The organism is Streptomyces fungicidicus (genome assembly GCF_003665435.1).
GTDB lineage: Bacteria > Actinomycetota > Actinomycetes > Streptomycetales > Streptomycetaceae > Streptomyces > Streptomyces fungicidicus.
Map to the genome: position 1 here is coordinate 790852 of NZ_CP023407.1, position 57229 is coordinate 848080.

Below are 57229 nucleotides of genomic sequence, written 5' to 3' on the forward strand. Positions count from 1 at the left end.
GGGTGCCGTCGGTGGTGCTGCTGCTGGGCACGTCCAGGCAGCGGCCCGAACCGACGCCCTTGAGCTGTCCGCCGTCCGCGGGCGGTGTGGTGGTGCCGCCGTTGAGTGCGTTGAGGACGGCCGTGTAGGCGGGCTTCTTGCTGCCGTCGTTGTTGAACAGCAGGGGCGTGTCCCCCGAGCGCCAGGAGTCGCTGTCGCGCACACCCCAGACCGTGACGCCGAGGCAACGGGAGACGGCCAGGCAGTCGTTGACGACGTTGGCGTAGGTGGTGGACGAGGCGCCCTGGATGTCGAGTTCGGTGACGGCCACGTCGACGCCGAGGGCGGCGAAGTTCTGCAGGGTGGTGCGGAAGTTGCTGTTGTAGGGGCTGCCGCTGTTGAAGTGCGACTGGAAGCCGACACAGTCGATCGGCACGCCGCGCTGCTTGAAGTCCCGCACCATGTTGTACATGGCCTGGGTCTTGGCCCAGGTCCAGTTCTCCACGTTGTAGTCGTTGTAGCAGAGCTTGGCGGAAGGGTCGGCGGCGCGCGCCGCGCGGAAGGCGACCTCGATCCAGTCGTTTCCGGTGCGCTGCAGGTTGGAGTCGCGCCGTGCCCCCGAACTCCCGTCGGCGAAGGCCTCGTTCACGACGTCCCACTGTGCGATCTTGCCCTTGTAGTGGGCCATCACGCCGTTGATGTGGTCGATCATCGCCTGGCGCAGCGCGCTGCCGCTGAGGCTCTGCATCCAGCCGGGCTGCTGGGAGTGCCAGGCCAGGGTGTGGCCGCGCACCTGCTTGCCGTTCTGCACCGCCCAGTTGTAGACGCGGTCGGCGGCGGTGAAGTTGAACTGGCCCCGCTGCGGTTCGGTGGCGTCGATCTTCATCTCGTTCTCGGCCGTCACCGAGTTGAACTCACGGCCCGCGATCGTCGCGTACGTCGAGTCGCTCAGCCTGTTCGCGGCGATGGCGACGCCGAAGTAGCGGCCGCTCTGGGCCGCCGCGGCGCCGAGCGTGCTCTCGGCGGCGTGTGCGGGCGGCGGCGTGACCAGTGCGATCGCCGCACCGAGGACGCCGACGACCAGCGCCAGCAGTAAGCCGCGGATCTTGCGGCGGACGACATGTCCGCCGGGAAGGGCGTACGAGCCCATGGCTGTGCCTCCAAGGCAGCAGGAATGACGGGATCACCGAGCACCGCGGCCGTGGGATCCGAGGGTCTCGGCCGGCACGGACGGTCCCGGTCGGCCACCGGGTGCAGTTGTTCGACATCTCGGCCTGCGGTCGGTTCGCCAGACAGATGATTGAGCGTTGACGGTGACTCGTCAATCCTTGTGGCAAGAAAAGTTTCCGCTCCTATCTCGAAACTTTCGATGGCCATATGAAGGTGAACGGACCTCTAGGACCTCGCCCGAGGCGAGGAACTGTTTGCGGACAGATCGACGACAGACCTTGACCGGAGGGCCCGACCTTCCTAGCTTGTGGCGCCACAGGTTCGGAATCCCCGCGAAACTTTCGAATCCCCCATCCCGGCTACCACCCACCCCCATTGGAGGCCCTCTGATGTGGCTTCGTCACCCGTCCCCGGTCCGCCCAAGACGCTTACTCGGCGTCCTCGCGCCCCTGCTGCTGCTGGCCGCCTTCCTCGGCGCCCAGCCCGCGGAGGCCGCGACCGTGGACCCCAACGCCTCGTATGTGCTGGTCAACCGCAACAGCGGCAAGGCCCTGGACGTCTACAACCTGGCGACCGACGACGGCGCCCGCATCACCCAGTGGACCAGGAACGACCAGAGTCAGCAGCAGTGGCAGTTCGTCGATTCCGGAGACGGCTACTACCGCGTCAAGTCCCGCCACTCGGGCAAGGTGCTGGACGTCCACAACTGGTCCACCGCGAACGGCGGCTCGATCGTCCAGTGGACCGACCTGAACGCCACCAACCAGCAGTGGCGGCTGGCCGACAGCTCGGACGGCTACGTGCGGCTCGTCTCGCGCCACAGCAACAAGGCCCTCGAAGTACAGGGCGGCTCGACCGCCGACAACGCGAACATCGTGCAGTACGACGACTGGGGCGGAACCAACCAGCAGTGGCGGCTCGTCAAGGTCGGCGCCGACACCCCCGGCTCGTGCGATCTGCCGTCGGCCTACCGCTGGACGTCGACGGGCGCGCTGGCGCAGCCCAAGCAGGGGTGGGTCTCGCTCAAGGACTTCACCGTCGCCCCGTACAACGGCAGACAACTCGTCTACGCCACCACGCACGACACGGGGACGAGGTGGGGTTCGATGAACTTCAGCCCGTTCGGCAACTGGTCGGAGATGGCCTCGGCCGGCCAGAACACGATGTCCAACTCGACCGTCGCACCCACGCTCTTCTACTTCGCGCCGAAGAACATCTGGGTGCTCGCCTACCAGTGGGGCCGGACCGCGTTCTCCTACCGGACGTCGAACGACCCCACCAACCCGAACGGCTGGTCGTCCGAGCAGGTGCTCTTCTCCGGAAGCATCTCCGGCTCCGGAACGGGCCCCATCGACCAGACCCTCATCGGTGACGGCACGAACATGTACCTGTTCTTCGCCGGCGACAACGGCAAGATCTACCGGGCCTCCATGCCGATCGGGAACTTCCCGGGCAGCTTCGGCTCGACATCGACGGTGGTCATGAGCGATACGACGAACAACCTGTTCGAAGCCCCGCAGGTCTACAAGCTGCAGGGCCAGAACCGGTATCTCATGATCGTCGAGGCGATCGGCTCGCAGGGCCGGTACTTCCGCTCGTTCACGGCCACCAGTCTGAACGGCTCCTGGACACCGCAGGCCGCGACCGAGAGCAATCCCTTCGCCGGCAAGGCCAACAGCGGCGCCACCTGGACCAACGACATCAGCCACGGCGAACTGATCCGCACCAGCGCCGATCAGACCATGACCGTCGATCCCTGCAATCTGCAGTTGCTCTACCAGGGACGCAGCCCCAACTCCGGCGGTGACTACGGCCTCCTGCCGTACCGTCCGGGTCTGCTGACCCTGCAGCGCTGAACGGCCCCTGCCAACGGGACACGAGTCACGGTCCACGTCCGAGACCGTTCACGGGCGGGGCTCCAGCACCTCCAGGGCGCCGGTTTCGGTGTCGTAGCTGCGCAGGGTGGTGAGGCGGGCCGTGAGGGGCGGCGCCGGGAGGAGTTCGGGGACCCGCCGGCCGGCGAAGGCGCCGGCGCGCCGGGTCCGGCCGAGGGTGATGTGCGGGCTCCAGCGCCCCGGCGTGTGGAAGGGGTTGAGGGCCTCGGGCGGGCTGTCCGAGGCCACCGCCTCCCACACCCGGAGGTGCAGACCGGCCAGCGCGGCGTCGCAGTCCAGCGCCCAGGCCAGCACCGAGGTGGGCCGCTCGAAACGGACGACTCCGGTGAAGCGCACCGGCAGCGGCAGCGCGGCGGCCACCTCGGCGAGTTCCCAGCGGATCGGAGCGGTCAGCTCCGGGCAGGCGGCCAGGGTGAGGTGCGGGCTGTTCGTAGGTGAGCGGTGGCGCGCCTGACTGGGCAGGCCGGCGTCCGCCAGCCGCCTCCAGGCCTCCCGGACGGCCAGTTCCGCCGCCTCGTCCAACAGGAGCTCGACCGTGCGCACCGCCGCAGCCTACCGGCGATCACCGGGACCGACGGCAGCGGTCCCCCGCCGTCCCCGGTCCCCGCCGGTGGCGGCGTCGCCGGGACGGCGGCCCGGCGACGTCGCGCGTTGGCGGTCAGGGCTGGAGGGGCATGGTCCAGCAGTTGGAGGTGGCGGCCTTGCCGGCGAGGCGGTCGGTCAGCCAGGAGATGGCGTCGCCCTGGTCGGTGAGGAGCGGCACGAGGTGGTTGGTGAGGATCTTGTCGCCCAGGTACGGCAGCTTGAGTGCGTCGTAGGTGACGTCGGCGCCCTTGCGGCACCAGTCCACGGCCAGTTGCCTCGCCTGGGAGTGGGGCACGATGTCGTCGAAGACGCCGGTGGCCACCCGCACGGGCCCTGCGGGCTTCAGCCGGCCGATCCGCTGGTTGTCCAGCGCGGCCTGTGCGGCGGGCGCGGACGCGATGACCTCTCCGAGGGACCTGCCGTCCTTGGTCCACTTGCTGCTCTTGGCGAAGCCGTAGCCGAACAGCGCGTCGCCGACGCACATGGTCGACGCGTCGGCCAGCACCGCCCTGCCGCTGTCGCTGATGTTCTGTTCGACCACGGCCCGCACGTCCGGGTCGGCCTGGGCGAAGCCGTTGATCGACCAGGCCAGCGCACCGGCGAGAGCGCTGCCGTCGATCCCCTTCATGGTGGATATGAGATCGGCCGGCGGGGCGCCCGCGTAGGTTCCCTTGAGCGGGACGTCGGGGGCGTAGGACGGCTGGAGTTCGGCCGCCGAGGCCGACGCGCCGCCGCCCTGGCTGTAGCCGTACAGGCCGGTGGGAGAGGCGGCGGTGACCGAGGCGCCCGGCACCGAGCGGGCGGCCCGGGCCGCGTCCAGCAGGGCGTGTCCCTCGTCGAGCCGGTTGACGTAGGTGTGCAGGCGGTCGGTGGCGCCGAGCCCGACGTAGTCGGTGAGGACGACCGCCGCGCCGGTGGCCAGGATGCGGTAGACGGCGAGGGCCTCGTAGCCCACGGAGACGGTGTCGCCGGTGAGGGTGAGCGGGTTCTCCAGCGCGAACGAGGGGGCGCACTGGTCGCCCTGGCCCATGGTGCCCGAGGCCACCGCGACCAGCGGGCGCGGCCCGGGCTTCGTCCAGGCGGCCGAGGGCTCGATGTAGGCGCCGGTGACGGCGACGGGCTTCCCGTTGGAGTCGGTGGACCTGTACATCAGACGGGTCGCCGTGCCCGGCATCGGCTTGCCGTCGAGACCCGGGATGCTGAGCCCCAGCTTCATCGGTTCGGTGCGGATCAGCGCACCGTTCGCGGAGGGCAGCTGGGCCGGCGGGTTGTAGAAGGCGGGGATGGTGACCCCGCGGGACACCACGAGTTCGCCGCCCGCGGCCGAGGCGGGCGCGGTCACCAGGCAGAGGCAGACGCCGCCCGCGACGGCGCCGGCGAGCAACCGGGCTCCGCCCCGGGGGACGGAGGGGAGGGATCTCTTGCGGCTCAAGGTGTACTCCTCGCTCGGTGTGGGGTGTTCGGGGTCGATCGGAGGGCCGTGCCGACGTCCTTCGTGGTGATGCGTCCATAGCGCGTGCGGCCACGGCGATCGGCGGCTGAGTACGCCCGACCGGCGGGGCGCGAAGTGCGGTTACCCGGCGGTCACTTACCGGAGAGTAAGAGGTGGTGTCACTGACTGACAAGATGTCGGCGAACGCCATTTCGGATGTGTGGACGGCGGGCGGACGGCGGCCCCTCGTTATGCTGCGGGGGGGGGCAGAGGACGGGGACGGTGGAGCGAGCGTGCGCCAGACGCCGGTTGAGGCACTGCGGCAGGGGACGACGGGGGCCGGGGGCCTGTCCCTCGTCGAGCGCCGCAAGGCGGCACTGCGCTTCGAGATCGCCTGCGCGGCGGTGCACTTGTTCACCTCGCAGGGGGTCGCCGCCACGACGGGCGAACAGATCGCGCAGTCCGTGGGGATCTCCTCCCGCACCCTGTGGCGCCATTTCCCCACGAAGGAGAGCTGCGTCCTTCCCCTGCTGACGGCGGCGCTCGACTTCGCCGTGGACCGCCTGCGTCACTGGCCGGCGGAGACGAGCCTGCTGGACTTCTTCGCCGAGACCTGCCGCAAGGGTGACCTGCCCGCCGCCACCCCGGAGATCCTCGACCTGATCCGCATGACCTCCACCGAACCGGCCCTGCGCGCCGTGTGGCTCCAGGCCCACGACGACGCGCTTCCCGTCCTCGGCGGGCTTCTCGCGCGGCGCTCCGGCGCCGATGCCGGCGACCTGAGGGTGACGGTGCACGCGGCGACGCTGAACGGCGCCCTGCGGGCGGCGGTGGAGGACTTCGCCCGGCGGTACGCGGACCGGCCGGACGCCGCGGACGCCGAACTCGCCCGCTGTCTCGACGCCGCCCTGCGCGCGGCCTCGGAGGGACTCCCCTACTGAAGCCGGACCGCACCCGCTCGGGGCGCCCGGCGGTTCACCGCCCTCCCGGCCAGCCGGTGTAGGCCTCGGCGAGACAGGTCGACCCCGCGGTGGAGCCGGTCACCGCGGCCGGCTCGCCCTCCTGGCGCCGGACGTCGAAGGGGGTGGCCTCCGGCAGCGTGTGCAGCATGGTGGTCATCCAGCAGAAAAAGTGCTGGGCCTTCCAGACCCGGCCCAGCGCCCGCTCGCCGGCGTCGGCGAGGGCCAGGTTGAGGCCCTTGGCGCCGGTCGGCGGCACCGTGTGCGCGGCATCGCCTGGCGCGCGGCTGGTCACCGACCGTCCGGGCTCCGCAGCGTTGCCTGTCATGACCCACATCGTTCCGCCCGCTCGTCACTCCGGGAACACGTCCCCGAAGTCATCGGATGGATCGCGTCATCGAGAGCCCAACAAGTCGGAAAGCGATGCCGGAGAGGGAAAGTGAAGCAGAAAGGTCGGATGTCTTCTTGCGGAAGATCGCCGGTCGCTCTTATGGTCGAGCCCGGACAGTCATCCGGCGCAGGGGTCCGAAGGACCTGGGCCTCCGGGAGCGACGACGGGAGAGAGAACATGAAGCTGTTGCGAGTCGGGGACCCGGGGCGAGAGATTCCGGCGGTCCTCGGCGACGACGGCGACGCCTTCGCGCTCACGGGCCTCACCGACGACATCGACGGAGCGTTCCTCGCCTCCGGCGGCGTCGACAGGGCCCGGCAGGCACTGGCCGCGGGAGCGCTGCCGCGACTCGACACGGCCGGACGGCGGATCGGCGCTCCCGTCGCCCGCCCGGGCAAGGTCGTGTGCGTCGGCCTCAACTACCGCGACCACGCCGAAGAGACCGGTGCGGCCGCCCCCGAGCGGCCGGTGGTCTTCATGAAGGACCCCTCCACCGTCGTGGGCCCCTACGACACGGTGCGCATTCCCCGCGGCTCGGTGAAGACCGACTGGGAGGTCGAACTCGCCGTCGTCGTCGGCGCCGAGGCCCGCTACCTGGCCGGCCCCGGCGAGGCGGCCGGTCACATCGCCGGCTACGCGATCAGCAACGACGTCTCCGAGCGGGAGTTCCAGCTCGAGTACTCCCCCCAGTGGGACCTCGGCAAGTCCTGCGAGACCTTCAACCCGCTGGGCCCCTGGCTGGTGACCCCCGACGAGGCGGGCGACCCGCAGCGCCTGGGACTGCGCCTGTCCGTCAACGGGGAGGTCCGCCAGGACGGCGACACCAAGAACATGATCTTCGACGTCGCCCATCTCGTCTGGTACCTCAGCCAGTACATGGTGCTGCGCCCCGGCGACGTCATCAACACCGGCACCCCGGCCGGCGTGGCCCTCGGTCTGCCCGGCACCCCCTACCTGCGCGCGGGCGACGAGGTCGAGCTGTCCATCGACGGTCTCGGCACCCAGCGCCAGACGTTCACCGACGCGTGAAAGGCACCGAGTTGTCCGCACCCACCGGGCGGATCACCGCCGTCGACACCTACGACATCCGCTTCCCGACCTCACGGGAGCTGGACGGGTCCGACGCGATGAACCCCGACCCCGACTACTCCGCCGCCTACGTCGTGCTGCGCACCGAGGGGGGCGGACCGGAGGGCCACGGCTTCACCTTCACCATCGGCCGCGGCAACGACGTCCAGGTCGCCGCAGTCGACGCGCTGCGCGACCATGTCGTCGGACGCTCGGTGGCCGGGCTGTGCGCCGACCCCGGCTCGCTCTACCGCGACCTGATCGGGGACAGCCAGCTGCGCTGGCTCGGACCCGAGAAGGGCGTGATGCACATGGCGATCGGGGCGGTCGTCAACGCCGTGTGGGATCTGGCGGCCCGGTGCGAGGGCAAGCCGCTGTGGCGGCTCCTCGCCGACGCCGACCCCGCCTGGCTGGTCTCCCAGATCGACTTCCGCTACCTCACCGATGCCCTGACCCCGGAAGAGGCCCTTGCACTCCTCAGCAAGGGCAAGCAGGGCGCGGCCGGGCGGACCGCCGAGCTGCTGCGCCGCGGTTACCCCGCCTACACGACCTCCCCGGGCTGGCTCGGGTACTCCGACGAGAAGCTCACCCGCCTCGCCCGGCAGGCCGTCGCCGAGGGGTTCACCCAGATCAAGCTGAAGGTCGGCGCCGACCTCGACGACGACATCCGCCGCTGCCGCGCCGCCCGGGCGGCCGTGGGCCCCGGCATCCGGATGGCCGTCGACGCCAACCAGCGCTGGGACGTCGGCGAGGCCGTCGCCTGGACGAAGGCGCTCGCGGAGTTCGACCCGTACTGGATCGAGGAACCCACCAGCCCCGACGACGTCCTCGGCCACGCCGCCGTCCGGCGGGGCGTGCACCCCGTCAAGGTCGCCACCGGCGAACACGTGCAGAACCGCGTCGTCTTCAAGCAACTCCTGCAGGCCGGCGCCGTCGACGTCCTCCAGCTGGATGCCGCACGCGTGGCCGGCGTCAACGAGAACCTGGCGATCCTGCTGCTCGCCGCCAAGTTCGGGGTACCGGTCTGCCCGCACGCCGGCGGCGTCGGACTGTGCGAACTCGTCCAGCACCTCTCGATGTTCGACTACGTGGCCCTCACCGGCACCACCGAGGACCGCGTCATCGAGTACGTCGACCACCTGCACCAGCACTTCCTCGACCCGGTGGTGATCACCGACGGCCACTACCGGGCGCCCGCCTCGCCCGGCTTCTCCTCCGCCATGCACCGGGCCAGCATCGACGCCTACACCTATCCGCACGGCACGTTCTGGGCCGCCGACGCGGCATCCGGCGAGCCGGGCACGGACACGGAGGTCCACGCGTGACGACCGCTCTGCACGGGCTCACCGCACTGGTCACGGGAGGCGCCTCCGGCATCGGTCTCGCCACCGCCCGGCTGCTCGCCGAGCACGGCGCGGACGTCGCCGTCCTCGACCGCGATCCGGGCGGCGTGCCCGCTCCGCTGCGCGCCTTCACCGCCGACGTCACCGACGACCGCGCCGTCCGCGCCGCCGTCGAGGGGGCCGCCGAAGTGCTCGGCGGGATCGACATCCTGGTCAACAACGCCGGAATCGGCGCCGCCGGAACCGTGGAGGACAACGCGGACGAGGAGTGGCACCGCGTGCTGGACGTCAACGTCCTCGGCATCGTCCGCACCACGCGGGCCGCCCTGCCGTACCTGCGCCGCTCCTCCGTCGCCTCCGTCGTCAACACCTGTTCCATCGCCGCCACCGCGGGACTGCCGCGGCGTGCCCTGTACTCGGCCAGCAAGGGCGCGGTCCTGTCCCTCACCCTGGCCATGGCCGCCGACCACGTCCGTGAGGGCATCCGGGTCAACTGCGTCAACCCCGGCACCGTCGACACCCCCTGGGTCGGCCGGCTGCTCGACGCCGCCGACGATCCGGCCGCAGAGCGCGCCGCGCTCGAGGGCCGCCAGCCCACCGGGCGCCTGGTGACGGCGCATGAGGTGGCCGCCGCCGTCGTCCACCTCGCCTCCCCCGCCGCGGGCAGCACCACCGGCACCGCCCTCGCGGTCGACGGCGGCATGGCCGGCCTGCGGCTGCGCCCGGAGCCGCGGTCGTGACCGCCCGTCAGCACCGGCTCGGGGAGAGCGCCGTACGGGTCAGCACGCTAGCCCTCGGCGCGGCCGGCATCGGCAACCTGTTCACCCCCGTGACCGACGACGAGGCCGCGGAGGCCGTCGATACCGCCTGGGAGGCGGGCGTCCGGTACTTCGACACGGCCCCGCACTACGGTCTCGGCCTGTCGGAGCGCCGGCTGGGCGCGGCCCTGCGCGCACGGCCGCGCCACGAGTACGCCGTGTCCACCAAGGTCGGCCGCATCCTGGAGCCGGTCCCCTCGGCCACCGGCGACGATCTCGCCCATGGCTTCGCCGTCCCCGCCACCCACCGCCGGCGCTGGGACTTCAGCGCCCGCGGTGTGCGCCGGTCGATCGAGGAGAGCCTGCGGCGGCTCGGTCTGGACCGGATCGACATCGTCTACCTCCACGACCCCGACGACCACATGGAGCAGGCGCTCGAGCAGGCGTACCCGGAACTGGAGCGGCTGCGCGCCGAGGGAGCGGTCGGCGCGATCGGCGCCGGCATGAACCACGCGGGCCCGCTCGCCCGTTTCGTCCGCGAGACCGACATCGACGCCGTCCTGCTGGCGGGCCGTTACACGCTGCTGGACCAGTCCGGGTTCGCCGGACTGCTGCCGCTCGCCGCCGAGCGGGGCGTCGGCGTGGTCGTCGGAGGCGTCCTCAACTCCGGCGTGCTCGCCGACCCGCGTCCCGGGGCCACCTTCGACTACGCCCCGGCGCGGCCCGACCTGCTGGCCCGGGCGCTGGACATCCGGGCGGTCTGCGAGCGGCACGGAGTACCGCTGCGCGCCGCCGCCCTGCACTTCCCCCTCGGGTCCCCCGCCGTCACGAGCGTCCTGACCGGAGCCCGCAGCGCGGCCGAGGTCCGGGACGCCGCCGCCCTGCTCGGCCGCCCGGTGCCGGACGCGCTCTGGGCGGAGCTCAGGGAACGCGGGCTGCTCCCCGCCGGCGTCCCCACCCCCCGGGAGGCCGGCTGATGCGCGTCGCCCTGCACACCCGCGTGCGCGAGGACGGCGTCGCGCGGTACGAGGCCGCCCACCGCGAGGTGCCGGCCGGGCTCACCGCCGCCATCCGGGCCGCGGGCGTCACCTCGTGGACCATCTGGCGCAGCGGCCGCGAGCTGTTCCACCTGCTGGAGTGCGAGGACTACGCCCGGCTGCTCGCCGAACTGGAGCACCTCCCGGTCAACGTGGCCTGGCAGGCGCGGATGGCCGACCTCCTCGACGTCGTCCACGACTACTCCGAGGACGGCGCCGGGGCGGGACTCCCGGTGGTGTGGGAGCTGTGACCGGCCGGCGGATCATCGACGCGCACCACCACGTCTGGGACCTCGCGGTCCGGCCGCAGCCGTGGATCACCGGCGACGCCCTCGCCCCGCTCGCCAGGACCTTCCCGGTCGCGGAACTCGCCGCCGAGGCGCGGGCGGCGGGCGTGTCCGGCACGGTCGTCGTGCAGACCGTCTGCGTGCCCGGGGAGACGCCGGAGCTGCTGGCGCTCGCCGCCGGCAGCGACCTGGTCGCCGGGGTCGTCGGATGGACCGACCTCACCGCGCCGGACGTCGCCGACGCGATCGCCGCGCTGCGGGCACGGCCCGGCGGCGACCGGCTGGCCGGCATCCGCCACCAGGTGCAGGAGGAGCCGGACCCGCGCTGGCTGCTGCGCCCGGACGTCATGCGCGGGCTGAGCGCCGTCGCCGGGGCCGGGCTCGTCTACGACCTGGTCGTCAAGCCGCACCAGCTGGCCGCCGCGGCGGAGGCCGCGGCCCGGCTCCCCGGACTCACCTTCGTCCTCGACCATCTCGGCAAGCCCCCGATCGCCTCGGGCGCGCTGGAACCCTGGGCCGCCGGCCTGCGCCGGCTGGCCGCCCTGCCCAACACCGTGGGCAAGCTCTCCGGCCTGGTCACCGAGGCCGCCCCCGGCGCGTGGCGGGCAGAGGGCCTCGCACCGTACGCGCGGTGCGCCCTCGACGCCTTCGGCCCGCGGCGGCTGCTGTTCGGCTCCGACTGGCCGGTCTGCACCCTGCGGGCGGACTACGCGACGGTTCTCGGGATCGCGGACACGCTCACGGCGGGCCTGTCCCTCGCGGAGAAGGACGCGGTGTTCGGCGGCAACGCGGTCCGCGTCTACGGACTGCGGGACCACCGGGCGCCCTGATTCCACGGGGGCTGCCGTGACCGCGGCCCACCGGAGCCGCTTCGCACCCGCACGTCTCCCGGCCCGTGACGAACGGCCGCGCTGGGGTACCTGGACGGGGCTCGACGCTCACTTTCGTCACGAAGGTCCGGTACAGGACCTCCGGCGGCCCGGTGGAACGCGGGAAAGGGAGGCGGATCGGTGGAAGGCGAACCGGTGTCGGTGGACGTGGCCGGACTGGAGGAGGCACTGCGCGACCGGGTGCGGGGCGAGGTCCGCTTCGACGCCGGCAGCCGGGGCGCCTACTCCACCGACGGTTCGAACTACCGGCAGGTGCCGATCGGCGTGGTCGTGCCGCACGACGTGGAGGCCGGCGCCGAAGCGGTCGCGGTGTGCGCGCGGTTCGGCGCCCCGGTGCTGTCGCGGGGCGCGGCGACCAGCCTCGCGGGCCAGTGCACCAACGCCGCCGTCGTCATCGACTGGACGAAGTACTGCGACCGACTGGTCTCCCTCGACACGGAACGGCGTACGTGTGTGGTGGAGCCGGGGATCGTGCTGGACGAGCTCAACCGGCGGCTTTCCGCCCACGGACTGAAGTTCGGTCCCAAGCCCTCCACCCACAGCCACTGCTCCCTGGGCGGCATGATCGGCAACAACTCCTGCGGCGCCTCCGCCCAGGCGTACGGCAAGACCGTGGACAATGTGCGGCGCCTGGAGGTCGTGACCTACGACGGGACGCGCTGCTGGACCGGTCCCACTCCGGCCGGTGAGTTCGAGCGGATCGTCGCGGCGGGAGGCCGGCGGGCCGAGCTGTACCGGGGGCTGCGGGACATCGTCGACCGCCGCCTGGGCGAGATCCGGCTGCGCTACCCCGACATCCCCCGGCGGGTGTCCGGCTACAACCTGGACTCGCTCCTGCCCGAGAAGGGCTTCGACCTGGCGCGTGCCCTCGTCGGAAGCGAGGGCACGCTGGTGACGGTGCTCCGCGCCGAACTCGACCTGGTGCCGGTGCCGCCGTACGAGGCCATGATCGTGCTCGGGTACCCGGACATCTGCGCCGCCGCGGACGACGTGCCGCGCCTGCTGGAGCACGGGAACCCCGAACTGCTGGAGGCCATCGACGGACGGATGGCCCAGCTCATGCGGCAGGAGGACTCCCACCTCGACTCCCTGGAGCAGTTCCCCGAGGGCGAGAGCTGGCTCCTGGTGCAGTTCAGCGGCGACAGCCGGGAAGCCGCCGACTCCCAGGTACGCGCGCTCCTCGACGCCCTCGGCAAGAGCGGGGACGACCCGGACGTGGCGTTCTCCGACGATCCGCGGCGCGAACAGAAGATGCTGCGGGCCAGGGAGGCCGGGCTGGGCGTCACCGCGCGGCCGCCGGACGGCAGGGAGACCTGGGAGGGATGGGAGGACTCGGCCGTCCCCCCGGACCGGCTCGGAGACTACCTGCGCGACCTGCGCGCGCTGTTCTCCGAGTTCGGCTACGACGCCGCCTCGCTCTACGGCCACTTCGGCCAGGGCTGTGTGCACACCCGCATCCCGTTCGAACTGAAGACGGCCGACGGCGTGGCCGCGTTCCGCGCGTTCCTGCAGCGCGCCGCCGACCTGGTCACCTCCTACGGCGGCTCCCTTTCGGGCGAGCACGGAGACGGCCAGGCCCGCGGTGAGCTGCTGACCCGGATGTTCGGGGAGTCGCTGGTCACCGCGTTCGGCGAAGTGAAGGGGCTGTTCGACCCGGACAACCGGATGAACCCGGGAAAGGTCGTCGCCCCTCACCGCACCGACGAGAACCTGCGCCTGGGACCGCTGTGGCGGCCCCGCGTCGACCGGACCGAGTTCGGCTATCCGGAGGACGACCACTCCTTCACCCGGGCGGTCATGCGCTGCGTCGGCATCGGCAACTGCCGCAGCCACGAGGGCGGCGTCATGTGCCCCTCCTACCGGGCGACCGGTGAGGAGGAGCACTCCACCCGCGGCCGGTCCCGTCTGCTGTTCGAGATGCTCGGCGGGCACGCCGACTCCGCCGTCACCGACGGATGGCGCTCCACCGAGGTCAAGGACGCCCTCGACCTCTGTCTGTCCTGCAAGGGCTGCAAGTCCGACTGCCCCGTCGGCGTGGACATGGCCACGTACAAGGCGGAGTTCCTCTCCCACCACTACGCACGGCGCCCGCGCCCCGCGGCCCACTACTCCATGGGCTGGCTCCCGCTCTGGGCCCGCCTCTCCCGGGCGGCGCCCCGTCTGGTGAACGCCGCGCTCGGCGCACCGGGCGTCGCGCGAGCCGGCCGGTTCCTGGCGGGGGTGGCCGGCGAACGCGCGGCGCCCGCCTTCGCCGAGGAGTCCTTCCTCCAGTGGTGGGCCGCGCGTGGCCCCTCCGAGCCCGACCCCGCCGACCCGCGGACCGTCGTGCTGTGGCCCGACACGTTCTCCACGTACTTCCACCCCGCGATCGCGAAGGCCGCCGTGCGCGTGCTGGAGGACGCCGGGTTCCGGGTCACGGTGCCCGCCCGGGCCGTCTGCTGCGGACTCACCTGGATCTCGACCGGGCAGCTGGCCACCGCCAAGAAGGTCCTGCGCCGCACCCTTGACGTCCTGCGCCCCTGGATCGAGGCGGGGACGCCCGTGGTGGGTCTGGAACCCTCGTGCACCGCCGTCTTCCGCGGCGACGCCCCCGAGCTGATGCCGCACGACCAGGATGTCCGGCGGCTGTCCGCGCAGTTCCGCACGTTCGCCGAACTGCTGCTCGACAGCGCCCCCGACGGCTGGCGGCCGCCGCGGCTCGCACGGTCCGCCGTGGTCCAGACGCACTGCCACCAGCACGCGGTGACGAAGAACGACGCCGACCGGGAGCTGATGCGCCGCGCCGGCATCGACGCGGACGTCCTGGACGAGGGCTGCTGCGGACTCGCCGGCGACTTCGGCTTCACCCGCGGCCACTACGAGCTGTCCATGACCGTCGGGGAACGGGGCGTCCTGCCGGCGGTACGGGGCGCCGCCCCGAGCGCGATGGTCCTGGCGGACGGCTTCAGCTGCCGCACCCAGATCGAGCAGGGCGCCACCGGCCGCCGCGCCATGCACCTCGCCGAGGCGCTGGCGCTCGCCCTGGACGGCCCCCTGCCGGCCGACCACCCGGAGAAGAGCACCGCCCGCCCCGCGGTGGTCCGGCGCGACGCGCGCCTGCTCACCGCCGCCGTGATCACCGTCGCCGCCGCGGCGTCCGGGACCGCGTACGCCCTGCTGCGCCGGCGGATCCGGGCGTGACGGGCCCGGCAGAGGAGAGACGAGAGGAGATCCCGTGTCGATGAAGGTGTCCGACTACGTACTGCAGCGGCTGCGCGAGTGGGAGGTGGACCACGTCTTCTCCTACGCGGGCGACGGCATCAACGGTCTGCTCGCCGCCTGGGGGCGCGCCGAGAACCGGCCGAAGTTCGTCCAGGCCCGGCACGAGGAGATGGCCGCGTTCGAAGCCGTCGGGTACGCCAAGTTCTCCGGCAAGGTGGGCGTCTGCGCGGCCACCTCCGGGCCCGGCGCCATCCATCTGCTGAACGGCCTGTACGACGCGAAACTGGACCGCGTCCCGGTGGTGGCGATCGTGGGGCAGACCAACCGCAGCGCCATGGGCGGCTCCTACCAGCAGGAGGTCGACCTGCTGAGCCTCTACAAGGACGTGGCCTCCGACTTCTGCGAGATGGTGACCGTCCCCGAGCAGCTGCCCAACGTCATCGACCGCGCCGTGCGGACCGCCTACGGCAGGCGTACGGTGACCGCCGTCATCATCCCCGCGGACGTCCAGGAACTCGACTACTCGCCGCCCGCCCACGCCTTCAAGATGGTGCCCTCCAGCCTCGGCACGGCCCGGTACGCCCCCGTGCCGGCGGACGAGGACCTGGCCCGCGCCGCCGAGGTGCTGAACGCGGGTGAGAAGGTCGCCGTCCTGGTCGGACAGGGCGCACGCGGCGCCCGGGCCGAGGTCGAGGCGGTGGCGGACCTGCTGGGCGCGGGGGTCGCCAAGGCGCTGCTCGGCAAGGACGTGCTGCCCGACGACCTGCCGTACGTCACCGGGTCGATCGGACTGCTGGGCACCCGCCCGTCCTACGAGCTGATGATGGACTGCGACACCCTGCTCGTCATCGGTTCGAGCTTTCCCTACACGCAGTTCCTGCCAGAGTTCGACCAGGCCCGCGCCGTGCAGATCGACATCGACCCGCACAACATCGGCATGCGCTACCCCTTCGAGGTCAACCTCGTGGGGGACGCGCGGCGGACGCTCGAGAACCTGCTGCCGCTGCTGCGACGGAAGAAGCACGGCTCCTGGCGCAAGAAGATCGAGAAGGACACCGCCCGCTGGTGGGACGTCATGGAGCGCCGGGCCGCCGTCGAGGCGGACCCCGTCAACCCCGAGTACGTGGTGCACACCCTCGACGCGCTGCTGCCCGACGACGTCATCCTGGCCGCCGACTCCGGCTCCGCCGCCAACTGGTACGCCCGCCACCTGCGGCTCCGCGGCACGATGCGCGGCTCCCTGTCCGGCACGCTCGCCACGATGGGCCCGGGCGTCCCGTACGTCATCGGCGCCAAGTTCGCCCACCCCGGCCGCCCCGCCCTGGCGCTCGTCGGGGACGGCGCCATGCAGATGAACGGCATGGCCGAACTGGTCACCGCCGCCAAGTACTGGCGGGAATGGCAGGATCCCCGGCTGGTCGTCGCCGTGCTGAACAACCAGGACCTCAACCAGGTCACCTGGGAGATGCGCGCCATGTCCGGCGCACCCCAGTTCCTGCCCTCCCAGGCGATCCCGGACGTCCCCTACGCCGACTTCGCCCGCTCCGTCGGACTCGGCGGCGTACGGGTGGAGAAGCCCGACCTCGTCGAGGCGGCGTGGCGTGAGGCGCTCGCCGCCGACCGGCCCTTCGTGATCGACTTCCGCACCGACCCCGCCGTGCCCCCCATTCCGCCGCACGCCACCCGGGAGCAGGCCGAGGCCGTCGTGTCCGCGATCGTCAAGGGGGACAGCGACCGCGGCGGCATGGTCAGGCAGGGCATCAAGGCCAAGGTGCAGGAGTTCCTCCCCGGACGCCGTCAGGAGGGGAACGGTCCCGGCGCGCAGGGGAAGCGATGACGCGGGCGGGCGCCCCGCCCTCCGGGTCCGCGCTCGCCGGGGCCGGAGAGGGGCCGGCCGTGGACGCCGTCGAGGCGGCCGCGTACACCGTCCCCACCGACGCGCCCGAAGGCGACGGCACCCTGGCCTGGGACTCGACCACCCTGGTGCTCGTAAGGGTCCGTTCCGGCGCGATCACCGGCATCGGCTACACCTACGGCGCCCCGGCGACCGCCCGGGTCGTCGAGGAGCTGCTGGCGGGCGTGGTCGCCGATCGCAGCGCGTGGGACGTGCCGGCGGCCCACGAGGCGATGAACAGGGCGGTGCGGAACGCCGGCCGCCCCGGTCTGGTCGCCGGAGCGATCTCGGCGGTCGACATCGCCCTGTGGGACCTCAAGGCCCGTCTGCTCGGAATCCCCCTGGTGCGGCTGCTCGGGGCGAGCCGCGAGGACGTCCCCGTCTACGGCAGCGGCGGTTTCACCCCGTACGACGACGCGCGCCTCGACCGGCAGCTGCGCGGCTGGGTGGAAGGGCAGGGCATCCCACGGGTCAAGATCAAGATAGGCGAGTCCTGGGGGCGGGCCGAGCACCGCGACCGGGAACGGGTCGAGCGCGCCCGCCGGAGCATCGGGGACCGCACGGAGCTGTACGTCGACGCCAACGGGGCCTACACCCGCAAACAGGCGGTCCGCCTCGACCCGTTCCTCACCGATCGGGGCGTGACCTGGTTCGAGGAGCCCGTCTCCTCCGACGACCTGGAGGGACTGGCGCGGATCCGGGACTCGGTCACCGCCGACGTCGCGGCCGGGGAGTACGGCTACGCACTGCCCTACTTCCACCGGATGCTCGCCGCGGGCGCCGTGGACTGCCTGCAGGCCGACGCCACCCGGTGCGGCGGCGTCACCGGATGGCTGCGGGCCGCGGCCCTCGCCGAAGCGGCCGGGCTGGAGATCTCGGGACACTGCGCGCCGCATGTCCACGCACACGTCGCCGCCGCCGTCCCCAACCTGCGCCACCTGGAGTGGTTCCACGACCACGTACGCGTCGAACACCTCCTGTTCGAGGGCGTACTGGACCCGGCGGGCGGGGCGATCGGGCCCGGGATCTCCGGGAGACCGGGTCTGGGTCTCGCCTTCCGGACGGAGGCCGCCGCACCTCACCGGCGCTGACGCCTCCGCCCGGCCCGACAGGAACGGAAACCATGTGACCCCACCGCACGCACCGCAGTACGACCCACCCCCTCCGCATGTCCTGCGGGAGTACGCGCTGATCGCCGACGGTGAGCGCGGCGCCCTCCTCGGCCCGCGCGGCGACATCGCCTGGCTCTGTGCGCCCCGCTGGCATTCCGGCGCCGTCTTCTCCTCCCTCATCGGGGGTGCGGGCCACTACACGGTCAGCCCCCGGGGCCGGTTCGTGTGGGGCGGCTTCTACGAGGACGGCACACTGATCTGGCGCAGCCGCTGGACCACCGGGAGCGGCATCGTGGAGTGCCGGGAGGCACTGGCCTTCCCCGGCGACCCGCGCCGGGCCGTGCTGCTGCGCCGGATCGTCGCCGTCGAGGGACCTGCCGACCTCACCGTCCGCCTGGAGCCCCACGCGGACTTCGGCGCCCACCCCTCCCACCGCACCCGGCGCGACGAGGACGGCACCTGGAGCGGGCACGGCGGGGCACTGCGGTGGCGCTGGAGCGGAGCGGCCGCGGCACGCCCCTCGCGTCACCCGCGGCACTCCACCGGTCTCGCCATGGACCTGCACCTGGAGCCCGGGGACCGCAGGGACCTGGTCCTCGAGCTGAGTGAGGAACCGCTGCCCGAGAAGCCGGACGCCCCCCGTGCCTGGAGTGCCACGGAGGCCGCCTGGCGCCGGGAGACCCCCGCCCTGGACGCCGGTCTCGCCCCGGGGGACGCCCGGCACGCCTACACCGTGCTGCGCGGACTCACCGGTTCGACGGGCGGCATGGTGGGCGCCGCCACCACGAGTCTGCCCGAACGCAGCGAGGCCGGCCGCAACTACGACTACCGGTACGTGTGGATCCGGGACCAGTGCTACGCCGGCCAGGCCGTGGCCGCCGCGGGCCCGCATCCCCTGCTGGACGACGCGGTGCGGTTCGTCGCGGCGCGACTCCACGAGCACGGCCCGCGCACGGCCCCCGCCTACACCGTCACCGGTGGCCGGGTCCCCGACCAGCGGACCCTCGGGCTGAGCGGCTACCCGGGCGGCTACGACCGGGTCGGCAACCGGGTCAACCGGCAGTTCCAGCTCGACGTGTTCGGTGAGGCCCTGCTGCTGTTCGCCGCCGCCCACCGGCACGGCCGGCTGGACGCCGACGGGTGGCGGGCCGCCGGGATCGCGGCCGACGCCATCGCCCGGCGGAGGCACGAGCCCGACGCCGGAATCTGGGAACTCGACGACCGGGAGTGGACCCACAGCCGGCTCAGCTGCGCGGCCGGGCTGCGCTCCCTCGCCAAGGACGCCCCGGCCGGGCGCGCCCGGACCTGGACCGCGCTCGCCGACTCCCTCGTCGCCGAGACGGCGGCGACGAGCACCCACCCCAGCGGCCGCTGGCAGCGCTCCCCCGCCGACCCCGGGCTGGACGCCGCCCTGCTCCTGCCGCCCCTGCGAGGTGCCCTGGCGGCCGACGATCCGCGCACGGTGCGGACCCTGCGTGCCTACGCCCGGGAGCTGACCGACGACCACTACGCCTACCGCTTCCGCCACGACGCACGCCCCCTGGCCGAGGCCGAGGGCGCCTTCCTGCTGTGCGGCTATCTGATGGCCCTGGCGGAGCACCAGCAGGGCAACCGGGAGGAAGCACTGCGCTGGTTCGAACGCAACCGTGCCGCCTGCGGCCCACCGGGCCTCTACACCGAGGAGTACGACGTCGCCCAACGGCAGTTGCGCGGCAACGTGCCCCAGGCCTTCGTCCACGCCCTGATGCTCGAGACCTCCGTCAGGCTCCCCACCGCACCCGAACCCTGAGAGGGACCCATGTCCGAAACCGTGGTCATCACCGGCGCCAGCGCGGGCATCGGCCGTGCCACCGCCCGCGCCTACGCCGCCCGCGGCGCCGACGTCGTCCTCCTCGCCCGCGGCCGGGCCGGACTGGCCGCCACCGCCGACGAGGTCGAAAAGGCCGGTGGTCACGCGCTCGCGCTGCCCGTCGACGTGTCCGACCACCGGCAGGTCGAGGCCGCGGCCGACACCGCCGTGCGGACGTTCGGAGCGATCGACGTGTGGATCAACGTCGCCTTCGCCTCCGTCTTCGCGCCGTTCACCGACATCACGGCCGAGGAGTACGCGCGCGTCACCGACGTGACCTATCTGGGCTTCGTCAACGGGACACGGGCCGCCCTCGCCCGCATGCTGCCGCGGGACCGCGGCACCATCGTGCAGGTCGGCTCCGCCCTCGGTTCGCGCTCCGTACCGCTCCAGTCCGTCTACTGCGGTGCGAAGCACGCCATCAACGGCTTCACCTCGTCGGTGCGCACCGAACTCATGCACAACGGCAGCAACGTGCGCATCACGATCGCCCAGATGCCGGCCGTGAACACCCCCCAGTTCTCCTGGGTCCTGTCCCGCCTGCCCAGGAAGCCCCAGCCGGTGCCGCCGATCTACCAGCCGGAGGTGGCCGCGCGCGGCGTCCTGTACGCGGCGGACCACCCCGGACGCAAGCAGTTCTACGTCGGCGCCAGCACCGCCGCCACCATCGTGGCCAACAAGATCGCTCCGGGCCTCCTCGACCGCTACCTCGCCCGCACCGGGTACGACTCCCAGCAGACCGACCGGCCCGACGACCCGCGGCGCCGCCACAACCTCTGGGAACCGGTGGACGACGACACGGACCACGGCGCGCACGGCGCCTTCGACGACCGGTCCGGCGCCCGCGCTCCCCAGCTGTGGCTGTCCCACCACCCGGCGCTCTCGGCCGCCGTCCTCGCCGGCACCGCGCTCGGCGGCACGTGGGCGGCCGTACGGCTGGCCGGGCGAGGCGGGTCGTGACCCTGAGACGAACACGCACCGGCCGGCTCCGCGCGGCACGTCCGCGCGGAGCCGGCCGGGCGCGTCAGGCCTTGTGCTGCATGGAGCGACGTGCCGGGTTGCCCTGTTCGGCGGCCTTGGGGTCCTTCTCGTCGGCCTTGGCCCGGACACCGGCGGCGATGCGCTTGCCGATGGTCTCGTCGATGTTGGACCAGTACGCGAAGGCCCGTTCCAGCACGGGTTCGCTCACTCCGTTGAGGAGGTGCCCGACGACATTGTCGACCAGGCGGTCGCGGGCGGCGTCGTCCATCACCTCACGGACCATCGTGCCGGGCTGACCCCAGTCGTCGTCCTCGGGGTGGGAGACGTAGGCGGCGCGGGTGATCTCGCCGTCGGCCGTCCAGCTGGGCGGGGATCCGTGGCGCTCGGTGTCGGCCGCGGGGCCGCCCTTGGAGTTGGGGGCGTACACCGGGTCGGTGGTGTACCGGTACGCCATCGCCCCGTCCTTGGAGTACGTGTGGACGTCGACGACGGGCGCGTTCACGGGCAGCTGCTGGTAGTTGCCGCCGATGCGGTGGCGGTGGGCGTCGGCGTAGGAGAACAGCCGGGCCAGCAGCATGCGGTCGGGGCTCGGTCCGATGCCGGGGACGAAGTTGTTCGGCTGGAAGGCGGCCTGCTCGATCTGGGCGTGGTTGTCCGTGGGGTTGCGGTCGAGCGTCATGCGGCCGACCCGGATGAGCGGATAGTCGCCGTGCGGCCACACCTTGGTCAGGTCGAACGGGTTGAAGCGGTAGGACGCCGCGTCCTCGTACGGCATCACCTGCACGTACAGCGTCCAGCTGGGGTAGTCGCCGTCCCGGATGTGCTCGAAGAGGTCACGGGTGTGGTAATCTGTGTCGGCCGCGGCCATCTGGTCGGCCTCGTGCTGGGTGAAGTACTCGATGCCCTGGTCGGTCTTGAAGTGGTACTTCACCCAGAACCGCTCGCCGGCGGCGTTGATCCACATGTAGGTGTGCGAGGTGTAGCCGTTCATGTGGCGCCAGGTCCGCGGGATGCCGCGGTCCCCCATCAGCCAGGTGACCTGGTGGGCGGACTCCGGGGAGAGGGTCCAGAAGTCCCACTGCATGTCGTGGTCGCGCAGGTTGTTGTCGGCGCGGCGCTTCTGGGACCGGATGAAGTGCTGGAACTTCATCGGGTCCTTCACGAAGAACACCGGGGTGTTGTTCCCGACCATGTCGTAGTTGCCTTCGCTGGTGTAGAACTTCACCGCGAAGCCGCGCGGGTCGCGCCAGGTGTCCGGGCTGCCGCGTTCCCCGGCGACGGTCGAGAAGCGGGTGACCAGGTCGGTGCGGGTGCCGGGCTGGAACAGGGCCGCCTTGGTGTACGGGCTGACGTCGTCGGTCACCTCGAAGTGGCCGAACGCGCCGCTGCCCTTGGCATGCGGCTGGCGCTCGGGGATCCGCTCCCGGTTGAACTGCGCCATCTGCTCGATCAGATAGGCGTCCTGCAGCAGGATCGGCCCGTCGGGTCCCACGGTGAGAGAGTGCTCGTCACTCTCCACCGGTGCGCCGGAGTCGGTCGTGGTGGCGGGTCGGGTCTCCGTCATGACTCTGCCTTCCGTGGTGCGTCAGCAGCGGTATCGGGACGTGGTGAGGGCGCCGGCGTCCGGCGTGTGCGGCGCGGCCGCCGCCTCGGCGCTCCGCACGCCGCGCGGACGCGGCGTGCGGACACTCCGGACCGGTACCTCGTTTCCCACGAGGCGCGTGACCCGGAGCAAGGCTGGTAAACATCCTCGTTGACGTATCCGGAGGCCGCCACCGAGGGATGCGCGCGCCGCCGGGCGTCCGCGGGGCCCCGCCGGCGTCCGGTGGAGGCCGGTCGGGGGAGCGCGCGCCCGGGGAGCCGCTCCGCCGCGGTCCGCCCGCCGGCGTCCGGCACGGACGGGAAACCCCCGAACGGGTGCACGGCTTCCGTGGGCGCGGAGCGCCTGTCCGGGGCCCGCGTGCACTCCGGCGTCTCACCGGGCGCGCGGCGGACGCCGGGAGCGACGGAGAAGAGCAGTGCGGCATAAGGAAGGGCGTCCGCCGGGCCCGGCCGGGCAGCACGGTCCCCGGGCGGGGACGACAAGAGGGGAAGGTGGCGAACGCCGCCGTGGTGCCGGCGACGGGCCGGTCCCGGATGAGGGGACGCAGGAACTCGGTCCCCGGCGAGCGGCCCCCGGGACGAAGTGCCGCCGGTCGTCGATGTGCCGCGTTCGCGGAGGCCCCGCGTCCGCAGCGGGCCGGACCGCCGGTGGAGCGGCCCGGCCGGTCGGCTCAGCCGCCGCTCTTGCGCCTGAACGACCGCTGGCTCGACGCCGGGCCGTGCGTCGCACGCACCTTGGACGTACGGGAGTTGGCGGCCGCGTCGGCGGCGTCGGACTGCGCGCCGCGCTTGCGCGCCAGGGCTTCGCGGAACTTGCGCTTGAGGTCGTAGTTGCCGTCGGCGTCCGGCGCGACGGGGGACGCCTCGGGGGCCTCCGCCGGCTCCGAACCTTCGGTGGCTGCGGGCTCTGCGGTCATGGTGACCTCCTGGGTTCGGGGGTGGGCGTTCACAGCTTGTCATGCCGGGCACGGTGCGCGGCGCACGTCCCGTCATCCCGCTCCGGGGCGACGCGGCTCAGCCGTTGCGGCGCACGAGCGCGGCCTTGCGGGCCTCCGCGAGCTTGCGGGCCTCCCCGGCCTTCCGGGACTTGCCGCCGGTGCCGCGGGAGGCGCCCTTGCTGGTGCCGAGACCGCGGAAGGGAGCGTTGGTGTTCTTCGGCCGGGGGGCGGCGGGCCCGCCGTCGAGCGGGGTCCCGGAGGGGGTCCTGGCGCCGGTGATCCGGCTCAGCTCCGCCTCGCCCGAGCGCAACTTGGTGACGGCCGCCTCGACGCCGGCCTCGGCCATCATCCGGCTCGTCTCGCGGCGCGCGCCCGCCGTCACGAGCGTGACCACGCTGCCGGACGCGCCGGCGCGGGCGGTGCGGCCCGCCCGGTGCACGTAGTCCTTGGGGTCGGCGGGCGGGTCGACGTTGACCACGAGATCGAGGTCGTCGATGTGCAGGCCGCGAGCCGCGACGCCGGTCGCCACCAGAACGGTGATCCCGCCGTCCTTGAACTGCGCCAGGGTCCGGGTGCGCTGCGGCTGGGACTTGCCGCCGTGCAGGGCTCCCGCGGGCACCCCGCTGGCCCGCAGGTGCCGGGTGAGCTGGTCGACGGCGTGCTTGGTGTCGAGGAACAGCAGGACGCGGCCGTCGCGGGCGGCGATCTCCGTGACGACGGCGTAGCGGTCGGGGCCGTGGACGACCAGTACGTGGTGCTCCATCGTGGTGACCGCGCCGGCGGGCGGGTCGACCGAGTGGACGACGGGGTCGTGGAGGTAGCGGCCGACCAGCTTGTCGACGTCACGGTCCAGGGTGGCGGAGAACAGCATCCGCTGGCCGTCGGGGTGCACCTGGTCGAGGGCGTCGGTCACCTGCGGCAGGAATCCCATGTCGCACATCTGGTCGGCCTCGTCCAGCACGGTGATCCGCACGCTGCCCAGGCGGCAGGCGTTGCGCTCGATCAGGTCGTGCAGACGTCCGGGGGTGGCGACGACCACCTCGGCTCCCTGGCGCAGCGCGGCGGTCTGCCGGCCGATCGACAGGCCGCCGACGACCGTGGTCATCCGCAGCCGAAGCGCCTCGGCGTACGGCGCGAGGTCCTGGGTGACCTGCTGGGCCAGCTCCCGGGTGGGCACGAGGACCAGGGCGAGGGGCTGCTTGGGTGCGGCGCGCCGGCCGGCCGTCCGGCTCAGCAGCGGCAGTCCGAAGGCGAGCGTCTTGCCCGATCCGGTGCGCCCGCGTCCCAGGACGTCGCGTCCCTCCAGGGAGTCGGGCAGGGTGGCGGCCTGGATCGGGAAGGGTTCGCGCACCCCGAGCGCGCTCAGTGTCCGCAGCACCTCCGCCGGCAGTCGCAGACCGGAGAAGGAGGCGGAGCCGTCGGGATGATTCATGGGCAGCCTTCCGTAGGAGCACGTACCGAGGAAGGCCCGGCGGGACTGTACGGCCCGCGCGGCAGCGGAACCGCACGGGCGACGTCGCCCACCGCGACGACCACGCAAAAGCGTGACCCTAACACAGGGCGGACACCGCGCCGCCATGCCGCTCCCCGTCGCAGCGGGGGGGACGGCGAGCGGCTACGCGGGTTCGGGGCTGGTGCGGGCCCGCGGCGACGGCCGCGCGTCCCGGCCGGGTTCCGGTCCGGCCGGCTGCGGAAGGCCGCTGGTGCCGGTCGCCGGTGGTTCGGCGCCGGGCGCCGGGTCGTCGTCCCCGCCGAGGAAGCCGCCCGACTGGTGGCGCCACAGTCTGGCGTAGGCGCCGTCCGCGGTGAGCAGTTCTCCGTGGCTGCCCTGCTCGACGACGCGTCCCCGGTCGAGGACGATCAGCCGGTCCATTCCGGCGACGGTGCTGAGGCGGTGGGCGACGACGAGGGCCGTACGTCCGTCCATCAGCCGCCAGAGGGCGTCCTGGACGAGGCTCTCGCTCTCGGAGTCCAGGGCGCTGGTCGCCTCGTCGAGCAGCAGGACCGGGGCGTCGCGCAGGACGGCCCTGGCGAGGGCGACCCGTTGGCGCTGACCGCCCGAGAGTTTCACTCCCCTCTCCCCCACCAGGGTGGCGAAGCCCTCGGGGAGCTGCTCGGCGAACTCCGTGACGTGGGCCGCCGCGGCCGCCGCGTGGATCTCCGCGTCGGTGGCGCCGGGCCGGGCGAAGGCGATGTTGTCCCGCAGGCTGCGGTGGAACATCGCGGGTTCCTGGGGGACGTAGGCGATCAGTGAGCGCAGGTCGGCCTGGCGCAGCCGGCTGATGTCCTGACCGCCGATCAGGACGCGTCCGCCATCGATGTCCGACATCCGCAGCAGCAGCCGGGTGAGCGTGGTCTTGCCGCCGCCGGACCTGCCGACCAGGCCGATCCGGGCGCCGGCGGGCACGTCCAGGTCGAGGCCCTCGAAGAGGGGCTTCGCGCCGCCGTGCGCGAAGGTCACCGCCTCGAACCGGATGCCGGTGTGCCGCGGTGCGAGCGGTTCGGGTTCCGCGGGGTCGAGCACGGTGGGCGGGTCCAGCAGCAGCTCCGTGAACTGCGCGGCCTCGGTCATCGAGCTCTCCAGACGCCGGTAGATCTGGTTGAACTCGAACATGATCTGGGTCGCGTTGGAGTAGTAGGTGAACGCGACGACGATCTCCTCCACTCCCTGGCCCGGGCCGCCGAAGGCGACGGCTACCAGCAGGCCCAGCACGTTGGTCAGCACGGACATGGGGGCGACCAGGGTGTCGACGCGCAGGTTGCCGTAGTCCCACGACCTCAGCGTCAGGCGCCGGGACTCCGCGACCCGGCTGCGGTGTTCGCCGGCCTCCCGGCGCTCGGCCGCGAACGCCCGGATGGTCTCCATGTTGGCGAGGCTGTCGGCGACGTGGCCGGAGACCCGGGCGATCGCCGCCTCACGGTCGTGGACGAGTGCCTGGCGGCGTCGGATGAGGGGCGCGGCGCCCGCCACGGTCAGTGCGATCATCAGGAGGAGGCCCGCGACCAGCAGCGGTTCGTAGTGCCAGAGCACGACGGCGCCGAACACCAGGGGCACGACGCTGCCCACGATCCGGTACGTCAGCGTGTCGACGAAGTCCTCGAAGCGCCGGCCGAAGCTCAGCACCCTTTTGGTGAGGGAGCCGGCGAAGTTGTCGTGGAAGAAGGCGGCGTCCTTGGCGAGGAGTTCGTCCATGCCGAGCACGTAGAGGTGCTCCATGCCGAGGGCGCCCACCCGGTTCAGGCAGTGCTGCCCGATCCGCCACACGCCCTCGGCGAGCAGCAGCGCCGCGCCGAAGCCCAGCACGTACGGCAGCGCGGAGGCGAGGGTGAGCCCCTCCTCGCCGGCCGCCTGCCCCGCCAGTTTCGCGACCAGCAGCGGCGCGACGTAGCGGATGCCGATGTTGCCCACGGCCGGCAGCAGCAGCGCGGGCAGGGCCAGCCGTCGTAGTCGTGAGATCTCCCGGCCGTAGAGGCGCAGCGCGAGGACGACCGCGCTCCTGCCCGGCGTCGGAGCTTGTCCACCCGTGGTCGCCATCACACTCCCGGAGGTCGGTTCCCGGAAGTCTTCCGCCGAACGATCCCGCCGGTCCAGGCATTTACCACGTACGGGCGACAACCGGACACCGGGCGCGAGGTGACGCCCGGTGCCGGGCCGACGCCGCGGGGTATGCAGGCTGGTATGAGTTCCCAGCCCACGGCGCTGTTCGCCCTCGATCTGACCGGCACGTTCGCCTTCGGGCTGAACGGGGCGCTGACGGCGGTGCGTGCCGCGCGGCTGGACGTGGTGGGCGTGGTCGTCCTCGGACTGATCACCGCGATGGGCGGCGGCTTCATCCGGGACGTCCTGATCGACTCGCTGCCGCCCGCCACTCTGCTGGACTGGCGGTACTACACGCTCGCCACCCTGGGCGGCCTGATCGCCTTCGCGCTCAGCAGGCATCTGCGGAGGCTCGAGCGGGCCATCGACGTGCTCGACGCGGTCGGGCTGAGCACCTTCGCGGTCATCGGCGCGAGCAAGGCGCTGGACGCCGGGCTCGGCGTCGCGCCCTCGATCCTGCTCGGCGTGATCACCGCGGTGGGCGGCGGCACGATCCGTGACACGCTCGTCGGCCGGATCCCGACGGTGCTCCGCACCGGCCTGTACGCCATCCCCGCGCTGGTGGGCTCCGCGCTGACCGTCCTCACGGTCGAGACGGGCGTGTACGGACTGCCGGCCGCGCTGGGAGCGGCGGCGGCCTGCTTCCTGATCCGCGCGCTCGGCGTCCGCTACGGCCTCAACGCGCCCGAGCCGCCCGAGACCCGCGGGCGCAGGGACTCGGGCGAAGCCGGCGCATGAACCGTCCCGGCCGGTTCACCCGTACGGCGGACCGGCCCGCTCCGTGCTCGTCCGGTGGCCGAGGATGGGACCGGAAGCCGCACGCCGGCCGCCCGTTCCGGGGTTCCGGAACCCTCCCGTGAGGAGTCTCGATGGCGCATCCCGCCCACACCGTACTGTCCGGCCTGGACGACGTCCGCGCCGACGTGGAGGACCTCTACCGGGACCTGCACCGGCATCCGGAACTCGGTCTGCGGGAGCACCGCACGGCGAAGAAGGCCGCGGACGCCCTGCGCGACCTCGGCTACGACGTCATCGAGGGCGTCGGCGGCACCGGAGTGATCGGGGTGCTCGCCAACGGGGACGGCCCGGTGGTGATGGCCCGGGCCGACATGGACGCCCTCCCGGTGCGGGAACGGACCGGTCTGCCGTACGCCTCCACCGCGACGGTGACCGGTGAGGACGGCGACGAGCAGCCGGTGATGCACGCCTGCGGACACGATGTGCACGTGGCCTGTCTGATCGGCTGCGCACGGCTGCTGGCCGGACGGCGTGACGCCTGGCGGGGTACGTTCGTGGCGCTCTTCCAGCCCTCGGAGGAGCAGGGCAACGGCGCCGAGGCCATGATCGACGACGGTCTCACCGCCAAGTCGCCGCGGCCCGACGTGGTGCTCGCCCAGCACGTCCTGCCGTATCCCGCCGGCTACGTCGGCACCCGTCCGGGCTCCTTCCTGTCCGCCGCGGACAGCCTGCGGGTCACCGTCCACGGACGCGGGGCGCACGGCTCCATGCCGCAGGCCGCGGTCGATCCCGTGGTCGCGGCCGCCATGATCGTCGTACGGCTGCAGACCGTCGTCTCCCGGGAGCTCGCGGCCACCACTCCGGCCGTGCTGACGGTGGGCAGCATCCACGCGGGCAGCGGCCCCAACGTCATCCCGGACCGGGCGGTCATCGAACTCAACGTCCGCACCTACGACGACGCCACGCGCGGGCAGGTCCTGGACGCGATCGAGCGGATCGTCAGGGCCGAGTGCGAGGCGTCCCGCTCCCCCGTGCCCCCCGAGATCGAGCGGATCGCCTCCTTCCCGCCCACCGTCAACGACGAGGAGCCGACCCGGCGCGTCGCGGACGCCTTCGCCTCCTACTTCGGCGACGACGCCCACACCGTCGAACGGCAGACCGCCAGCGAGGACATGAGCGAGATCCCGCGGGCGTTCGGCGTGCCGTTCACCTACTGGGCGATCGGCGGCATCGATCCCGGGCGCTACGCCGAAGCGGCCAGGAACGGCACGGTCTCCGAGGACATCCCCGTCAACCACAGCGCCGGCTTCGCCCCCGTCGTCCAGCCGACGCTGGACACCGGCGTCTCCGCACTGACCGTGGCCGCCCTGGCCTGGCTCGGCGGCTGAGATTCCTCCGCTCAGCGGCGCAGCGCGGTCTCGTCGTCCATGTAGGACAGTTTCTCCGGGTTGCGGACGGCGTAGAGGCCGGTAATCAGGCCGTCGTCGATCCGCACCGCGAGGACGGTGTCGAGCGCGCCGTCGAGCCGGACGATCAGCGCGGGACGGCCGTTGACCTCCGCCGGCCGCAGCGACACCTCGGCGGTGAGCCTGCCCAGGCCGCCCCGCAGCAGGCGGGCCACCTTGTCGGCGCCCACGACGGGCCTGAGGACGGCCTGCTTGATGCCGCCCCCGTCGCCCAGGAGGACGCAATCGGGCGCGAGGACGTCGAGCAGGCCCTGCAGGTCGCCCGTCTCGACCGCACGGCGGAAGGCGTCGAGGGCGTCCCGGGTCTCGGCGGCCGAGACCGCCCCGCGCGGCCGCCGCGCCGCGACGTGCGCCCGCGCCCGGTGGGCGATCTGGCGGACCGCGGCCGGGTTCTTGTCCACGGCCTCGGCGATCTCGTCGTACCCGACGTCGAACACCTCGCGCAGCACGAACACCGCCCGCTCGGTGGGTGCGAGCGTCTCCAGCACCAGCAGCATCGCCATCGAGACGCTGTCGGCCAGTTCGACGTCCTCGGCCACGTCGGGCGTCGTCAGCAGCGGCTCGGGGAGCCAGGAGCCGACGTAGGACTCCTTGCGGCGGCCGAGCGTACGCAGCCGGCCGAGCGCCTGCCGGGTGGTGATCCGTACCAGGTAGGCCCGCCGGTCCCGCACCGCGGCGAGGTCGACGCCCGCCCAGCGCAGCCAGGTCTCCTGCAGGACGTCCTCCGCGTCGGCGGCCGAGCCGAGCATCTCGTAGGCGACGGTGAACAGCAGATTCCGGTGGGCGACGAACGCCTCCGTCGCGGGGTCCGTGTGCACCGTGCGCTCCGCGGGCTCCGTCTGCCCCGCGTGCTCCGTGTCCTCGCTCTTCACCGGCTGCTCCCGACTGGTCGTCCGCCACGTTTCCCGTGCACAGGACGCCGGCCGGGGCGGCCCTGTGACACCCGCGAGCGGTGGCCCACGTCACATTTCCCGTCCGTCACAGGCGGCGGGCCGGCGGCATCTCATGGTCGACCCCACGCACCGACACGAGTGAGGACGAAGCGATGGAATCCCGATTCGACCTGTTCGAGAACGAGCTCGCCGCCAGGTTCGCCAAGCGTTTCGCGGGCGCCGGCCTGGTGATCCACGACTCGCCGCTGCCGAAGTCCACCCAGGAGCTGGTGTCGCTGCGCGCCAGCCAGATCAACGGCTGCGGCCACTGCATCGACATGCACGTCAAGGAGGCCGCGGCGGCCGGTGAGAGCGCGGTCCGGCTCCACCTGGTGGCCGCCTGGCGCGAGTCCACCGTGTTCACCGAGGCCGAGCAGGCGGCACTGGCCCTCGCCGAGGAGGGCACCCGCACCGCCGACGCCTCCCCCGGCGTCTCCGACGAGACCTGGGCCCTGGTCCGCAAGCACTACGACGACGACCAGACGGCCGCGCTGGTCTGCCTGGTCGCCCTGATCAACGCGGCCAACCGCCTCGCGGTGATCACCCACAAGAAGGGCGGCTCGTACGAGGTGGGGATGTTCGCGGCGGCGGTCAAGGGCTGACCTTCTGGGGGCCCGGATCCTCCGTCACGGCACCTCGTGGCGCACGAGCGCCCTGGCGAGGGGCTCGCCGGTACGGCGGGCGTACGCCGCCCGCTCGCGCACCTCCCGCAGCGTGCGCGGGCGGTACCCGGGCCCGCCGCAGCAGCTCTTGTGGAAGCGGACCCCCGCGTGCAGCAGGACGGACAGCACCCTCCACGCCTCGGTGTCCCGCCGCGACGGCGCCGCGAACGCCGACCCCACGTGAATCAGCGGCTCCGCGCACCGGGGGCAGACCCGGTGCGGCCTGTCCCTGTCGTAGCCCTGCTTGTACGAGGCCCGGCAGGGCAGGCAGACGTAGGAGGTCTTCGCATGGCCCATCCCCCCAGGCTAGGCGCCAACGGTCCGGCAGGCGACGGAATATGAGACCCGCCGCGCCCTCTGTCGCCCCCGGGTGACCTCCCCCCTCGCCTGCGCCGGCGACTTCTCGACCGCATAAAGGCGGCGGAGTTCGACTGGGGAGGGAAACCCGCACGTGAAGCACGACATCAGCCACCGCGCCCGCGCGGGCCGGGACGGTGGGTCCGCGGCGCGATGACCTCCGCCCACACCGTCTTGCCGCCCGGCGGGTACGGCTCGCAGCCCCACGCGTCGGCGAGCGAGGTGACGAGGAGCAGGCCCCGTCCGGACTCGCCGTCGGCATCGGCGGCCGGGGCCGGAACGGGCCGACGCTCGCCCCGCGCGTCGGTGACCTCGATCCGCAGCGCAGCCGGGGTCAGGGTGAGGGCGAGACGTGCGTCCCTGCCCCGCACCCGGCCGTGCAGGGCCGCGTTCGCGGTCAGTTCGGCGATGAGGAGGGAGGCCGTGGCCGCGCTGTCGTCGCCGGCGGCGTCCGCTCCACCGTGCTGCGCGGCCAGCCAGCACTCGGCAGCGTGGCGCGCGGTGTGCGCACCGTGCGCGGTGGTGGGGAACACGGTGCGGAAGTGGGCCGTGCCGGCGATCGGTTCACCGGGGGCGGTGACGGTTTCCTGGTTCACATCACCGAGGGTGACCGAGGCGTCCTACCGTGAGAAGCACTCCGGACGGTACGCAGGGTGACTGTCCCGGTGCGGACGGTGTGGTGTACGGGCGTACGGCCGTGACCTGGCCGGGCTTTCACCGGTTCGCTCTCCGCAGGAAGAACAGGGTGGTGGTACGGCATGGCAGCGCAGTCGGGCACGGGGGCTCCCACGGGCGGCGAAGCGGAGGGTACGGACGAGGTCGCGGACCTGTTCCGGACTCTGGGTCGGCAGATCAAGGTCGCCCGGGAGCGGGCCGGACTGAGCCAGAAGGAGCTGGGCGAACGGATCGGGTACGGCGAGGAGACGATCTCGTCGGTCGAGCGGGCCCGTCGGACGCCTCAGCCCGAACTGCTGGTCGCGGTCGACCGGTTGCTGGAATGCGGCGGCCTGCTGGCGTCGGCGGCGGAGGACGTGGAACGGGCGAAGACCCGGCGCAGGGTGCGGCATCCGGAATGGTTCCGGGACTACGCGCGCCTGGAGGCGGAGGCGGTCGAGCTCCGCTACTTCGCCAACCAGGCGGTGCCGGGTCTGTTCCAGACCCAGGAGTACGCGCGTGCCGTGTTCACCAGTCGACAGCCCTTCTTCGACGAGGAAACCATCGAGGAACGTGTGGTCGCGAGGATGGCCCGGCAGGACCTGATGACCCGATGGCCGACGCCGACCGTGAGCGCTGTCGTCCAGGAGAGCATTCTGCGCCAGCCGTTCGGCGGCCCGGCCGTACAACGTGGTCAGTTGGAACAGCTCCTCCGCATCGGTCGGTTGCGGCACATCGAGCTTCAGGTCATGCCGACCGCGAGCGAGGATCACGCAGGCATGGGTGGCCCGTTCACCCTGCTCACCCCGAAGGGCAGACCGCAGGTCGCCTATCTGGAGGTCCAGCACTTCAGCCGTGTCGTCACTGACCCGGAAGAGGTGCGCGTCCTGGCCGCGAAACATGGCAGCATCCGAGGGCAGGCACTCACCCCGCGCGAGTCCTCGCGCCTGCTCGAGAAGATGCTGGGAGACCTATGAACGCCGAACAGTCCGCGCAGCTCCGCTGGTCCAAGAGCAGTTACAGCGGTGACGAAGGAGGCGAGTGCGTCGAGATCGCCTGCGACTCACTCGCCGTACACGTACGGGACTCCAAGGAGCGCGGTGGCCCTCGGCTCGCGTTCGCGCGGAGCGCGTGGGCCGGGTTCGTCGCGGGACTGGGGCGGGACCGGGCCTGACCCAGCCCTCAGTCCCCGCCTGCGCCAACCCCCGCGCCACCACCTGCGAGGACCGCAGGCACTACCGGGCGCGGGGGTGGCGGCGAGAGGCGTGGGGTGTCGTCAGTTGCGCCAGGTGTCGTTGAGGGCGGTCCTCGTGGCGGTGACGGTCGCGGTGCGGTTGGCGCCGCTCTCCCAGGTCACGTTCCCCGACGCGTCCTTGCGGATGTACTTGTACTCGAAGGACGTGCCCTCGGGGAGTTCCACGTCCAGTTTCCACACCGGGTAGGCGGCCGGGTCGAGCTTGAGGGCGCTGCCCGGGTTCCAGTTGCCGAGTTCCGGGCGGTTGCCCGTCACGTAGATGTTCTGGCCCCAGGAGGTGGTGGCGTTGACGGCGAAGGAGACGCCGGAGGCGACCGGGTCGGGGTCGGGGACGGTGCCGCCGTCGCAGTTCCGGGCACCCGCGTGCAGGGCCAGGGCAGTGCCGGCGCCGAGGGTGGCGGTGAACCGGCCGGATCCGTCGACGGTGACGCCCTTGCCCGACTGGACGTCGCAGTAGTCACCGGCGGGCAGGGAGGTCTGGAAGGTGCGGGTCAGCGAGGAGCCCTCGTGGTTGAGGGCGACGTACGCCTTGGAGCCCCGTCCGAAGGCGATCTGGTCACCGCCGTTGTCCCACCAGTCCGTCACGGCCTGGCCACGGGCGGCGTTGCGGAAGCCGACCATGGAGGAGATCTCGCGCCAGGCGTGCTGACACTTCCAGCCGTCGCTGTAACAGGCGTTCACCTGGCCGCCGTTCGGCGGGCCGGCGTCGCGGTCGGTGTACTCGTAGCCGGAGTGGACGTCGGGGCTGCCGTAGGGCCAGGCCAGCATGAAGACGTGGGCCAGGGTGTAGCTCGCGCCGTCCTTGTAACTGAGGGTGTCGCCGCCGCGTTCGGTGTCGTGGTTGGCGACGAAGACGTTGGACTTGTCCGAGGCCATGTAGCCCCAGCTCTCGCCGAAGTTCTTCAGGTGCGCGAGGTTCTCGCCGGTGAAGATCCGCTTGAGGTCGCGTGCGTAGCGGAACTCCTGGACGTCGCCGCTGCCGAGGTACTCGGAGGGGGAGACGGCCTCCCCCGCGCCGTGGATGGCCTCGTGCTTCCAGTACACGTCGGGTTTGCTGAGCCGGGACTTGATGTCGGCGAGGTCCCCGGCGGCCATGTGCTTGGCCGCGTCGATGCGGAAGCCGTCGACGCCGAGCGAGAGCAGGTCGTTGAGGTAGCCGGCGATCTTCCCCCGGACGTGGTCCTCGCCGGTGTCCAGGTCGGCGAGGCCGACCAGCTCGCACTCCTGGACGTTGAAGCGGTCGCCGTAGTTGTTGATCTGCGAGGTGCAGTTGTCGAAGTCGCTCCGCGAGTAGAGGCCGGGGTAGTCGTACTTGGTGTACGACGAGCCCCCGGTCCCGGTGCCGTTGCCCGCGGACATGTGGTTGACGACCGAGTCGGCGACGACCTTCACGCCCGCGGCGTGACACGTGTCGACCATGCTCTTGAACTGTCCGCGGTCACCGAGCCGGCCCGCGATCCTGTAGCTCACCGGCTGGTAGGAGGTCCACCACTGGCCGCCCTGGATGTGCTCCTGCGGCGGCGAGACCTGGACGAAGCCGTAACCGGCGGGGCCGAGGGTGTCGGTGCACGCCTTGGCCACCGAGTCGAACCTCCACTCGAACATCACCGCGGTGACGTCCTTGTCGCTGGGCGGGGCCGCCTGAGCGGGCGCGGCGGTGGCGAGGAGGCTGCCGGCCGCGCCGGCGGTGAGGGCGAGCGCCGCGGCGGTGGTTCTGCGCGCTCTGCTGGTACTCCGGTGCATGGAGTCTCCCGTGTGAGGATGCGGGTGTCCCGGGTGCCGGCCGACGGATGTCCGGGGGGGCGGCCCACGCTTGCAATGGGTTGCAGAAAGATGACTGCAAGATGTTGCGGTCGTGACCGTAAGGGCAGCGTTCAACTAAGGTCAACCCCTTCGACGCCCCGTTCATCAATGCCTCATGACGTGACGTCAGCCGCCTTGTGGCGCCCTCGCGTTCGACGGGCGCGCGGCGGAAAGTTGGAGCGAGACCTCTTTACGGCGGTGTTCCACGCCGGTAACTTGCCGCTGCCGTAAGAGCTTTCTGCAACTTACCGTTCGCACTTACACCGTCCGGGGTGCCCGCACCGCCCGTGCCCCGTCCCTCCTCCCTCGCTGGAGACACGCATGAGACGCACCCGCACACGGCTGCCCGGACGACCACTGGCCGCGGCCGTGGCCGTCGGCGCCGTCCTGGGGCTGGTTTCCGCCCCCTCGGCCAGCCCCTCGCCCAGGACCGCCCCCACCGCCGCCACGGCCGACAACACGGCGACCGTCTTCTACTACACGAAGACGAAGAACTGGGACCGCCACCTCCTGCACTACGCGCCCGACGGCGGCTCCTGGACCACGGTGCCCGGCGTGGCGATGGAGACCGCCTGCACCGACTGGGTGAAGAAGACGGTCACCCTGGGGAGCGCGGAAGGACTGCAGGCCACCTTCAACAACGGCTCGGGCACCTGGGACAACAACTCCGGCAGGAACTACGCCCTCGGCACGGGGAACATCACGGTCAAGGACGGCGTGATCGCCCACTCCGACCCCTGCGCCGGCGGCGAGGACCCCGGTCCGGCGCCGGGGGACGGCAACCTGGCGACCGTCTACTACTCCACCAGGACCCTGGGCTGGACCACCGCCAACCTCCACTACCAGCCGGCGGGCGGTACCTGGACCACCGTGCCGGGCGTCGGCATGCAGGCCGCGTGCGCGGGCTGGTGGAAGAAGGACGTCGACCTGGGCACGGCCGCCTCAATGAAGGCCGCGTTCAACAACGGCAACGGCGTGTGGGACAACAACAAGGGCGCCGACTACACCCTGCCCGCCGGCGTCACCACCGTCTCCGACAACAAGGTCACCGAGGACGCCGACGACCCGTGCGCCGACGAGGCGCCCGACACCCGGGCCCCGACCGCTCCGGCCGGGGTGACCGCACGGGCGGACGGTGTGTCCGTCGTGCTGACCTGGGAGCCCTCCACCGACGACACGGGCGTCACCACGTACCAGGTCACCCGCACCGGCGGAACCAGGGGCGAGGTCGTGACCGACGTCCGCTCCACCGTCTTCTCCGACACCGGCCTGGAGGAGAGGACCACCTACGCCTACACCGTCCGGGCACTGGACGCCGCCGGCAACGTCTCCGCGGCATCGGCCGCCGCGGCGGCGACCACCGGCACGAATCCGCCGGCGCCCGCCGCCGGCAAGCCCCTCGCCACCGACCCGCGCAAGGACCCCATCTACTTCGTCCTCACCGCCCGTTTCAACGACGGCGACAGCTCCAACAACCGCGGCGGCAGCCAGCACCAGAAGTCCGGCAACGCGGCCAACGACGACCCCATGTTCCGGGGCGACTTCAAGGGACTGGTCGACAAACTCGACTACATCAAGGGCCTCGGCTTCTCCGCCGTGTGGATCACCCCGGTGGTCCTCAACCGCTCGGACTACGACTACCACGGCTACCACGGCTGGGACTTCTACAAGGTCGACCCGCGCCTGGAATCCGCCGGCGCCTCCTACCAGGACCTGATCAACGCGGCCCACGCCAAGGGCATGAAGATCTACCAGGACGTGGTCTACAACCACTCCTCACGCTGGGGCGCCAAGGGCCTGTTCACCCCGACCGTGTACGGGGTGCGCGACGCCCAGTGGAGCTGGTACTACGACGAGAAGCAGCCCGGCTTCGAGTACGACGGCCTGACCGTCGACTCCAAGAGCGGCAAGTCGTACTACAACGGCGACCTCTGGTCCACGGCCGAGCCGTCCGGCAACACCTGCGTCAACTGGGGCAGGCCCACCGGAGCCAAGAGCCCCGAGGGCTACACGATCTACAACTGCCAGTGGCCCTCCCCGACGTCCGGCATGTTCCCCAAGGCGCTCTACCACAACTGCTGGATCGGCAACTGGGAGGGCGAGGACTCCCGTTCCTGCTGGCTGCACGAGGACCTCGCCGACTTCAACACCGAGAACGCCCAGGTGCAGAACTATCTGATCGGCGCCTACAACAAGTACATCGACATGGGTGTCGACGGCTTCCGCGTCGACACTGCCGTGCACATCCCGCGCACCACCTGGAACCGCCGTTTCCTGCCGGCCATCCAGGAACGCGTCACCCGGCAGCACGGCGCCGAGGCCGCGGAGAACTTCTTCGTCTTCGGTGAGGTCGCCGCCTTCGTCAACGACAAGTGGAACCGCGGCTCGGTCAACCACTCCGCCCAGTTCTACACGTGGAAGGAGCGCAAGGAGTACAGCGCCGACGACGAGAAGGCGGCCCTGGAGATGTACGACTACGAGCAGCAGCAGGGCACCGGGAACCAGCCCACGTCCCGCAACGCCTTCCTCGAGGGCAACAGCTACCACGCCCCCGACCGCAGCCGCTTCTCCGGCATGAACGTCATCGACATGCGCATGCACATGAACTTCGGTGACGCGAGCAACGCCTTCCACAACGGCAAGGACTCCGACGACAGTTACCACGACGCCACGTACAACGTGGTCTACGTCGACAGCCACGACTACGGCCCCAACAAGAGCAGCGAACGCTACACCGGCGGCACCGACGCCTGGGCCGAGAACATGTCCCTGATGTGGACCTTCCGCGGCATCCCCACCCTCTACTACGGCTCGGAGATCGAGTTTCAGAAGGGCAGGAAGATCGACTGCGGCCCGAGCTGCCCGCTGGCCACGACGGGCCGGGCGTACTACGGCGACCACGTCGCCGGCGAGGTGAAGGCCTCCGGCTTCTCCGAGGTCGACTCCGCCTCCGGCGCGGTCGCCACGACGCTGCAGCAGCCGCTGGTCAAGCACGTACAGCGGCTGAACCAGATCCGCCGGGCCGTCCCCGCGCTGCAGATGGGCCAGTACTCCACGGACGGCATCAGCGGCGACATGGCCTTCAAGCGCCGCTACACCGCGGGCGGCACGGACAGCTTCGCCCTCGTCACCGTCTCGGGCGGGGCGACCTACACCGGCATCCCCGACGGCACCTACCGGGACGCGGTCACCGGCGACACCCGGACCGTCACCGACGGCAGCCTCACCGTGGCCGCGCCGGGGAAGGGGAACCTGCGGGTGTACGTGCTGAACGGCGGCGGGAAGGTCGGGACCGCCGGTCCCTATCTCAAGTAGAGGCGGGGCAGGCGGTGTTCACAGTCCCTACACTCACGATCATGACCACTGAAACCCCGCTCTCCGGGGCGCCGGCCGACGGCACCGACGACCCGGCCCTCTTCGCGACCATGTCCACCATGCGGGCCATGCGGCGGCTGCGGCCCGACCCGGTGCCCGACGACCTCCTGGACCGGCTGGTCCAGGCGGCCGTCTGGGGCCCCAGCGGCGGCAACATGCAGCGCTTCGAGTACGTCGTCGTCACCGACCCCGCGGTCATGGCCCGGCTCGCGCCGCTGTGGAAGCGCTGTGTGGACGCGTACCTGGCCACCACCGGCAAGTACGCCCCGGCCGGCATGGACGAGGCCGCGTACGCCCGCATGGTCGCCGCCATCGAGTACCAGCGCGACCACTTCGCCGAGACCCCGGCGCTGATCATCCCCTGCTACCAGTTCCCGGCGCCGAGGATCGAGGAGGAGGGCCTGCGCCGGTACGCCGAGGCGCTCGGCGCCGAGGCGACGGAGCGCATGGGGCGGGTCCAGGAACGCTTCGCCGCACTCGCGGAGGGTTCCTGCGTCTACCCGGGCGTGCAGAACCTGCTGCTCGCCGCGCGGGCCCTGGGCCTGGCCGCCAACATCACCATCTGGCACCTGTTCCTGGAGAACGAGTGGAAGGCGGCGCTGGGCATCCCCGACGCCATGAACACCTTCGCCGCCATCCCGGTGGGGTGGCCGCGCGGCAGGTTCGGTCCGGTGAGCCGCCGCCCGGTCGCGGAGGTGGTGCACCGCGACCGCTGGTAGGCCGCGGTGCCCGGCACGCGGGCCCGGACCGCGGAAAGCGGTCCGGGCCCGCGTGCCGGGCGGCGGATCTTCGGTCACCCCTCCTGGGTGAAGGCCGCGTGGAAGCGGCGGGTGTGGTCCACCTGGCGCACGGGGCCGGTCAGGGCGACCGTCGCCGTCATCGTCGTGTCGGTGCTGGACGTGGCGAGACGCAGCTCCAGGTCACCGGGTTCGACGATCCGGCGGCCGTCACGGCCGGTGAACGAGGCCACGTCGGCCGGGACCGTGACACGGAGGCGGCGGGACTCCCCCGGCTCCAGCGGCACCCGGGTGTAACCGACGAGCCGCTGCACCGGCTGGACGACGGAGGCGACCGGGTCGTGCAGGTACAGCTGGACGACCTCGGTGCCGGACCGTTCGCCGGTGTTGCGGACGGTGAGGGCGAGGGTGAACTCGCCGTTCGTCGGGGCCTCGTGCGCCTCCACGGTGAGGTCGCTCCAGTCGAAGCTCGTGTACGTCAGACCGTGTCCGAAGCCGAACGCCGGTGTCGGGTCGACGTTGGACACCTCGCTGGCCCGGGCCAGCCGTGCGCCGAGGTAGGTGGTCGGCTGGGAGCCCGGGCCGCGCGGCACGCTGACCGGGAGCCGTCCGGAGGGGTTGGTGCGGCCGCTCAGCACCCCGGCGATCGCCCGGGTGCCCCCGACTCCGGGGAAGAACGACTGCACGATCGCCGCGGACTCGGCGGCGGCACGGCCGAGCGCGTACGGCCGCCCTGCGAGCAGCACGGTGACCACCGGCCTGCCGGAGTCCAGCAGCGCGTCGAGCAGGTGCTGCTGGGCGCCGGGCAGCGCGAGGGACTCGGCGTCGCAGCCCTCGCCGCTGGTGCCGCGGCCGAACAGGCCCGCGCGGTCGCCGAGGACGGCGACGACGAGGTCCGCGTCCCGTGCCGCGTCCACCGCCTCGCCGATGCCGGAGAGGTCCCCGTCGTCGACCCCGGTGCCGCGGACGGCCGTGATCTCCGCGTCGGGGAACTCTGAGGCCAGGGTGTCGCGCAAGGTGGGCAGGTCGATGCCGACCGGGACCTCGGGGTGCTGCACGCCCACGTGCTGGGGGAAGGAGTAGCAGCCCAGCACGGCGGTCGGTTCGGCCGCGTTGGGGCCGACCAGGGCGATGCGGCGGGGCGCGGCGAGCGGCAGGGTGCCGTCGTTGGCGAGCAGGACGACGGCCTTCTCCGCCATCTCGCGGGCCAGTTCCCGGTTCTCGGGCCCGTCAAGGTCGATCGTGCCGCGCAGGGCCTCCGGGTCGTCCAGGTCGGCGCCGTCGAGCGCGGACGGCACCGGGCTCCAGTCGGGGTCGAGCAGGCCGAGCATCGCCTTCTGTCCGAGGACGCGGCGCAGGGCGCGGTCGATGACCGCCTCCGGTACCCGGCCGTCGGCGACGGCCTCGGCGAGGGGTGCGCCGAAGGTCTTGACGGTGGGCAGTTCGATGTCGACGCCGGCCTTCAGCGCGGTGCCCGCGGCTTCGGCCCAGTCGCCCGCGACGCCGTGCAGGGTCTTGAGGAAGGCGATGCCGAAGTAGTCGGCGACGACGGTGCCGCCGAAGCCCCAGGTGTCGCGGAGCAGTCCGGTCAGCAGGCTCTCGTCGGCCGCGGAGGGGAGACCGTCGGTGTCCGTGTAGGAGTGCATCACCGAGCGGGCGCCGCCCTCGCGGACGGCCATCTCGAACGGCGGGAGCAGCACGTCGGCCCGTTCGCGGGGGCCCATGGACGCGGGGGCGAGGTTGCGTCCGGCGCGGGAGGCGGAGTAGCCGACGAAGTGCTTGAGGGTGGCGACGATCCCCGCGGACTCCAGGCCCTGGACGTACGCGGTGCCGATGGTGCCGACGAGGTAGGGGTCCTCTCCGATGGTCTCCTCCACCCGGCCCCAGCGGGCGTCGCGCACCACGTCGAGGACGGGTGCGAGCCCTTGGTGGACACCGACGGAGCGCATGTCGCGGCCGATGGCGGCGGCCATCCGGCGCACCACGTCCGGGTCGAAGGTGGCGCCCCAGGACAGCGGGACGGGGTAGGCGGTGGCGCCCCAGGCGGCGAAGCCGGCCAGGCACTCCTCGTGCGCGACGGCGGGAATGCCGAAGCGGCCCGCCGAGACGATGCGTGTCTGGGTGCGCAGCAGGGAGAGCGCGCCGAGCGCCGGGTCGACGGGGGCGGTGCCGAAGGGGCGGGTCAGCTGGCCCAGTCCGGTGGGCAGCAGCGCGTCGAGGTCGGCCGGCTCCTCCATGTCGTGCTGGTGGGGGGCGACTTCGCCGCCGCTGGCGGACGCCCCGACCCACACGCCGTACAGCTGGGCGATCTTCTCGGGCAGGGTCATCGCGCCGATCAGCGCGTCGACCCGGGCGTCGACGGGGCGGTCGGGGTCGTTCCAGAGGGGGGCTTCGGGGGTGGTCTCTACGGCCACGTCGGCAGTCACTTTCCTCCGACGCCCATCAGACCCTGGACCAGGGCGCGACGGGCGAACAGGTAGACGAGCAGGATGGGCACCATGGACAGCACCACGGCTCCCAGCAGACCGGGGATGTCGATGCCGTGCGCGGTCTGGAAGTTGTACAGACCCAGGGTGACCACCTTGGTGGAGTCGGACTGGGTCAGGACGAGCGGGAACAGGAAGCCGTTCCACGCCTGGAGCGCGGAGAAGACCACGATCGTGGACAGTCCGCCGCGCGACAGCGGCACCACTAGCTGGAAGAACATGCGCCGCGGGGTGGCTCCGTCCATGGCCATGGCCTCGTACAGCTCCGGCGAGATGTCGCGCATCGCGCCGCTGAGGATCAGCGCCGACATCGGCAGGCAGAACGCGGCCGTGGGCAGGATGACGCCCAGCAGGTTGTCGTACAGGCCGGCCTCGCTGATCAGGTAGAACATCGGCACGATGACGGCCTGGGCCGGGATGGCGAGGCCGAGCAGGAACAGCCGGAAGATGGCCGAGGTGGTCCGGCCGCGGCTGCGGACGATCGCGTAGGCGAGCGGCGGCACCAGCAGCAGCACGATGCCGATCACGCAGGCGGTGACGACGAGCGTGTTGAAGAAGTACTGGCCGAAGCCCGAGTCGAAGGCGCGGGTGTAGTTGTCCAGGGTGAAGCTGTCCGGGAGGGACACCGGGCCGTTCTCGGCGTAGTCCTGGCGGGTGCGCAGGGTCGCGGCGAGCATCACGTACAGCGGCAGGCCGACCAGGAAGAGCCACAGGAGGGAGCCCGCGCCGGCCAGGTAGTTGGGTCGGCGCCTCATGACACACCCTCCGCGGAGCCGCGCATCTTGTCGTAGCCGGAGACCCGCACGACGATCAGCGAGATGATCGTGGACGCGACGACCAGGGCCAGGGCGATCGCGGAGCCGGTGCCGTAGTCGAAGCCCTTGAACGCCTTGTCGTACATGTAGTAGGCGCTGATGGTGGTGTCGGTGCCGGGTCCGCCCTGGGTCAGGATGAGGACCGTCTCGAACGTGGTCAGACCGCCGACGATCATCAGGATCATCGCGGTGATCATCGCGTTGCGCAGCTGCGGCAGCGTGATGTGGAAGAACTGCCGGTAGCGGCCCGCCCCGTCGATCTCCGCCGCCTGGTACAGCACCTGCGGGATCGCGCGGGCGGCGCCCTGGTAGATCAGGGTGTGGAACGGGGTGAACTGCCAGGTGCTGACGAACGCCAGGACCCCGATGGCGGTGGCCTGTTCACCGAAGAGGTTGCCGTCGCCGAACAGCCAGGCGGCGTCGGCCGGGATGCCGAAGTTCGGGTCGAGCAGCGCCCGCCACAGCACGGAGACGGCCGTCGCGGACAGCAGCAGCGGAATGAAGTAGATGACGGACAGTACGGCCCGGTTGCGCTGGTGGCCGGCGGCCCAGACACCGAGCACGATGCTCAGCGGCGTCTGGAGGAGCACACCGAGCGCGGTCAGGAGCAGGGTCAGCCAGATGCTCTTGAGCATCACCGGATCGTCCATCAGGCGGGACCAGTTGTCCGTGCCGGTGAACCGGGGCGGGCTGATGCCGTCCCAGCTCATGAAGGACAGCACCGCCACCATGATCAGCGGGACGATCGCGAAGAGGGCGAAGAACAGTGCGGCGGGCAGTGCCCAGGCGAAGCCGGGGCGGCCCACCGTCGTCGCGGACGAGGCGGGCGGCCGCCGCCGGGTCCCCTTGCGGGGTCCGGCGGCGGGCCGGGCGCTCGTGATCTGTGTGGTCATGAGCCGTTCGTCACTCGGTCGGAAGGGCCTGCATGGCCTTGATGAAGCCGTCCGTGTCGAGCTGTCCGTTGAAGAACTGCTGGACGGCCTTGTGCATGTCCGAGCTCGCCTTCTGCGGGTACGCCTGGTCCCAGGAGAGCTGGAACGACGGGGCGTCGGCGACCAGGTCGTACTGGAAGCGCGAGTACTCGGGCGTGCCGGAGGTCTCGATGAACTCGTCGGTGTTGGTCGTGGTCGGCAGGTTGCCTATCTCCAGCTGCGCCTTGACGAACTCGTCGGAGTACATGAGCTTCAGGAACTCGGCGACGGCCTCGGGGTGCTTGGTCTTCTTCATCACCGAGTAGTAGTTGTTGGTGTTGCCCGCGACGTCGGCCGGGTCGCCCTTGCCGCCCTCGACGGCCGGGAAGGCGGTGTAGCCGAGGTCCTTCTCGGCGAACTCCTGGTGGTCCGTCAGCTGCTGGGAGTAGTACCAGGAGCCCATCAGCTCGAAGCCGGCCTTGCCCGCGGCCACCAGCTGGACCGAGCCGCCGTTGGTGTACTTGACGGAGTCGTAGTTCTTGCCGAAGGCGCCGGTGTCGACGAGTTCCCTGATCATGCCCAGGGCCTTCTTGCTGTCCGGGCTCTCCCACGCGCTCTTGTCGCCGCCGAGGGCCTTCTGGAACAGCTCCGGGCCGGCGATGCGGTCGTAGAGGTACTGGAACCACATCTGCGTCGGCCAGACGTCGCCGCCGCCGAGCGCGATCGGCGTGACGCCCTCGTCCTTGAGCTTCCCGACCGCGTCCAGCAGTTCGTCCCAGGTCTTCGGCGGCTCGACGCCCGCCTCGTCGAGGACCTTCTTGTTGTGGAAGAGCAGGACCGGCTGGGTGCCGCGCATCGGGACGCCGTACGGCTTGCCGTCGACGACGGCGTTGTTGAAGACGGACGGCAGGAACTTGTTCTCCAGATCGGGGTTCTTCTTGATGAGGTCGTCGAGCGGCAGCAGCAGGCCGGCCTTGACGAACGGCTTGATGCTGCCGCCGCCCCAGTTGAAGAAGACGTCCGGGGCCTGCGGGGTGTTGATGATGGTCTGCAGCTTCTGCTGGTAGTCCGCACCCGGGATGGTGTCGAGGACGACCTTGACGTCGGAGGTCTTGTTGAACGTGTCGACGAGCTGCTTCTCGACCTTGTTGGTGGCGTCCCCGTAGACCAGGACGTGGATCTTGCCGTCGTCCCCCGACGCCCCGCCGTCTCCGTCCCCGCAGGCCGAGAGACTCAGTGCCAGGGCGAGCGTCGCACCGGTGGCGACCAGTCTGGGCAAGCGCGCACGTGTCTTCATCGTTCGCCTTTCGAAAGTTTCGGCACCATCACCGAAAGTCCATGCCGACGGACAGTAGGTCAGACCCGTGTTTCGGTCAACGGTCGGAACGGGACTCACCCAAACCGTTATCGAGGCGCGCTGCCCTATCCTGCGGCTATGCACGACGATGACGAGGTGAACGGCAGAGTGACCCTGGCCGCGGTCGCGAAAGAGGCCGGTGTTTCGATGCCGACAGTTTCGAAGGTCCTCAACGGCCGTTCGGATGTCTCCCGTGCCACCCGGGCCACAGTGGAACGGCTTCTGGAGCTGCACGGCTACCGCAGGCGCTCCCGGCCGGCGTCACGCGCCCCGCTCATCGAACTGGTCTTCCACGAGCTGGACAGCATCTGGGCGATGGAGCTGATCAGGGGGGTGGAGAGCGTTGCCAGGGAGAACCGCGCGACGGTGGTGCTCACCGAGAGCGGCACCCGGCACGCGCCGGCCCCGGACTGGCTCCCGGGCGTACTGCGACGCAGACCGCTGGGCGTCGTGCTGGTCTTCTCCACGCTCCCCGGGGAGGTCCGGCGCCGGCTCGGAGCGGCGGCCATCCCCTTCGTCGTCATCGATCCGGCGGGCGACCCCGACCCGGACGTCGCCTCGGTGGGCTCCGCGAACTGGGCCGGCGGCCTCGCGGCCACCCGCCATCTCATCGACCGACGGCACCGGCGGATCGCGATCATCACCGGTCCCGAGGACATGCTCTGCTCGCTCGCCCGCCTCGACGGCTACCGCTCGGCCATGGCGATGGCGGGTCTGGAGGCCGATCCACGGCTGACCCGCTTCGGCGACTTCCACGTACGGGGCGGCTTCGCACACGCCATGGACCTGCTGGAGGGTCCGGACCGGCCGACGGCGATCTTCGCGGGCAGCGACCTCCAGGCGCTCGGCGTGCTGGAGGCGGCCAGGGTCAGGGGCCTGCGCGTGCCGCGGGACCTGTCGGTGGTCGGCTACGACGACGTGCCACTGGCGCAGTGGTCGAGCCCGCCGCTCACCACGGTCCACCAGCCGCTGCGGCACATGGCCGAGGAGGCCGCCCGGATGCTGCTCCGCCCGGACGATCCCGGCACCGCGGCGCACCGCATCGAGCTGGCGACGCATCTGGTGGTACGGCAGAGCACGGCCCCGCCGGCGGGGCCGTGACGGCAGGCGGGGGCGTGACGGCAGGCGGGCGCGCGGCCACGTGGGTCCGCGGCACCCTGTCGCCGTCCCGCCACCGGGGCCACGGTGACGGCGGTCGCGCCGTGGGTCGGCGGAGCGAGACCGGCGGCGCCCCGCGGGGCGCTCACCACCGCCATCGGCACCCACGGCTTCCGCACCGCCCGCTTCGGGCCCCGGGGGGGACCGACACAGACGCCGGTCCCCCGTTCCGGCGGCGCCCCCGGATCCCCGGGCCGGGACGCCGACGGGCTCCCGCCGGCGCCGCGGCAGGCCGGTGGGCGGTGTCAGGCGCCGGGCAGCACGCCGGTGCGGGCGACCTCCGCGTACCAGCGGGCGCTGGCCTTGGGGATGCGGGTGCCGGTCGGATAGTCCACGTAGACCGCGCCGAAGCGCCTGCCGTAGCCGTGGGCCCACTCGAAGTTGTCCAGCAGCGACCACAGGAAGTAGCCCCGCACGTCCGAGCCGTCGACGATGGCGCGGTGGACGGCGGCCAGATGGCCGCGTACGTAGGCGATCCTGGCGGGGTCGTTGACGTTCCCCGAGGGGTCGGCGTAGTCGTCGAAGGCGGCGCCGTTCTCGGTGATGACCAGCGGCAGCCTCGGGAAGTCGGACGACAGCCGGCGCAGCAGGTCGTACAGGCCGGTGGGGTCCACGGCCCAGCCCATGGCGGTGGTGTCGCCGGGCGGCTGGTGGAAGGCGACCCGGTCGGCGCCCGGCCAGGGGCTGTGGGGGCTGTCGCCGTGCCCGTCGGAGGTGTGGGTGCCGCTGCCGTCGGCCGCGGAGACGACGGTGGGCGAGTAGTAGTTGACGCCGAGGAAGTCCAGCGGCTGGTGGATCCGGTCCAGGTCGCCGTCCTGGACGAAGGACCAGTCGGTGAGCGCCGCGGTGTCCTTGAACAGGTCCTCCGGGTAGGCGCCCCGCAGCATCGGGCCGGTGAAGACCCGGTTGGCGAGCGCGTCGATCCGGCGGACCGCGTCGGCGTCGGCGTCGCTTGCGGTGAGCGGGCGGACGTGGTGGATGTTGAGGGTGACCGAGCACTGCCCGTCGGCACGGATGCGGTCGCGCAGGGCCTGGACGGCGAGGCCGTGGCCCAGGTTGAGGTGGTGGGCGGCGCGCAGCGCGGCGACCGGCTCGGTGCGGCCGGGGGCGTGCACTCCGGAGCCGTAACCGAGGAAGGAGCTGCACCAGGGCTCGTTCAGGGTGGTCCAGGTCTTCACCCGGTCGCCGAGGGCGTCGGCGGCGAGGGCCGCGTACTCGGCGAACCGTTCGGCCGTCGCGCGCTCGGGCCAGCCGCCGGCGTCCTCCAACTCCTGCGGCAGGTCCCAGTGGTAGAGGGTGGCGACGGGCTGGATGCCCTTGTCCAGCAGGTCGTCGACGAGGCGCCGGTAGAAGTCCAGGCCCTTCTGCACCGCCGGGCCCCGGCCGGTGGGCTGGATCCGGGGCCAGGCGAGGGAGAAGCGGTAGGCGCCCAGGCCGAGTTCGGCCATGAGGGCGACGTCCTCGCGCCAGCGGTGGTAGTGGTCGGTGGCGATGTCACCGGTGTCGCCGTTGCGGACCCGGCCGGGGGTGCGGGCGTAGGTGTCCCAGATGGACGGCGTGCGGCCGTCCTCGGCGGCGGCCCCCTCGATCTGGTAGGAGGCGGTCGCGGATCCCCAGAGGAAGCCTCGGGGGAAGGTGCGGGCGGCGTCCGGGGCGGAGACGGTCTGCTGTGCTGCGGTGACCACGTAAGTCCTCTCAGGGGTACGGGAGTTCGCGAGGGGGGAGGGGTCGGGCGGGTCAGCCCTTGACGGCGCCCGCCATGATGCCGCTGACGATCTGCCGGCCGAAGACGACGAACATGGCCAGCAGGGGCAGCGTGCCGAGCAGCGCGCCCGCCATGATCAGCGACTGGTCGCGGACGTAGCCCGCGCTGAGCTGGGTGAGGGCGACGGGGACCGTCGGGTTGGTCATGTCGAGCACCACGAACGGCCAGAAGAAGTCGTTCCACGCGTGCACGAACGTGATCATGAACAGCACCGCCATGGCGGGCCGGGCGACGGGCAGCACGATGCTCCAGAAGATGCGCAGCGAGTGCGCCCCGTCCACGCGTCCCGCCTCGACGAGTTCGTCGGGCAGCGCCTCCGAGAGGTACTGCCGCATGAAGAACACGCCGACCGCGCTCACCAGCGTGGGGAAGATGACGGCGGGCAGCTGCTGCGACCAGCCGAGCTCGGACATCATCATGAACAGCGGTACGACGCCGAGCTGCGGCGGCACCAGCATGGTGCCGATCACCAGCATGAGCAGGGCGTTGCGGCCCTTGAACCGCAGCTTGGCGAAGGCGAATCCGGCCAGGGTCGCGAACATCACCGTGGACAGGGCGATCACCCCGGCGACGATCAGGCTGTTGATCATGGCCTTGCCCATCGCCGCCTCGTCCCAGGCGCGGGCGAGGTTGCTGAACAGGTTGGGGCCGGGCAGGAAGGGCGGCGGTGTCTGGCTGACGCGGGTGTTGTCGGTGGAGGCCGCCACCATCGTCCAGTACAGCGGGAAGATCGACAGCACCGCCATGACGACGAGCAGGACGTAGGCCAGCGGCCCCGCGTGGTGCTGGCGGCCGGCCCGCTGGCGCAGCAGCCGGCGGCCGCCGCGGCCGGGCTGCTTCCCGGCGGGGGCCGGGTCCGGGGTGTCCGTCCGGACCGGGAGGCTGTGAAGGGTCATGAGGACTCCAGGTCAGGACGCGCGGGAGCGCAGGAACGTGATGAGCCGCTGTGCCGCGAAGGCGAGGACGAGCAGCAGGAACATCGCCCAGGCGACGGTCGCCGAGCGGCCCATCTGGTAGTTCTTCCAGCCCTCCTCGTACAGCAGCAGGCCCAGCGTCTGGTACTGGTTGTCCGCGCCGCCGGTGACGCCGTTGGGCCCCTGACCGAAGATCAGCGGTTCGCCGAAGAGCTGGGTGGCGCCGATCGTGGAGAGCACGATGGTGAAGACGATGGTGGAGCGGATCCCGGGCACCGTGACATGGGTGAACTGCTTCCACCGGGACGCCCCGTCGAGGGAGGCCGCCTCGTAGCGGTCGGCGGGGATGGCCTGCATGGCGGCCAGATAGAGCAGGGCGTTGTAGCCGGTCCAGCGCCAGATGACGATGGTGGAGATCGCCACCTGGGCGGGCCACTTGTCGGCCTCCCAGTCCACCGGGTCGACGCCGACCGAGCCGAGCATCCAGTTGATCATGCCGAAGTCGCGTTCGAAGATCATGGTGAAGACGAGCGCGGCGGCGGCGACCGAGGTGGCGTAGGGGACCAGCGAGGCGACGCGGAAGAACAGCGAGGCGCGCATCCGATAGTTGAGCAGGTGCGCCAGACCGAGGGCCATCAGCAGCTGCGGCACCGTGGAGACGACGCCGATGGTGAAGGTGTTCTGCAGGGCGTTCCAGAACCGTGAATCGCCCCAGAGTTCCACGTAGTTGTCGAACGCCACCCACTCCATCACGTCGAGGGTGGCCAGTTCCACGTCGTGCAGGGAGATCCACGACGTGTAGACGAGCGGGTAGAAGCTGAACGCGGCGAAGACGACGAAGAACGGTGCGACGAACGCGTAGGGGGCGCCCTTGACGTCCAGCAGGTGCAGCCATGCGCCGCGCCGGCGGGCGGTCTTCCCGGCGCCCGCCGCGCCGGGCGGGGCCGGCGGCTCCTCGCCGGCCAGGGCCTTGGTGGTGGAGGTGGCCACCGGACTTCCCTTCCTGAGAGCGGATGTGCGAGCCGGGCCCGGACCCGCCGGCGGGATGCCGGACGGGCCCGGGGCTCCTGGGGGCTGCCGGTCAGCCGACCGCCTTCTCGATGCGCTCCGTGGTGGTCTTCCACGCCTCGTCACGCTTGGTGCCCTGCTCGACCAGGGCCAGGCCCTGGGAGAAGGTGTCCTTGATCGTTCCGTCCTTGCGGCCGAGGACCTGCTTGTCCGGGATCTCCTGCGCGGCGGCGCCGAAGATCTCGCCGATCGGCGCGTCGCTGAAGTACTCCGACTTGGCGCCCTTCACGTCGGCGTTCTCCAGCGCCTCCCGTGAGGACGGGATGTTGCCGATCTCCTTGAAGATGTGGGCCTGCTGCTCCGGCGCGGTCAGCCACGCGACGAGCTTCTTGGCCTCCTCCTTCACCGGGCTCTGCTCGACCACGCCGAGGAAGGACCCGCCCCAGTTGGCGCCCTTGGGCGCCCTGGCCACGTCCCACTTTCCCTTGTTCGCGGCGCCGGCCTTCTCGCTGATGTGGCTGAGCATCCAGGCCGGGCAGACCGCGGTCGCGAACGTGCCGTTGGCCAGGCCGGGGTCCCAGCCCGGCTGGAACTGGCGGAGCTTGGCGGTCAGTCCGTCCTCGGCGGCGTCGGCGGACAGCGTCCAGGCATCCTTGACGGCCGGGTTGCTGTCGTAGATCAGCTCGCCCTTCTCGTCGTAGTACTGCTCGGGGTGGCCGTAGACCATGGCGTTGAACAGGCCGCTGGCCGAGTCCGTGAACGCCACCTTGTCGCCCTTGAAGTCCTTCTTGAAGGCGCGGCCGACCTCGACGTACTTGCTCCAGTCGCCCTCCCAGAGCTTGCCGACCTCCTCCCGGTCGGTGGGCAGGCCGGCCTGCTCGAAGTAGTCCTTGCGGTAGCAGACGGCCATCGGGCCGATGTCGGTGCCCAGGCCCAGCACCTTGCCGTCCGCGGTGCTGATCTGGGACTCCTTCCAGGGCAGGAAGTGGTCGGTGCCCGCCACGCCGGAGAAGTCCGCGAACTTGTCCGACTGGGTCTCGGTGATCTCCTTGGCCCGGCCGATCTCGATGCCCTGGATGTCCTTCAGGCCCTTGCCTGCGGCGAGCCTGGTCTGCAGCGCGGTGTAGTACGTCTGCTCGTCACCGGCGATCTCGGCCTTGATGTCGACATCCGGGTTCTCCTTCTCGTACTGCTCCAGGAGACCCGTCTCCTTGATGCCCATCACCCCGTACAGGCCCATGGTGATGGTGACCTTGCCGTCCTTCTTGCCCCCGCCGGTGGCCGAGTCGTCGCTGCCGCCGCAGCCGGCGACGAGCGCCAGCGCGCCGGCGGCCGCGACCGTCGCCAGCGCCTTCCTGCGCGGTGAACCGAGAGTGCCCATGGATCTCCTCCTAGCGACGGCGCTGACACATCGGAGCGTCGAGTTCTGCGATGGCTACAGCGGCTCTGACGGACGTGGGAACGTGCCCAACTGATGGTGGGCACGTTCCCACCGCGCAACGAAGACTCATGGCAAGCGGACGGGTCTGTCAATGACTTGAACCCAACTCGTCCGCCGACGGAGGGCGTTCGGTGAGCCGACCGGGAGCGGGGGGTGCTGTGCCGTCGACGGCGTCTGCAAGAATTGCCGCAGGTCACCTCCGCGGCCGGCATCACCGCCGCGGCCGCACAGGGGGGAGCACATGACCGGCAACCGCCGTCCGACCATCAAAACGGTCGCCGCCCGCGCCGGCGTGGGGCGCACCACGGTCTCCCGTGTCGTCAACGGCTCGGACCTGGTGAGTGCCGACGCCCGCGCGAGGGTGCTGGCAGCGATCAAGGAACTGAACTACGTACCCAACTCCGTCGCCCGCGGCCTGGTGACCAACCGCACCAACGCGGTGGCCCTGGTGATCCCGGAATCGGAGAGCCGGCTCGGTTCGGAGCCGTTCTTCGCCGCGCTGATCCGCGGCGTCAGCGGCGCGCTCGCGGAGAGCCGGACCCAGCTGCAGCTGATGCTGGTCCGCGACCAGGCCGAGCGCGACCAGCTCACGGAGTCGGTGGCGACGCGCCGGGTGGACGGTGTGCTGCTGGTCTCCGTGCACGCCGACGACCGGCTGCCCGGCATGCTGGACGAGATGGGACTGCCCACCGTGCTGGCCGGCCGCCGCGACGCGGACGAGCGGCTGAGCTACGTCGACTCCGACAACTCCGGCGGGGCGGCCGCCGCCGTACGGCACCTGCTGCACCGCGGCCGGACCCGGATCGCCACGATCACCGGACCGCTCGACATGGACGTCGGCCGCAGCCGGCTCGCCGGCTGGCGCACCGCCCACCGGGAGGCGGGGGTGTCCGCGGACGAGCGCCTGGTCGAGGTGGGCGACTTCACGGAGGAGGGCGCCTGCCGCGCGATGCGTTCGCTACTTGAACGCGCGCCGGACCTGGACGCCGTCTTCGCCGCCTCCGACCTCATGGCGGTCGGGGCCCTGGCCGAATTGCGCCGGTGGAAACGACAGGTACCGGGCGATGTGGCCGTCGTCGGCTTCGAGGACTCCATCCTCGCCCGGCACACCGCCCCGCCGCTGACGACGGTGCGTCAGCCGGTGGAGGAGATAGGCCGCACCATGGCCAGGATCCTCACCGGCATCACCCGGCACGGCGGGCCCCGCCAGCAGCGGACGCTGCCCACGGAACTGGTGGTGCGCGAGTCGTCGTGACCCGGCCCGCCGGGTGCGGCGGCGCGGCCGCGATCGGTGTCCGGGGCGTCACGGAGCGTCACCCGGAGTCGGTCGGGGCCCCTCAGGAGGCGCCCCGCTCCCGGCGCAGTCGGCGCAGTACGACCAGCAGGTCGAGGAGCGCGGTCAGCGCGAGCACTCCGCAGACGGCGGCGAGGAGTATCAGCGGGCCGCGGCCCGGGCTGTCCCCGGCGCCGGACAGGGCGGCCCAGACGCCGAACAATACGGCGCCCGCGACGAAGAGGGGGAGGAAGACCGCGGCGAGCAGCAGGCGCAGCCGCAGCGGGCTGCGCGCGGTGACCGGTTCGGTGCCGGTCCGCGGGGAGCGGCGGCCGATCGTTCCGGAGCGGTCCCGGGAGACCGGCTCGCGGCCGGAAGTCGTCTGTCGGCCATTCGTCTGTCGTCCCGCCACACCGGACACCTCCTCCGCGGCGTCGGGACCGGCCGGGTAGCCCTCGCCGGCGGTGACAAACCGGCACTCGTTGGAGGACCGCATTCCGGGTACTCGGGCGGTTGCCCACCGCCGACGACCGCATCATGGCGAGCGCACCATCGCGCGCGCGCCATGAGGAAGGACGCCGCCTCATGCGGCACGACGAGTTCATCGGAAAAGTGCAGGCTCTCACCCGGCTGCCGGACCGGGGGTCGTCCGAGCGGGCGACGCGGGCGGTGCTGAGCACCCTCGCCGAGCGGCTGCCGTCCGGGCTGGCGGGCCATGTGGCCGCCCAGCTGCCGCCGACGCTGGCCTCCCCCATGCGGGAGACCACACCGGGTGAGCGCTTCGACCTGACCACCTTCGCCGGACGGATCGCCGGGCGCGCGGAGACGGACGAGGACGCCGCCGTGCGCGAGGCGGCCGCCGTGCTGGAGGTGCTCGACGCGGCGCTCACCCCGGAGCTGACGGAGAAGGTGGCGGCCGCGCTGCCCAAGGACATCGGCGGTCTGCTGCCCGTGGGCCGGGCCGCGGAGGACGCGGACTGACGCGTGTGTTTCCCAGGAGGTGACCGGACATGGTCTCCGCATCGGTGAGTGTTCCCTCGGGCGGGGCGGCGCTGCCCGGGGACCTCGAGATCCCCCGCGGGGCGCGCGGGGCGGTGCTGTTCGCGCACGGCAGCGGCAGCTCGCGGCTCAGCCCCCGCAACCGGGCGGTCGCCGCCGCGTTGCGGGAGGCGGGGTTCGGGACGCTGCTGCTGGACCTGCTGACCCCGGAGGAGGAACGCGAGGACGACGCCACGGGTCGGCACCGCTTCGACATCGGCCTGCTGGCCGGACGGCTCGCGCATGCCGTCGACTGGCTGGAGCGGCGCGCGGACACCATGGACCTTCCGGTGGGTCTGTTCGGGGCGAGCACGGGAGCGGCGGCGGCGCTGGTGGCGGCCACCGAGCGGCCCGGGCGGGTGGCGGCGGTCGTCTCCCGGGGCGGGCGCCCGGACCTGGCGGGCGACGCGCTCGGCCTGGTGTCGTGCCCGGTGCTGCTGGTCGTGGGCGGGGACGACGAGACGGTGCTCGGCCTCAACCGCCGCGCGGCCGGCATGCTGACCGCGCCGCACCGTATCCATGTGGTGCCCGGCGCCACCCATCTGTTTCCCGAGCCGGGCGCGCTGGAGCAGGTCGCGGCGCTCGCCGCCGACTGGTTCCGCGAACATCTGTGACCGGCACGGGGCGAGCCGCGGCATGGGTGTTCGCCGCGGCTCGCCCGTTGCTCAGTTCGTGAGGCAGGTGACGGTCGGCCAGTTCCAGTTGCCGTTGGCCTGGATCGTCACGCCCCAGTTGTCGCCGCTGCCGTTGGACCTGGCGACGAGGGTCTGGCTGTCGGGGTAGGAGGTGCTGACGTTCCAGGTCGCGGAGACCTTCGCCGGGGACGGCACCTTCATCGTCACGGTCCAGTTGCCGGAGCCGCCGACCGAGACGTTGAGGTTGTAGCGGTCGGCCCAGCGGCTGCCCGCCGACAGGGTCGCGGTGCATGCGGTGCCGCCACCGCCGCCCCCTCCCCCACCGCCGCCGGAGCCGTCGGGGGCGACGGCGCGGCCGGTCTGCGGGGAGATCATGCCGGCGCACAGGCCCCGCGACGCCAGGTTCTGGGCGATGCGAGGGATCGCGGCGATAGTGTTGGCCGGCCAGTCGTGCATCAGGATGACCTGGCCGTCGCTCAGCCGGGAGGCGGCCCCCACGATCGCGTCGGTGCTCGCGTTGTTCCAGTCCTGCGAGTCGACGTCCCAGATGACCTCGGTCAGGCCGTACTTCGCCTCCACCGAGCGCAGCGTGGAGTTGGTCTCGCCGTACGGCGGGCGGAACAGTTTCGGTGTGCCGCCGCCGGCGGCCGCCACCGCCTGCTGGGTGCGGGAGATCTCCGAGTCCATCTGCGCCTGGCTGAGCTGGGTCATGTGCGGGTGGGTGTAGCTGTGGTTGGCGACCCACATCCCGGCGTCCACCTGGGCCTTGACCAGGGACGGGTTGGCGGCGGCGTACTGGCCCTGGTTGAACATGGTGGCCCGCAGCCCGTTCTGGCGGAGCGCGTTGAGCAGGTTGGTGGTGCTGCCGGTCGAGGGGCCGTCGTCGAAGGTGAGTCCGACGTATCCGTTGCAGGCGGCGGCGTGCGACGGTGCGGCGTTGAGGGTGGCGGTGGCGGTGCCCGCCACGGTCAGGGCGGCGACGGCCAGCCCCGACACCAGGGACCGCGTGGCCGGCTGTCGTTTTCCGGTGCTCATGTGCGGTGCTCCTCCTCGTGTGGTCAGCCCGCGGCGCAGGAGACCGTCGGCCAGTTCCAGTTGCCGTTGGTCTGGATGGTGGCGCCCCAGTTGTTGCCGCTGCCGTTGGACTTGGCGACGAGCGTCTGGCTGTCGGGGTAGGACGCGGCGGCGTTCCAGGTGGCGGAGACCTTCGCGGGCGAGGGGACCTTCATCGTCACGGTCCAGTTGCTGGAGCCGCTGACCGAGACGTTGAGGTTGTACCGGTCGCCCCACTTCTCACCGGCCGACAGTGTCGCGGCGCAGCCGCCGGTGCCGCCGCCACCGCCGCCACCGCCTCCGCCGGAGCCGGACTCACCGACCGTGATGCTGGAGCTGCCGCTGCTCTGGTAGCCCTCGGTGGCCATGATCATGTAGTTGTGGTTGCCGAGGTTCATGCCGTTGCGTGCCCAGGCGTCGAAGTGGTTGCCGCTGGTGATGGTGCCGCCCGTGCGCTTGGACTGCCGGACGGACCAGTACTGGTCGAAGGTCTTGGTGCCCTCGATGGAGGGGGCGTTGTACCGGGTCGTCTTGTAGATGTCGTACGTGCCGCCGTCGCTGGTGACGGTGCCCTTGTAGGTGCCGGTGGGCCGGTAGGTGCCCCAGTTGTCGACGATGTAGTACTCGACGAGCGGGCCGGTGGTCCATCCGTAGAGCGTCAGGTACGCGTTGCCGGACGGGTTGAAGGAGCCGGAGTAGTTGACGGTCTTGCGGCCGCCGGTGCTCCAGCCCTTGCCGGCCACGAAGTTGCCGGTGTTGCTCCACTGGGTGCTGTAACCGCCGCCGGAGCCCAGGTCCATGGAGACGGTTCCCTGGGCGTCGGTCCAGAACGAGTAGTAGTAACCGTTGTTGGTGCCCGTCTGGTTCGTGGTGATGACCGGGGCCGCGGTGGCGGTGCCGGTGAGGAGGAGCGCGGTGACGGCGGCGAGCGCGATGGTCCAGACGCTTCTGACGCTCGGCAGCGGGCGGCCGCGACCGCGGACTCTCGGGTGGGCTGACGGGTGCATGGGGTGCGCCTCCTGTGACGGCTCGGTGGGGGGTGCGATGCCGGACAGTGTTGGTCTGTGCGCGTCGACCGTCAACAGTTTCGGTAGATGTTTCGAATCCTTCGTTCGCTCCACGGCCCGGAAGGATCCGGATTGCCGCAGCTCAAAATGAATCCAGGACCGGTTGAGTCGAGGGTCCGGATAGTGCGAGCCCACTACAGAACGAAGCATGATGGACAGTCATCGAAACTTTCGAGCACCCCCAACAAGCACGAAGCCCGGGCGCCTGTTAGGCGTCCGGGCTTCGTGTCGCGGACGGGCGGTGTCCGGGGCTCCTCCGAGTCCCGGTGACGCCGGCTCAGGTGGGGGTCGTCCAGCGCGGGGCCGTCTCCGCCCAGGCGATGTCCCACTCGTCGAGGTTGCGGCGGCGCAGGGCGAGGCCGGTCAGGGCGTGGGCGGCGGCTCCGGTGAGGGCGACGCCGATGGCGGCGAGGAGGGCCCAGCCCATGGCACGGCTGCGGACCTCCTTGCGGGTCAGCGGCGGCTCCGACGCCTCGCCGTCGGCGGTGACCCAGATGCGGACGGTGTTGCCCGCGGTCAGTCCCGGCTGGACCTCCGTCCGCGTGGTGCGGACCCGCCCGTCCCGGGTGACGACGTGGACGTCGACCGGGTAGCGGGTCTTCTTCTCCTCGTCCGAGCCCGGTTCGGGGTGACGGGGGGCGTCCCTGGTGAGGGTCGCGTCCGTCTGGTGCCGGGTCTGGTTCTGGTGGCGGGCGGTGTCCTCGTAGTGGCCGCGGGCCGCGTCGCCCACCAGCACCGCGGCCACGGGCGCCACGGCCAGTACGGCGACCAGCACCCCGAGGCCGAACCAGGCCTGGAGGGTGTCGGTGCGCCGGCGCAGGGGGTTGGGCCGCCAGCGCCACAGCAGGGGCCGCGGGGGTGGGCCGGGGGGCGGCTGTGCCGGAGGTATCTCGCCCGCCACGTCATGGCTCCTTCCGGGTTGGGTCGCAGGCAGCTGGGGTGGGTGGGTCAGCGGGTCCCGGTGTCCGAGGGGTGGTTGTGCGCCGCGGCGAGCAGGCGGGCGGCGCCCCGGACGGCCGCGGTGTGCGGGGACGGCACCTGCTGGACCGGGCAGCCGAGGCTGCCGGGGAGGTCGCCGGTGACGTCGGGCCGCAGCGCGCCCCCGCCCGCCAGGAGGACGCCCCGGCGCAGGGCGGTACGGGTGAGCGAGGTTCGGTCCTGCCGCAGCATCGCGGTCACCATGTCGACCACGGCGTCGGAGATGTCGCCGGGCGGCGTGCCGTCGGCCAGGTCGGCGGTGCCCAGCGCGGTGCGGCGGGCGTCGGTGACCGCGCCGTCCGCGAGCAGCACCACCTCGGTGAGGTGCGCGCCGATGTCCACGACCAGCAGCGGCCGGACGTGGTCGGCGCCGGCCGCGAGG

The 57229-nt window shown here is 71.9% G+C and carries 49 protein-coding genes (2 of these 49 running past the window's edge); 24 read left to right on the plus strand and 25 right to left on the minus strand.

Features of this window, described 5'->3' with window-relative positions:
* Positions 1 to 1129: the 5' portion of an endo-1,4-beta-xylanase gene (locus CNQ36_RS03415; RefSeq protein WP_121544877.1), read on the minus strand. 299 nt of this gene lie to the left of the window's left edge; the window shows 1129 of its 1428 coding nt (coding positions 1–1129); it begins with the start codon at positions 1127 to 1129; the stop codon falls past the left edge of the window.
* A 409-nt stretch (positions 1130 to 1538) separates the two neighbouring features.
* Between CNQ36_RS03415 and CNQ36_RS03420 the strand changes: the two genes are divergently transcribed.
* Positions 1539 to 3005 (plus strand): non-reducing end alpha-L-arabinofuranosidase family hydrolase, encoded by a 1467-nt coding sequence (locus CNQ36_RS03420; RefSeq protein WP_121544878.1) that lies wholly within the window; start codon positions 1539 to 1541, stop codon positions 3003 to 3005.
* A gap of 48 nt (positions 3006 to 3053) precedes the next feature.
* Here CNQ36_RS03420 and CNQ36_RS03425 read toward each other — a convergent pair whose 3' ends face one another.
* Both CNQ36_RS03425 and CNQ36_RS03430 read right to left on the minus strand, forming a co-directional pair.
* Positions 3054 to 3587, minus strand: a complete 534-nt coding sequence (locus tag CNQ36_RS03425) for a 2'-5' RNA ligase family protein (RefSeq protein WP_004935292.1) — start codon at positions 3585 to 3587, stop codon at positions 3054 to 3056.
* Positions 3588 to 3702: 115 nt separating this feature from the next.
* The gene (locus CNQ36_RS03430) at positions 3703 to 5061 is read right to left on the minus strand and encodes a lipase family protein (protein ID WP_121544879.1); all 1359 of its coding nucleotides are present in this window, start codon (positions 5059 to 5061) and stop codon (positions 3703 to 3705) included.
* Positions 5062 to 5354: 293 nt separating this feature from the next.
* Between CNQ36_RS03430 and CNQ36_RS03435 the strand changes: the two genes are divergently transcribed.
* On the plus strand, positions 5355 to 6002 hold the full coding sequence (locus tag CNQ36_RS03435) for a TetR/AcrR family transcriptional regulator (RefSeq protein ID WP_228312906.1): 648 nt from the start codon (positions 5355 to 5357) through the stop codon (positions 6000 to 6002).
* Between the two features lie 34 nt (positions 6003 to 6036).
* Here CNQ36_RS03435 and CNQ36_RS03440 read toward each other — a convergent pair whose 3' ends face one another.
* A complete protein-coding gene (locus tag CNQ36_RS03440) occupies positions 6037 to 6348 on the minus strand; it encodes an FAD-dependent monooxygenase (RefSeq protein WP_228312907.1) in 312 nt (103 codons plus the stop codon).
* 240 nt (positions 6349 to 6588) lie between these two features.
* Between CNQ36_RS03440 and CNQ36_RS03445 the strand changes: the two genes are divergently transcribed.
* From CNQ36_RS03445 to CNQ36_RS03495, 11 genes are all read left to right on the plus strand, one after another.
* Positions 6589 to 7440 (plus strand): fumarylacetoacetate hydrolase family protein, encoded by an 852-nt coding sequence (locus CNQ36_RS03445; protein ID WP_121544880.1) that lies wholly within the window; start codon positions 6589 to 6591, stop codon positions 7438 to 7440.
* Between the two features lie 11 nt (positions 7441 to 7451).
* Positions 7452 to 8804, plus strand: coding sequence for an L-fuconate dehydratase (locus CNQ36_RS03450; protein WP_121544881.1), 1353 nt, complete (start codon positions 7452 to 7454; stop codon positions 8802 to 8804).
* Positions 8801 to 9562, plus strand: a complete 762-nt coding sequence (locus CNQ36_RS03455; RefSeq protein ID WP_121544882.1) for an SDR family NAD(P)-dependent oxidoreductase — start codon at positions 8801 to 8803, stop codon at positions 9560 to 9562. The genes CNQ36_RS03450 and CNQ36_RS03455 overlap by 4 nt, the downstream gene beginning before the upstream one ends.
* Entirely contained in the window at positions 9559 to 10557 is a 999-nt protein-coding gene (locus CNQ36_RS03460; RefSeq protein ID WP_121544883.1) for an aldo/keto reductase, read from the plus strand. The genes CNQ36_RS03455 and CNQ36_RS03460 overlap by 4 nt, the downstream gene beginning before the upstream one ends.
* Positions 10557 to 10868: an L-rhamnose mutarotase gene (locus CNQ36_RS03465; protein ID WP_121544884.1), complete on the plus strand. Its 312-nt coding sequence runs from the start codon at positions 10557 to 10559 to the stop codon at positions 10866 to 10868. Before CNQ36_RS03460 ends, CNQ36_RS03465 begins: the two co-directional genes overlap by 1 nt.
* Positions 10856 to 11734, plus strand: coding sequence for an amidohydrolase family protein (locus CNQ36_RS03470; protein ID WP_410177116.1), 879 nt, complete (start codon positions 10856 to 10858; stop codon positions 11732 to 11734). Before CNQ36_RS03465 ends, CNQ36_RS03470 begins: the two co-directional genes overlap by 13 nt.
* Positions 11735 to 11914: 180 nt before the next feature.
* Positions 11915 to 14974 (plus strand): FAD-binding and (Fe-S)-binding domain-containing protein, encoded by a 3060-nt coding sequence (locus tag CNQ36_RS03475; RefSeq protein WP_228312908.1) that lies wholly within the window; start codon positions 11915 to 11917, stop codon positions 14972 to 14974.
* A 40-nt stretch (positions 14975 to 15014) separates the two neighbouring features.
* Entirely contained in the window at positions 15015 to 16832 is a 1818-nt protein-coding gene (locus tag CNQ36_RS03480; RefSeq protein WP_121548348.1) for a thiamine pyrophosphate-requiring protein, read from the plus strand.
* On the plus strand, positions 16829 to 17980 hold the full coding sequence (locus CNQ36_RS03485) for an enolase C-terminal domain-like protein (protein WP_121544886.1): 1152 nt from the start codon (positions 16829 to 16831) through the stop codon (positions 17978 to 17980). The genes CNQ36_RS03480 and CNQ36_RS03485 overlap by 4 nt, the downstream gene beginning before the upstream one ends.
* A gap of 34 nt (positions 17981 to 18014) precedes the next feature.
* Entirely contained in the window at positions 18015 to 19790 is a 1776-nt protein-coding gene (locus CNQ36_RS03490; protein ID WP_121544887.1) for a glycoside hydrolase family 15 protein, read from the plus strand.
* Positions 19791 to 19799: 9 nt separating this feature from the next.
* Positions 19800 to 20810, plus strand: a complete 1011-nt coding sequence (locus tag CNQ36_RS03495) for an SDR family oxidoreductase (protein WP_121544888.1) — start codon at positions 19800 to 19802, stop codon at positions 20808 to 20810.
* 64 nt (positions 20811 to 20874) lie between these two features.
* Here the strand turns inward: CNQ36_RS03495 and CNQ36_RS03500 are convergent, their stop codons facing one another.
* From CNQ36_RS03500 to CNQ36_RS03515, 4 genes are all read right to left on the minus strand, one after another.
* Entirely contained in the window at positions 20875 to 22395 is a 1521-nt protein-coding gene (locus CNQ36_RS03500) for a catalase (protein ID WP_121544889.1), read from the minus strand.
* Positions 22396 to 23104: 709 nt separating this feature from the next.
* Positions 23105 to 23350: a DUF5302 domain-containing protein gene (locus CNQ36_RS03505; RefSeq protein ID WP_121544890.1), complete on the minus strand. Its 246-nt coding sequence runs from the start codon at positions 23348 to 23350 to the stop codon at positions 23105 to 23107.
* A 97-nt stretch (positions 23351 to 23447) separates the two neighbouring features.
* Positions 23448 to 24803 carry a DEAD/DEAH box helicase gene (locus CNQ36_RS03510; protein ID WP_121544891.1) on the minus strand — a complete coding sequence of 452 codons (1356 nt, stop codon included), beginning with the start codon at positions 24801 to 24803 and terminating at the stop codon, positions 23448 to 23450.
* Positions 24804 to 24986: 183 nt separating this feature from the next.
* Entirely contained in the window at positions 24987 to 26906 is a 1920-nt protein-coding gene (locus CNQ36_RS03515) for an ABC transporter ATP-binding protein (protein WP_121544892.1), read from the minus strand.
* Positions 26907 to 27050: 144 nt separating this feature from the next.
* On the opposite strand from CNQ36_RS03515, the gene CNQ36_RS03520 reads away from it, so the two are divergent.
* Together CNQ36_RS03520 and CNQ36_RS03525 are read left to right on the plus strand one after the other, a co-directional pair.
* Positions 27051 to 27707: a trimeric intracellular cation channel family protein gene (locus tag CNQ36_RS03520; RefSeq protein ID WP_121544893.1), complete on the plus strand. Its 657-nt coding sequence runs from the start codon at positions 27051 to 27053 to the stop codon at positions 27705 to 27707.
* A 131-nt stretch (positions 27708 to 27838) separates the two neighbouring features.
* Positions 27839 to 29095, plus strand: coding sequence for an amidohydrolase (locus tag CNQ36_RS03525; protein ID WP_121544894.1), 1257 nt, complete (start codon positions 27839 to 27841; stop codon positions 29093 to 29095).
* 11 nt (positions 29096 to 29106) lie between these two features.
* Here the strand turns inward: CNQ36_RS03525 and CNQ36_RS03530 are convergent, their stop codons facing one another.
* Entirely contained in the window at positions 29107 to 29991 is an 885-nt protein-coding gene (locus CNQ36_RS03530; protein WP_206278553.1) for an RNA polymerase sigma-70 factor, read from the minus strand.
* 227 nt (positions 29992 to 30218) lie between these two features.
* Between CNQ36_RS03530 and CNQ36_RS03535 the strand changes: the two genes are divergently transcribed.
* Positions 30219 to 30707 carry a carboxymuconolactone decarboxylase family protein gene (locus CNQ36_RS03535; RefSeq protein WP_121544896.1) on the plus strand — a complete coding sequence of 163 codons (489 nt, stop codon included), beginning with the start codon at positions 30219 to 30221 and terminating at the stop codon, positions 30705 to 30707.
* A gap of 24 nt (positions 30708 to 30731) precedes the next feature.
* On the opposite strand, the gene CNQ36_RS03540 is transcribed toward CNQ36_RS03535, so the two are convergent.
* Together CNQ36_RS03540 and CNQ36_RS03545 are read right to left on the minus strand one after the other, a co-directional pair.
* Positions 30732 to 31064 (minus strand): hypothetical protein, encoded by a 333-nt coding sequence (locus CNQ36_RS03540; RefSeq protein WP_004935235.1) that lies wholly within the window; start codon positions 31062 to 31064, stop codon positions 30732 to 30734.
* Between the two features lie 167 nt (positions 31065 to 31231).
* Positions 31232 to 31720: an ATP-binding protein gene (locus CNQ36_RS03545; RefSeq protein ID WP_121544897.1), complete on the minus strand. Its 489-nt coding sequence runs from the start codon at positions 31718 to 31720 to the stop codon at positions 31232 to 31234.
* 162 nt (positions 31721 to 31882) lie between these two features.
* Between CNQ36_RS03545 and CNQ36_RS03550 the strand changes: the two genes are divergently transcribed.
* Together CNQ36_RS03550 and CNQ36_RS03555 are read left to right on the plus strand one after the other, a co-directional pair.
* Positions 31883 to 32755 (plus strand): helix-turn-helix domain-containing protein, encoded by an 873-nt coding sequence (locus CNQ36_RS03550; RefSeq protein WP_121544898.1) that lies wholly within the window; start codon positions 31883 to 31885, stop codon positions 32753 to 32755.
* Positions 32752 to 32952 carry a DUF397 domain-containing protein gene (locus tag CNQ36_RS03555; protein ID WP_121544899.1) on the plus strand — a complete coding sequence of 67 codons (201 nt, stop codon included), beginning with the start codon at positions 32752 to 32754 and terminating at the stop codon, positions 32950 to 32952. Before CNQ36_RS03550 ends, CNQ36_RS03555 begins: the two co-directional genes overlap by 4 nt.
* Before the next feature lie 102 nt (positions 32953 to 33054).
* Here the strand turns inward: CNQ36_RS03555 and CNQ36_RS03560 are convergent, their stop codons facing one another.
* The gene (locus tag CNQ36_RS03560; protein ID WP_121544900.1) at positions 33055 to 34776 is read right to left on the minus strand and encodes a carbohydrate-binding module family 20 domain-containing protein; all 1722 of its coding nucleotides are present in this window, start codon (positions 34774 to 34776) and stop codon (positions 33055 to 33057) included.
* A gap of 381 nt (positions 34777 to 35157) precedes the next feature.
* On the opposite strand from CNQ36_RS03560, the gene CNQ36_RS03565 reads away from it, so the two are divergent.
* Positions 35158 to 38151, plus strand: a complete 2994-nt coding sequence (locus CNQ36_RS03565) for a carbohydrate binding domain-containing protein (protein ID WP_121544901.1) — start codon at positions 35158 to 35160, stop codon at positions 38149 to 38151.
* Between the two features lie 41 nt (positions 38152 to 38192).
* Positions 38193 to 38930, plus strand: coding sequence for a nitroreductase family protein (locus tag CNQ36_RS03570; RefSeq protein ID WP_121544902.1), 738 nt, complete (start codon positions 38193 to 38195; stop codon positions 38928 to 38930).
* 74 nt (positions 38931 to 39004) lie between these two features.
* On the opposite strand, the gene CNQ36_RS03575 is transcribed toward CNQ36_RS03570, so the two are convergent.
* Genes CNQ36_RS03575 through CNQ36_RS03590 form a run of 4 tightly spaced genes read right to left on the minus strand, consistent with a single transcriptional unit; the run spans position 39005 to position 44457 of the window.
* Entirely contained in the window at positions 39005 to 41374 is a 2370-nt protein-coding gene (locus tag CNQ36_RS03575; RefSeq protein ID WP_121544903.1) for a beta-xylosidase/alpha-l-arabinosidase, read from the minus strand.
* The gene (locus CNQ36_RS03580; protein ID WP_004935200.1) at positions 41371 to 42189 is read right to left on the minus strand and encodes a carbohydrate ABC transporter permease; all 819 of its coding nucleotides are present in this window, start codon (positions 42187 to 42189) and stop codon (positions 41371 to 41373) included. The genes CNQ36_RS03575 and CNQ36_RS03580 overlap by 4 nt, the downstream gene beginning before the upstream one ends.
* Positions 42186 to 43142, minus strand: coding sequence for a carbohydrate ABC transporter permease (locus CNQ36_RS03585; RefSeq protein WP_121544904.1), 957 nt, complete (start codon positions 43140 to 43142; stop codon positions 42186 to 42188). The genes CNQ36_RS03580 and CNQ36_RS03585 overlap by 4 nt, the downstream gene beginning before the upstream one ends.
* Positions 43143 to 43152: 10 nt before the next feature.
* The gene (locus CNQ36_RS03590; RefSeq protein WP_121544905.1) at positions 43153 to 44457 is read right to left on the minus strand and encodes an ABC transporter substrate-binding protein; all 1305 of its coding nucleotides are present in this window, start codon (positions 44455 to 44457) and stop codon (positions 43153 to 43155) included.
* Positions 44458 to 44595: 138 nt separating this feature from the next.
* Here CNQ36_RS03590 and CNQ36_RS03595 point away from each other — a divergent pair, with 138 nt between their 5' ends.
* Positions 44596 to 45618, plus strand: a complete 1023-nt coding sequence (locus CNQ36_RS03595; RefSeq protein ID WP_176116372.1) for a LacI family DNA-binding transcriptional regulator — start codon at positions 44596 to 44598, stop codon at positions 45616 to 45618.
* Positions 45619 to 45920: 302 nt separating this feature from the next.
* Here CNQ36_RS03595 and CNQ36_RS03600 read toward each other — a convergent pair whose 3' ends face one another.
* The 4 genes from CNQ36_RS03600 to CNQ36_RS03615 all read right to left on the minus strand — a co-directional run bounded on the left by CNQ36_RS03600 (position 45921) and on the right by CNQ36_RS03615 (position 50743).
* Positions 45921 to 47360, minus strand: a complete 1440-nt coding sequence (locus tag CNQ36_RS03600; RefSeq protein WP_121544906.1) for a GH1 family beta-glucosidase — start codon at positions 47358 to 47360, stop codon at positions 45921 to 45923.
* Positions 47361 to 47412: 52 nt separating this feature from the next.
* The gene (locus CNQ36_RS03605) at positions 47413 to 48336 is read right to left on the minus strand and encodes a carbohydrate ABC transporter permease (protein ID WP_004935183.1); all 924 of its coding nucleotides are present in this window, start codon (positions 48334 to 48336) and stop codon (positions 47413 to 47415) included.
* A 12-nt stretch (positions 48337 to 48348) separates the two neighbouring features.
* Positions 48349 to 49344: a carbohydrate ABC transporter permease gene (locus tag CNQ36_RS03610; RefSeq protein ID WP_004935178.1), complete on the minus strand. Its 996-nt coding sequence runs from the start codon at positions 49342 to 49344 to the stop codon at positions 48349 to 48351.
* 91 nt (positions 49345 to 49435) lie between these two features.
* Positions 49436 to 50743, minus strand: coding sequence for an ABC transporter substrate-binding protein (locus CNQ36_RS03615; protein WP_004935176.1), 1308 nt, complete (start codon positions 50741 to 50743; stop codon positions 49436 to 49438).
* 301 nt (positions 50744 to 51044) lie between these two features.
* Between CNQ36_RS03615 and CNQ36_RS03620 the strand changes: the two genes are divergently transcribed.
* Positions 51045 to 52058, plus strand: coding sequence for a LacI family DNA-binding transcriptional regulator (locus CNQ36_RS03620; RefSeq protein WP_004935174.1), 1014 nt, complete (start codon positions 51045 to 51047; stop codon positions 52056 to 52058).
* An 82-nt stretch (positions 52059 to 52140) separates the two neighbouring features.
* Here CNQ36_RS03620 and CNQ36_RS03625 read toward each other — a convergent pair whose 3' ends face one another.
* Positions 52141 to 52413: a DUF6343 family protein gene (locus CNQ36_RS03625; RefSeq protein WP_121548351.1), complete on the minus strand. Its 273-nt coding sequence runs from the start codon at positions 52411 to 52413 to the stop codon at positions 52141 to 52143.
* 248 nt (positions 52414 to 52661) lie between these two features.
* Here CNQ36_RS03625 and CNQ36_RS03630 point away from each other — a divergent pair, with 248 nt between their 5' ends.
* A complete protein-coding gene (locus CNQ36_RS03630) occupies positions 52662 to 53057 on the plus strand; it encodes a DUF2267 domain-containing protein (protein ID WP_121544907.1) in 396 nt (131 codons plus the stop codon).
* A gap of 29 nt (positions 53058 to 53086) precedes the next feature.
* Positions 53087 to 53728 carry a dienelactone hydrolase family protein gene (locus CNQ36_RS03635; RefSeq protein ID WP_004935171.1) on the plus strand — a complete coding sequence of 214 codons (642 nt, stop codon included), beginning with the start codon at positions 53087 to 53089 and terminating at the stop codon, positions 53726 to 53728.
* Between the two features lie 51 nt (positions 53729 to 53779).
* On the opposite strand, the gene CNQ36_RS03640 is transcribed toward CNQ36_RS03635, so the two are convergent.
* The 4 genes from CNQ36_RS03640 to CNQ36_RS03655 form a co-directional block, all read right to left on the minus strand.
* Positions 53780 to 54784 (minus strand): polysaccharide deacetylase family protein, encoded by a 1005-nt coding sequence (locus tag CNQ36_RS03640; RefSeq protein WP_121544908.1) that lies wholly within the window; start codon positions 54782 to 54784, stop codon positions 53780 to 53782.
* A gap of 23 nt (positions 54785 to 54807) precedes the next feature.
* Positions 54808 to 55809, minus strand: coding sequence for a glycoside hydrolase family 11 protein (locus CNQ36_RS03645; protein ID WP_121544909.1), 1002 nt, complete (start codon positions 55807 to 55809; stop codon positions 54808 to 54810).
* Positions 55810 to 56146: 337 nt separating this feature from the next.
* Positions 56147 to 56770: an Rv1733c family protein gene (locus CNQ36_RS03650; RefSeq protein WP_121544910.1), complete on the minus strand. Its 624-nt coding sequence runs from the start codon at positions 56768 to 56770 to the stop codon at positions 56147 to 56149.
* Between the two features lie 47 nt (positions 56771 to 56817).
* On the minus strand, positions 56818 to 57229 hold the 3' portion of the coding sequence (locus CNQ36_RS03655) for an acetate and sugar kinases/Hsc70/actin family protein (protein ID WP_050782564.1). Its footprint extends 392 nt past the window's final position; only the last 412 of its 804 coding nucleotides appear in the window; its start codon lies beyond the right edge, outside the window; its stop codon occupies positions 56818 to 56820.

What these genes read in the sequence shown, in the direction of transcription:
- CNQ36_RS03465 (WP_121544884.1), top strand. Translation starts at nt 10,557, where the DNA reads ATGCGCGTCGCCCTGCACACCCGCGTGCGCGAGGACGGCGTCGCGCGG.
- CNQ36_RS03640 (WP_121544908.1), bottom strand. Translation starts at nt 54,784, where the DNA reads ATGAGCACCGGAAAACGACAGCCGGCCACGCGGTCCCTGGTGTCGGGG.
- CNQ36_RS03550 (WP_121544898.1), top strand. Translation starts at nt 31,883, where the DNA reads ATGGCAGCGCAGTCGGGCACGGGGGCTCCCACGGGCGGCGAAGCGGAG.
- CNQ36_RS03525 (WP_121544894.1), top strand. Translation starts at nt 27,839, where the DNA reads ATGGCGCATCCCGCCCACACCGTACTGTCCGGCCTGGACGACGTCCGC.
- CNQ36_RS03585 (WP_121544904.1), bottom strand. Translation starts at nt 43,142, where the DNA reads ATGACCACACAGATCACGAGCGCCCGGCCCGCCGCCGGACCCCGCAAG.
- CNQ36_RS03535 (WP_121544896.1), top strand. Translation starts at nt 30,219, where the DNA reads ATGGAATCCCGATTCGACCTGTTCGAGAACGAGCTCGCCGCCAGGTTC.
- CNQ36_RS03570 (WP_121544902.1), top strand. Translation starts at nt 38,193, where the DNA reads ATGACCACTGAAACCCCGCTCTCCGGGGCGCCGGCCGACGGCACCGAC.
- CNQ36_RS03515 (WP_121544892.1), bottom strand. Translation starts at nt 26,906, where the DNA reads ATGGCGACCACGGGTGGACAAGCTCCGACGCCGGGCAGGAGCGCGGTC.
- CNQ36_RS03620 (WP_004935174.1), top strand. Translation starts at nt 51,045, where the DNA reads ATGACCGGCAACCGCCGTCCGACCATCAAAACGGTCGCCGCCCGCGCC.
- CNQ36_RS03495 (WP_121544888.1), top strand. Translation starts at nt 19,800, where the DNA reads ATGTCCGAAACCGTGGTCATCACCGGCGCCAGCGCGGGCATCGGCCGT.
- CNQ36_RS03520 (WP_121544893.1), top strand. Translation starts at nt 27,051, where the DNA reads ATGAGTTCCCAGCCCACGGCGCTGTTCGCCCTCGATCTGACCGGCACG.
- CNQ36_RS03555 (WP_121544899.1), top strand. Translation starts at nt 32,752, where the DNA reads ATGAACGCCGAACAGTCCGCGCAGCTCCGCTGGTCCAAGAGCAGTTAC.
- CNQ36_RS03565 (WP_121544901.1), top strand. Translation starts at nt 35,158, where the DNA reads ATGAGACGCACCCGCACACGGCTGCCCGGACGACCACTGGCCGCGGCC.
- CNQ36_RS03485 (WP_121544886.1), top strand. Translation starts at nt 16,829, where the DNA reads ATGACGCGGGCGGGCGCCCCGCCCTCCGGGTCCGCGCTCGCCGGGGCC.
- CNQ36_RS03605 (WP_004935183.1), bottom strand. Translation starts at nt 48,336, where the DNA reads ATGACCCTTCACAGCCTCCCGGTCCGGACGGACACCCCGGACCCGGCC.
- CNQ36_RS03615 (WP_004935176.1), bottom strand. Translation starts at nt 50,743, where the DNA reads ATGGGCACTCTCGGTTCACCGCGCAGGAAGGCGCTGGCGACGGTCGCG.
- CNQ36_RS03540 (WP_004935235.1), bottom strand. Translation starts at nt 31,064, where the DNA reads ATGGGCCATGCGAAGACCTCCTACGTCTGCCTGCCCTGCCGGGCCTCG.
- CNQ36_RS03595 (WP_176116372.1), top strand. Translation starts at nt 44,596, where the DNA reads ATGCACGACGATGACGAGGTGAACGGCAGAGTGACCCTGGCCGCGGTC.
- CNQ36_RS03645 (WP_121544909.1), bottom strand. Translation starts at nt 55,809, where the DNA reads ATGCACCCGTCAGCCCACCCGAGAGTCCGCGGTCGCGGCCGCCCGCTG.
- CNQ36_RS03505 (WP_121544890.1), bottom strand. Translation starts at nt 23,350, where the DNA reads ATGACCGCAGAGCCCGCAGCCACCGAAGGTTCGGAGCCGGCGGAGGCC.
- CNQ36_RS03630 (WP_121544907.1), top strand. Translation starts at nt 52,662, where the DNA reads ATGCGGCACGACGAGTTCATCGGAAAAGTGCAGGCTCTCACCCGGCTG.
- CNQ36_RS03500 (WP_121544889.1), bottom strand. Translation starts at nt 22,395, where the DNA reads ATGACGGAGACCCGACCCGCCACCACGACCGACTCCGGCGCACCGGTG.
- CNQ36_RS03560 (WP_121544900.1), bottom strand. Translation starts at nt 34,776, where the DNA reads ATGCACCGGAGTACCAGCAGAGCGCGCAGAACCACCGCCGCGGCGCTC.
- CNQ36_RS03445 (WP_121544880.1), top strand. Translation starts at nt 6,589, where the DNA reads ATGAAGCTGTTGCGAGTCGGGGACCCGGGGCGAGAGATTCCGGCGGTC.
- CNQ36_RS03580 (WP_004935200.1), bottom strand. Translation starts at nt 42,189, where the DNA reads ATGAGGCGCCGACCCAACTACCTGGCCGGCGCGGGCTCCCTCCTGTGG.
- CNQ36_RS03590 (WP_121544905.1), bottom strand. Translation starts at nt 44,457, where the DNA reads ATGAAGACACGTGCGCGCTTGCCCAGACTGGTCGCCACCGGTGCGACG.
- CNQ36_RS03440 (WP_228312907.1), bottom strand. Translation starts at nt 6,348, where the DNA reads ATGACAGGCAACGCTGCGGAGCCCGGACGGTCGGTGACCAGCCGCGCG.
- CNQ36_RS03420 (WP_121544878.1), top strand. Translation starts at nt 1,539, where the DNA reads ATGTGGCTTCGTCACCCGTCCCCGGTCCGCCCAAGACGCTTACTCGGC.
- CNQ36_RS03510 (WP_121544891.1), bottom strand. Translation starts at nt 24,803, where the DNA reads ATGAATCATCCCGACGGCTCCGCCTCCTTCTCCGGTCTGCGACTGCCG.
- CNQ36_RS03635 (WP_004935171.1), top strand. Translation starts at nt 53,087, where the DNA reads ATGGTCTCCGCATCGGTGAGTGTTCCCTCGGGCGGGGCGGCGCTGCCC.
- CNQ36_RS03480 (WP_121548348.1), top strand. Translation starts at nt 15,015, where the DNA reads ATGAAGGTGTCCGACTACGTACTGCAGCGGCTGCGCGAGTGGGAGGTG.